Source organism: Stenotrophomonas sp. GbtcB23 (assembly GCF_019091045.1).
GTDB classification, from domain to species: Bacteria; Pseudomonadota; Gammaproteobacteria; order Xanthomonadales; family Xanthomonadaceae; genus Stenotrophomonas; species Stenotrophomonas rhizophila_A.
In genome coordinates, this window is the sequence record NZ_JAGXKC010000005.1 from 1 (window position 1) to 57671 (window position 57671).

45 protein-coding genes, 1 other RNA gene and 1 riboswitch (1 of these 47 running past the window's edge) are annotated in these 57671 nt (G+C 68.6%); of the genes, 33 read left to right on the top strand and 13 right to left on the bottom strand.

Annotation, left to right across the window (positions count from 1 at the left end; translation table 11 throughout):
* The coding region (locus tag KVS69_RS03350; protein WP_217536916.1) for a hypothetical protein at window positions 1-216 on the bottom strand (216 nt) is incomplete at its 3' end.
* 266 nt (window positions 217-482) lie between these two features.
* Window positions 483-2585, bottom strand: a complete 2103-nt coding sequence (locus tag KVS69_RS03355) for a glycosyl hydrolase family 18 protein (RefSeq protein WP_217536919.1) — start codon at window positions 2583-2585, stop codon at window positions 483-485.
* Between the two features lie 310 nt (window positions 2586-2895).
* On the opposite strand from KVS69_RS03355, the gene purL reads away from it, so the two are divergent.
* The 17 genes from purL to pncB all read left to right on the top strand — a co-directional run bounded on the left by purL (window position 2896) and on the right by pncB (window position 31752).
* Window positions 2896-6780 (top strand): phosphoribosylformylglycinamidine synthase, encoded by a 3885-nt coding sequence (gene purL, locus KVS69_RS03360; protein WP_217536920.1) that lies wholly within the window; start codon window positions 2896-2898, stop codon window positions 6778-6780.
* Between the two features lie 460 nt (window positions 6781-7240).
* Window positions 7241-15886, top strand: coding sequence for an ESPR-type extended signal peptide-containing protein (locus KVS69_RS03365; protein ID WP_217536923.1), 8646 nt, complete (start codon window positions 7241-7243; stop codon window positions 15884-15886).
* Window positions 15887-16014: 128 nt separating this feature from the next.
* A complete protein-coding gene (locus KVS69_RS03370; protein WP_217536926.1) occupies window positions 16015-17868 on the top strand; it encodes a S8 family peptidase in 1854 nt (617 codons plus the stop codon).
* Between the two features lie 118 nt (window positions 17869-17986).
* On the top strand, window positions 17987-19720 hold the full coding sequence (gene gspE / locus KVS69_RS03375) for a type II secretion system ATPase GspE (protein ID WP_176472684.1): 1734 nt from the start codon (window positions 17987-17989) through the stop codon (window positions 19718-19720).
* A gap of 2 nt (window positions 19721-19722) precedes the next feature.
* Window positions 19723-20943 (top strand): type II secretion system F family protein, encoded by a 1221-nt coding sequence (locus KVS69_RS03380; RefSeq protein WP_217536929.1) that lies wholly within the window; start codon window positions 19723-19725, stop codon window positions 20941-20943.
* Between the two features lie 43 nt (window positions 20944-20986).
* Window positions 20987-21421: a type II secretion system major pseudopilin GspG gene (gspG, locus tag KVS69_RS03385; protein ID WP_068849158.1), complete on the top strand. Its 435-nt coding sequence runs from the start codon at window positions 20987-20989 to the stop codon at window positions 21419-21421.
* A gap of 12 nt (window positions 21422-21433) precedes the next feature.
* Window positions 21434-21937, top strand: coding sequence for a GspH/FimT family pseudopilin (locus KVS69_RS03390; RefSeq protein WP_254622005.1), 504 nt, complete (start codon window positions 21434-21436; stop codon window positions 21935-21937).
* Window positions 21934-22356, top strand: a complete 423-nt coding sequence (locus tag KVS69_RS03395) for a prepilin-type N-terminal cleavage/methylation domain-containing protein (protein ID WP_217536932.1) — start codon at window positions 21934-21936, stop codon at window positions 22354-22356. The genes KVS69_RS03390 and KVS69_RS03395 overlap by 4 nt, the downstream gene beginning before the upstream one ends.
* The gene (locus tag KVS69_RS03400; RefSeq protein WP_217536935.1) at window positions 22353-22985 is read left to right on the top strand and encodes a type II secretion system protein J; all 633 of its coding nucleotides are present in this window, start codon (window positions 22353-22355) and stop codon (window positions 22983-22985) included. The genes KVS69_RS03395 and KVS69_RS03400 overlap by 4 nt, the downstream gene beginning before the upstream one ends.
* The gene (locus KVS69_RS03405; protein ID WP_068854541.1) at window positions 22982-23842 is read left to right on the top strand and encodes a type II secretion system protein GspK; all 861 of its coding nucleotides are present in this window, start codon (window positions 22982-22984) and stop codon (window positions 23840-23842) included. The genes KVS69_RS03400 and KVS69_RS03405 overlap by 4 nt, the downstream gene beginning before the upstream one ends.
* Window positions 23839-24996: a PilN domain-containing protein gene (locus tag KVS69_RS03410; RefSeq protein ID WP_217536938.1), complete on the top strand. Its 1158-nt coding sequence runs from the start codon at window positions 23839-23841 to the stop codon at window positions 24994-24996. The genes KVS69_RS03405 and KVS69_RS03410 overlap by 4 nt, the downstream gene beginning before the upstream one ends.
* On the top strand, window positions 24971-25699 hold the full coding sequence (gene gspM / locus KVS69_RS03415) for a type II secretion system protein GspM (protein WP_217536941.1): 729 nt from the start codon (window positions 24971-24973) through the stop codon (window positions 25697-25699). Before KVS69_RS03410 ends, gspM begins: the two co-directional genes overlap by 26 nt.
* Window positions 25689-26507, top strand: a complete 819-nt coding sequence (locus KVS69_RS03420; protein ID WP_217536944.1) for a general secretion pathway protein GspN — start codon at window positions 25689-25691, stop codon at window positions 26505-26507. Before gspM ends, KVS69_RS03420 begins: the two co-directional genes overlap by 11 nt.
* Window positions 26508-26516: 9 nt before the next feature.
* Window positions 26517-28715 carry a type II secretion system secretin GspD gene (gspD, locus tag KVS69_RS03425; protein WP_217536947.1) on the top strand — a complete coding sequence of 733 codons (2199 nt, stop codon included), beginning with the start codon at window positions 26517-26519 and terminating at the stop codon, window positions 28713-28715.
* A gap of 43 nt (window positions 28716-28758) precedes the next feature.
* Window positions 28759-29619 (top strand): glycosyltransferase family 2 protein, encoded by an 861-nt coding sequence (locus KVS69_RS03430; RefSeq protein ID WP_217536950.1) that lies wholly within the window; start codon window positions 28759-28761, stop codon window positions 29617-29619.
* Window positions 29616-30452: a glycosyltransferase family 2 protein gene (locus KVS69_RS03435; RefSeq protein ID WP_217536953.1), complete on the top strand. Its 837-nt coding sequence runs from the start codon at window positions 29616-29618 to the stop codon at window positions 30450-30452. The genes KVS69_RS03430 and KVS69_RS03435 overlap by 4 nt, the downstream gene beginning before the upstream one ends.
* 124 nt (window positions 30453-30576) lie before the next feature.
* Entirely contained in the window at window positions 30577-31752 is a 1176-nt protein-coding gene (pncB, locus tag KVS69_RS03440) for a nicotinate phosphoribosyltransferase (protein ID WP_217536955.1), read from the top strand.
* Window positions 31753-31940: 188 nt separating this feature from the next.
* Here pncB and KVS69_RS03445 read toward each other — a convergent pair whose 3' ends face one another.
* Both KVS69_RS03445 and ettA read right to left on the bottom strand, forming a co-directional pair.
* Window positions 31941-33257 (bottom strand): NCS2 family permease, encoded by a 1317-nt coding sequence (locus KVS69_RS03445; protein ID WP_217536958.1) that lies wholly within the window; start codon window positions 33255-33257, stop codon window positions 31941-31943.
* Between the two features lie 378 nt (window positions 33258-33635).
* A complete protein-coding gene (gene ettA / locus KVS69_RS03450) occupies window positions 33636-35300 on the bottom strand; it encodes an energy-dependent translational throttle protein EttA (RefSeq protein ID WP_068849183.1) in 1665 nt (554 codons plus the stop codon).
* A gap of 233 nt (window positions 35301-35533) precedes the next feature.
* On the opposite strand from ettA, the gene KVS69_RS03455 reads away from it, so the two are divergent.
* The 5 genes from KVS69_RS03455 (at window position 35534) to ribD (ending at window position 39632) form a co-directional block, all read left to right on the top strand.
* The gene (locus KVS69_RS03455) at window positions 35534-36001 is read left to right on the top strand and encodes an RcnB family protein (RefSeq protein WP_093536119.1); all 468 of its coding nucleotides are present in this window, start codon (window positions 35534-35536) and stop codon (window positions 35999-36001) included.
* 119 nt (window positions 36002-36120) lie between these two features.
* Window positions 36121-37374 (top strand): serine hydroxymethyltransferase, encoded by a 1254-nt coding sequence (glyA, locus tag KVS69_RS03460; RefSeq protein WP_093536117.1) that lies wholly within the window; start codon window positions 36121-36123, stop codon window positions 37372-37374.
* The gene (locus KVS69_RS03465; protein ID WP_217536962.1) at window positions 37374-37817 is read left to right on the top strand and encodes a hypothetical protein; all 444 of its coding nucleotides are present in this window, start codon (window positions 37374-37376) and stop codon (window positions 37815-37817) included. The genes glyA and KVS69_RS03465 overlap by 1 nt, the downstream gene beginning before the upstream one ends.
* Window positions 37818-37910: 93 nt before the next feature.
* On the top strand, window positions 37911-38432 hold the full coding sequence (gene nrdR, locus KVS69_RS03470) for a transcriptional regulator NrdR (RefSeq protein ID WP_068849191.1): 522 nt from the start codon (window positions 37911-37913) through the stop codon (window positions 38430-38432).
* Window positions 38433-38549: 117 nt separating this feature from the next.
* A complete protein-coding gene (ribD, locus tag KVS69_RS03475; protein WP_217537080.1) occupies window positions 38550-39632 on the top strand; it encodes a bifunctional diaminohydroxyphosphoribosylaminopyrimidine deaminase/5-amino-6-(5-phosphoribosylamino)uracil reductase RibD in 1083 nt (360 codons plus the stop codon).
* Between the two features lie 91 nt (window positions 39633-39723).
* Here ribD and KVS69_RS03480 read toward each other — a convergent pair whose 3' ends face one another.
* From KVS69_RS03480 to KVS69_RS03490, 3 genes are all read right to left on the bottom strand, one after another.
* Entirely contained in the window at window positions 39724-40053 is a 330-nt protein-coding gene (locus KVS69_RS03480) for a transcriptional regulator (protein WP_068849195.1), read from the bottom strand.
* Entirely contained in the window at window positions 40053-40319 is a 267-nt protein-coding gene (locus tag KVS69_RS03485; RefSeq protein ID WP_068849197.1) for a hypothetical protein, read from the bottom strand. Before KVS69_RS03485 ends, KVS69_RS03480 begins: the two co-directional genes overlap by 1 nt.
* A gap of 209 nt (window positions 40320-40528) precedes the next feature.
* Window positions 40529-41161, bottom strand: a complete 633-nt coding sequence (locus KVS69_RS03490; RefSeq protein WP_093536109.1) for an outer membrane beta-barrel protein — start codon at window positions 41159-41161, stop codon at window positions 40529-40531.
* 153 nt (window positions 41162-41314) lie between these two features.
* Window positions 41315-41459, top strand: a riboswitch (FMN riboswitch).
* A gap of 76 nt (window positions 41460-41535) precedes the next feature.
* On the opposite strand from KVS69_RS03490, the gene KVS69_RS03495 reads away from it, so the two are divergent.
* The 5 genes from KVS69_RS03495 to thiL all read left to right on the top strand — a co-directional run bounded on the left by KVS69_RS03495 (window position 41536) and on the right by thiL (window position 45377).
* The gene (locus KVS69_RS03495) at window positions 41536-42147 is read left to right on the top strand and encodes a riboflavin synthase (protein ID WP_093536107.1); all 612 of its coding nucleotides are present in this window, start codon (window positions 41536-41538) and stop codon (window positions 42145-42147) included.
* On the top strand, window positions 42144-43259 hold the full coding sequence (ribB, locus tag KVS69_RS03500) for a 3,4-dihydroxy-2-butanone-4-phosphate synthase (RefSeq protein ID WP_068849203.1): 1116 nt from the start codon (window positions 42144-42146) through the stop codon (window positions 43257-43259). Before KVS69_RS03495 ends, ribB begins: the two co-directional genes overlap by 4 nt.
* Before the next feature lie 183 nt (window positions 43260-43442).
* Window positions 43443-43910 carry a 6,7-dimethyl-8-ribityllumazine synthase gene (gene ribH / locus KVS69_RS03505; RefSeq protein WP_068854542.1) on the top strand — a complete coding sequence of 156 codons (468 nt, stop codon included), beginning with the start codon at window positions 43443-43445 and terminating at the stop codon, window positions 43908-43910.
* Window positions 43907-44386: a transcription antitermination factor NusB gene (gene nusB / locus KVS69_RS03510; protein WP_068849204.1), complete on the top strand. Its 480-nt coding sequence runs from the start codon at window positions 43907-43909 to the stop codon at window positions 44384-44386. Before ribH ends, nusB begins: the two co-directional genes overlap by 4 nt.
* Window positions 44387-44405: 19 nt before the next feature.
* Window positions 44406-45377 carry a thiamine-phosphate kinase gene (gene thiL / locus KVS69_RS03515; RefSeq protein WP_217536965.1) on the top strand — a complete coding sequence of 324 codons (972 nt, stop codon included), beginning with the start codon at window positions 44406-44408 and terminating at the stop codon, window positions 45375-45377.
* Here thiL and KVS69_RS03520 read toward each other — a convergent pair.
* The 4 genes from KVS69_RS03520 to KVS69_RS03535 all read right to left on the bottom strand — a co-directional run bounded on the left by KVS69_RS03520 (window position 45364) and on the right by KVS69_RS03535 (window position 51613).
* Window positions 45364-47817, bottom strand: coding sequence for an autotransporter outer membrane beta-barrel domain-containing protein (locus KVS69_RS03520; protein WP_254622007.1), 2454 nt, complete (start codon window positions 47815-47817; stop codon window positions 45364-45366). The two genes, thiL and KVS69_RS03520, sit on opposite strands and share 14 nt — an antisense overlap.
* A 264-nt stretch (window positions 47818-48081) precedes the next feature.
* Entirely contained in the window at window positions 48082-49467 is a 1386-nt protein-coding gene (locus tag KVS69_RS03525) for an FAD-linked oxidase C-terminal domain-containing protein (RefSeq protein WP_217536967.1), read from the bottom strand.
* 42 nt (window positions 49468-49509) lie between these two features.
* Window positions 49510-49890, bottom strand: a complete 381-nt coding sequence (locus tag KVS69_RS03530) for a YraN family protein (protein WP_184124723.1) — start codon at window positions 49888-49890, stop codon at window positions 49510-49512.
* Between the two features lie 4 nt (window positions 49891-49894).
* Window positions 49895-51613, bottom strand: a complete 1719-nt coding sequence (locus KVS69_RS03535) for a penicillin-binding protein activator (protein WP_217536969.1) — start codon at window positions 51611-51613, stop codon at window positions 49895-49897.
* 68 nt (window positions 51614-51681) lie between these two features.
* Between KVS69_RS03535 and rsmI the strand changes: the two genes are divergently transcribed.
* Together rsmI and rnpB are read left to right on the top strand one after the other, a co-directional pair.
* On the top strand, window positions 51682-52503 hold the full coding sequence (gene rsmI / locus KVS69_RS03540) for a 16S rRNA (cytidine(1402)-2'-O)-methyltransferase (RefSeq protein ID WP_217536972.1): 822 nt from the start codon (window positions 51682-51684) through the stop codon (window positions 52501-52503).
* A 321-nt stretch (window positions 52504-52824) separates the two neighbouring features.
* Window positions 52825-53176, top strand: an RNA gene (gene rnpB / locus KVS69_RS03545) — RNase P RNA component class A.
* 53 nt (window positions 53177-53229) lie between these two features.
* Here rnpB and KVS69_RS03550 read toward each other — a convergent pair.
* A complete protein-coding gene (locus tag KVS69_RS03550; RefSeq protein ID WP_184124729.1) occupies window positions 53230-53718 on the bottom strand; it encodes a DM13 domain-containing protein in 489 nt (162 codons plus the stop codon).
* Window positions 53719-53807: 89 nt separating this feature from the next.
* Window positions 53808-54599 (bottom strand): NRDE family protein, encoded by a 792-nt coding sequence (locus KVS69_RS03555; protein ID WP_217536974.1) that lies wholly within the window; start codon window positions 54597-54599, stop codon window positions 53808-53810.
* A 325-nt stretch (window positions 54600-54924) separates the two neighbouring features.
* Between KVS69_RS03555 and mraZ the strand changes: the two genes are divergently transcribed.
* The 4 genes in view from mraZ to KVS69_RS03575 are tightly spaced (at most 14 nt apart) and all read left to right on the top strand, a layout consistent with a single transcriptional unit that may run on beyond the window.
* The gene (gene mraZ / locus KVS69_RS03560) at window positions 54925-55371 is read left to right on the top strand and encodes a division/cell wall cluster transcriptional repressor MraZ (protein ID WP_093536097.1); all 447 of its coding nucleotides are present in this window, start codon (window positions 54925-54927) and stop codon (window positions 55369-55371) included.
* Between the two features lie 14 nt (window positions 55372-55385).
* Window positions 55386-56351: a 16S rRNA (cytosine(1402)-N(4))-methyltransferase RsmH gene (rsmH, locus tag KVS69_RS03565; RefSeq protein WP_217537085.1), complete on the top strand. Its 966-nt coding sequence runs from the start codon at window positions 55386-55388 to the stop codon at window positions 56349-56351.
* Window positions 56351-56614: a cell division protein FtsL gene (gene ftsL / locus KVS69_RS03570; protein WP_068849221.1), complete on the top strand. Its 264-nt coding sequence runs from the start codon at window positions 56351-56353 to the stop codon at window positions 56612-56614. The genes rsmH and ftsL overlap by 1 nt, the downstream gene beginning before the upstream one ends.
* A protein-coding gene (locus KVS69_RS03575) for a penicillin-binding transpeptidase domain-containing protein (RefSeq protein WP_068849223.1) crosses the window boundary here: on the top strand, window positions 56611-57671 show its 5' portion. Its footprint extends 787 nt past the window's final position; the window shows 1061 of its 1848 coding nt (coding positions 1-1061); its start codon is at window positions 56611-56613; its stop codon lies beyond the right edge, outside the window. The genes ftsL and KVS69_RS03575 overlap by 4 nt, the downstream gene beginning before the upstream one ends.

Below are 57671 nucleotides of genomic sequence, written 5' to 3' on the forward strand. Positions count from 1 at the left end.
GCCCAACGCTGGTGCCCCGATGGACAACAACGACAGCGGCATTGCTCCAGCAGTGAGGAAACCGCGCTGCTGGCACGTTTCCTTCCACTCCTTGTTGCTGTTGGAGAGCTTGGTGAGGATCGGTGTCTTGAGTGCACGCCGTGTGTCGAGAGTGTTCTTCGCGTTCTGGATGCCGAGGGCAGCGCCAATGCGCAGCAGGGCGGTAGGGGTCCGCATGGATGCAAGGCACCATAAAGAAAGGACCGCCATTATTGAAAGGCGGCCCTCTACTGCTTTCAGAAAATGCTCAAGCGCGTGCGTGAGGTCCCACGCACGTCGATTTCAGTCGGAAGTGGCCTGCCTTGGATGGCGGCATGCGAAAAGTGCACCATTCTGATTGCTGCAAAAAATTGCAGCTTGCAGAAACCGCTCATTTGGAGACGTTCGCGCCATCACAGTGAAACATCGTGCCCGGGGTGGGAGGGCCCCGGGCACGATCCCCCTTACTTCAACCCATTGCTGATCGTGTTCACCAGCGTGCCCTGGGTATCATCGCCGCTGAACTCCCAGAAGAACGCACCGCCCAGTCCCTGGGTTTTCACGTAGCCCATCTTCTCGGTCACCATCGCCGGGGTGTCGAAGCTCCAGAACGTGGTGCCGTTGTAGCTCCAGGTGGCCCGCGCGGTGGCGTCGGTGAAGACCGGATGGTTGAGGTTCTTCAACACCTTCCAGTCTTCGATGCCCGCCTCGTAGGTGCCCGGTGCGGCCGTGCCGGTCTGGTACAGCCCGTTGTTGACGTTGGGCACGTTGGTCCAGCCACGGCCGTAGAAGCCGATGCCCAGGTTGAGCTTGCTGGCCGGCACCCCGCGGGCGAGGAAGGCTTCCATCGCATCGTTGCTGTTGTACAGCTTCACATCACCGGTGGACGGATCGGCCGGCGAATCGAACAGCGCCGAATGGTGCCCGGTCTTCGGATCGAACGCGCCGTGGAAGTCGTACGTCATCACGTTGATGAAATCCAGGTACGGGTGATACGCCGTCGGATCAGTCACGCGGATCTTGTCGATGCCCGCACCGACCGCCACCGTGAGCAGCAGGCCCGGGCGCACCGCATCGAGCTGGCGGCGGAATTCGGCCATCAGCGCGGTGAAGTTGGCATTGTCGGCCGGTGTCCCGCAGGCGATGCCGCACGCCACCGGGTATTCCCAGTCGATGTCGATGCCGTCGAACACGCCTGCCGCCGCGCCCACGCCACCGGCACCGTCGGTCACCGGCAGGTTGCCCTTGATGTAGGCGTCGATGCACGAGGCCACGAACGCCTGGCGGTTGGCCGGCTGCGCCGCGCTGGAGAAGCCGCGCGACCAGGTCCAGCCACCGAGCGAGATCAGCACCTTCACGTTCGGGTGCTTGGCCTTGAGCTGCTTGAGCTGGTTCCAGTTGCCGCGCAGCGGCTGGTCCCAGGTATCGGCGCTGCCGCTGACGCTCTCACCGGCCTGGAATGCCTTGGTGTAATCGGCGAACGCATCGCCGCCCACCCCGGTGTTCGGGTCGGAGGCCTGGGTGACGCCCACTTCGCAGCGGTTGTTGCGCACGTTGCCGAAGGCGTAGTTGATGTGGGTCAGCTTGCTGGCCGAACCGCTGGTGTCGATGTTCCTGACCCGGTAGTTGCGCCCGTAGATGCCCCACTGGGTGAAGTAGCCGATGACGCGCTTGTTGCCGCCACTGCCGCCCCCTGCACTGGTGGTCACGCTGATGGTGGCACTGCGGGCCGAGGCGTTGCCGGCGTTGTCGCGGGCCCGCACGGCGTAGGTGTAGGCGGTGCTGGCGGTGAGGCCGCCATCGGTGTACTGGGTGGCGTTGGGCGAGCCGACCAGGGTGCCGTTGCGGTACACGTCATAGCCGGCCACGCCGCTGCCGCCGCTGTTGTCGGTGGCCGCGCTCCAGGCCAGGTTGACGGTGGTGGCGGTCTTGGACGGCGACGACAGGCCGCCCGGCACGCTGGGCGGGGTGGTGTCGTTGCTGGCGGCGTTGACGGTCACGCTGACCGTGGCCGACGAGGTCACGGCGTTGTTGTTGTCGGTTGCCACGGCCTTGAAGGTATGGGTGCCGGCCGCCGCGTTGGTCCAGCTCACGCTGTAGGGCGCGCTGGTGTCGATGCCGAGCGAGGTGCCGCCACGGAAGAATTCGACCTTGCTCACGCTGCCGTCGGGGTCACTGGCGTTGGCGCTGACGGTGATGGTGCTGCCGGCGCTGAAGCTGGCGCCGTTGGCCGGCGAGGTCAGGCTGACGATGGGTGGCTGGTTGCTGCCGCCGCTGTCGCAGGCGCCCAGGTTGGTGTAGTACGGCGCACCGGCCGGGTGGTCGGGCGGGGCATTCCAGATGTCCTGGTTGGCCCGGTACAGCACGCCGCCCTTCTGCAGTGTGCTGCCGGCCAGGTAGATCACGTTGCCGTTCCACTCCGGCACGCCGGTACAACTGGCGGCCAGGGCGAGGCCGGGGCTCAGGGCCGCCGAACCCAGGGCGAGGGCCAGCAGCCAGCGGCGGGGCCGGGCGGGGCGGCGGGGAGATAACGATGTCACCGTACTGCGCGCAATCGGGTCAGCCATGTCGTACTCCGATCAGGTGGTGGGCGCTGGGCGGCAGGGTGTCGCCAGCGTTGCAGCAGGTCCGGGGCCGGTGAGAGAGGCCGGCAACAGCAGAGGGGGCGGACGCGGGGCCCGCCGGCGATGTGCCGGGCAGGTGGTGGCAACGTTGTCATGGTTTGCGTGCCCAATCCGTGCGCCAGCGCAAGGTTCGGGGCGCCGGTTCGTTCAGGCGGAGCACCGGGAGTCGGCCGCGACCGGCCCCGGGACCGACCACCGGCCGGCACGGACCGGTACAATAGTGGGCCCCGTTCCCAACCACGGTTCCCCGGACATGATGGTCCTCGAGGGCGCATCCGCCCTTTCGCCGTTCCGCCGCGAACGTCTTGAATCCCGCCTCCAGTCCCTGGCCGCCGATCTGCGCATTACCGGTGCCTGGCATGTGTACTTCATCCAGACCGAGGGCGATGCCGCCCCGGACCCGGTGGTCCTGACCCGGATCCTGGAAGCCGAGCCGGCCCCGGCAGTACGCGAGGACGGGGCAACCAGCCGCTTCGTGGTGCCGCGCCTGGGCACGCTGTCGCCGTGGTCGAGCAAGGCCACCGAACTGGTGCGTGGCGCCGGGCAGCCGATCCGCCGGGTGGAACGTGGCCTGCGCATCGACCTGGCCGGCTGGCCGGCCGACGCGGCCGCGCGCGAGGCGGTCATCCGCGCGCTGCACGACCCGATGACCCAGTCGGTGCTGGACGACGCCGCCCAGGCCCAGGCGCTGTTCACCGCGCCGGCCCGTGGCGAGCTGGAGCGGGTAGCGCTGGAAGACCTGGAAGCGGCCAACCGCCGCCTGGGCCTGGCCATGGCCCAGGACGAGATCGACTACCTGCGCCAGCGCTTCGGCGAGCTGGGCCGCAAGCCGTCGGACGTGGAACTGATGATGTTCGCGCAGGCGAACTCCGAACACTGCCGGCACAAGATCTTCAATGCCAGCTGGACCATCGATGGCGCCGACCAGGCCCATTCGCTGTTCCGCATGATCAAGAACACCCACCAGCAGACTCCGCAGCACACGCTCAGCGCGTACAGCGACAACGCGGCGGTGGTGGCCGGTTTCCCGGCCGCGCGCTACCGGCCGGACCCGGCCACGGGTGAGTACCGCAGCGAAGCGGTGGTCGATTCGGCGTTCTGCATCAAGGTGGAAACGCACAACCACCCGACCGCGATCGCGCCGTTCCCGGGCGCCTCCACCGGCGCCGGCGGCGAGATCCGCGACGAAGGCGCCACCGGCCGCGGCGGCAAGCCCAAGGCCGGCCTGACCGGCTTCTCGGTCTCGCACCTGCGCATCCCGACCCTGCCGCAGCCGTGGGAAGCGCCGCGCGCGCTGAACCCGCGCATGGCGCCGGCGCTGGACATCATGCTGGAAGGTCCGCTCGGCGGCGCCGCGTTCAACAACGAATTCGGCCGCCCGAACCTGTTGGGCTACTTCCGCAGCTTCGAGCTGCCCGAAGGCGACGGCCTGACCCGCGCCTACGACAAGCCGATCATGCTGGCCGGTGGCCTCGGTGCGATCGACCAGGTCCAGGTCGAAAAGCTCAAGCTGCAGCCGGGCGATGCGGTGATCGTGCTCGGTGGCCCGGCCATGCTGATCGGCCTGGGCGGCGGTGCCGCCAGTTCGGTGGCCTCCGGCGAAAGCGCCGAGGACCTGGATTTCGCCAGCGTGCAGCGCGACAACCCGGAAATGGAACGCCGTTGCCAGGAAGTGATCGACCGCTGCGTGGCGCTCGGTCTGGACAACCCGATCCGCTGGTTCCACGACGTGGGCGCTGGTGGCCTGTCCAATGCGATTCCGGAGCTGCTGCACGACTCCGGCGTGGGCGGGGTGATCGACCTGGGCAAGGTGCCCACCGATGACCCGTCGCTGTCGCCGATGCAGCTGTGGTGCAACGAATCGCAGGAGCGCTATGTACTGGGCGTGCCGCAGGCGCGCCTGGCCGAGTTCGCCGCGCTGTGCGCGCGCGAGCGCTGCCCGTTCGCCGCGGTCGGCGTGGCCACGGCCGAAGAACGCCTGGTGGTCGCCTATGGCGCGACGGTCGGCAACATTCCGGCCGACGCCCCGATCGACCTGCCGATGGACGTGCTGTTCGGCAAGCCGCCGAAGATGCACCGCGACACCGCGCACCCGCCGGCGCCGCGCTGGCCGTCGCTGAAGACCGCTGGCCTGGACCTGCACGACGCTGGCCTGCGCGTGCTCGCGCACCCGTCGGTGGCGTCGAAGAACTTCCTGGTCACCATCGGTGACCGCAGCGTCGGTGGCCTGACCGCACGCGAACAGATGATCGGTCCGTGGCAGCTGCCGCTGTCCGACGTTGCCATCACCCTGGCTGGCTTCGATACGCTGGCCGGCGAAGCGATGTCGATCGGCGAGCGCACCCCGCTGGCGCTGCTCGATGCCGCCGCCTCGGCGCGCATGGCAGTGGGTGAAGCGATCACCAACCTGTGCGCGGCCCCGGTCGATGCGCTGGAAACGGTGAAGCTCTCGGCGAACTGGATGGCCGCGGCGGGCCACAACGGCGAAGACGCGCTGCTGTACGACGCCGTGCGCGCAGTGGGCATGGAGCTGTGCCCGCAGCTGGACCTGAGCATCCCGGTCGGCAAGGACTCGCTGTCCATGCAGGCGCAGTGGCACGACGCCGGTGAGGCGCACAAGTCGGTGTCGCCGGTGTCGCTGGTGATCACCGCGTTCGCGCCGGTGGCCGATGCCAGCACCCAGCTGACCCCGCTGCTGGACCGCGAGACGGAAAGCGAGCTCTGGCTGATCGGCCTGGGCGCCGGCAAGCAGCGCCTGGGCGGGTCGATCCTGGCCCAGGTGCACGCCGACCACAGCGCGCTGCCGGCGTTCGCCGGTGCCGTGCCGGACCTGGACGATCCGCAGCGCCTGCGTGCGTTCTTCGAACTGATCCGCGACGCACGCCAGTCCGGCCTGCTGCTGGCCTACCACGACCGCAGCGACGGCGGCGCGTTCGCCGCGCTGTGCGAAATGGCCTTCGCCTCGCGCCAAGGCCTGGACATCACTCTGGATGCGTGGGGCGACGATCCGTTCCGCAGCCTGTTCAACGAAGAGCTGGGTGCGGTGGTGCAGATCGCCCGCGAAGACCGCGCGGCCTTCGCCGACCTGGTCGAGCGCCATGCGCTGACCGAATGTGCCCAGCGCATCGCCCGCCCGACCACCGCCCCGGTGGTGCGCGTGTCGCTGCAGGGCGAAAGCCTGGTTGAATGGCGCTGGGAAGCGTTGTTCGATGCCTGGTGGTCGGTCACCCACGCCATGCAGAAGCTGCGCGACAACCCCGACAACGCCGACCAGGAGCGCGCCATCGCGCGCAGCTTCACCGCGCCGGGCCTGAAGCCGAAGCTCAGCTTCGACCTCAATGAGGATGTGGTCGCCCCGTTCATCAACACCGGCGCGCGTCCGCGCGTGGCGGTGCTGCGCGAGCAGGGCGTCAACGGCCAGATCGAAATGGCCAACATCTTCGAACGCGCCGGCTTCCGCAGCGTGGACGTGCACATGAGCGACCTGATCGCCGGCCGCGTGGACCTGGCCGATTTCACCGGCCTGGCCGCCTGTGGCGGCTTCAGCTACGGCGACGTGCTGGGTGCGGGCCGCGGCTGGGCCACCTCGGTGCTGGAGCGCAGCGCGCTGCGTGATGCCTTTGCCGGCTTCTTCGCCCGCCAGGACAGCTTCGCGCTGGGCGTGTGCAACGGCTGCCAGATGCTGAGCCAGCTGAAGGACATCATCCCCGGTGCCGAGCACTGGCCGCAGTTCCGCCGCAACCGAAGCGAGCAGTTCGAAGCCCGCACCGCGTTGCTGGAAATCGTCGAATCGCCGTCGATCCTGCTGCGTGGCATGGCCGGTTCGCGCCTGCCGGTGGCGGTGGCGCACGGCGAAGGCCAGGCGGTGTTCGCCAATGCCGTCGACCAGGCCGCCGCCCGCGTGTCGCTGCGGTATGTCGATGGCGACGGCAACGTGGCCACCCAGTACCCGCTGAACCCGAACGGCTCGCCCGACGGCATCACCGGCCTGACCACCACCGATGGCCGCGTGACGATCATGATGCCGCACCCCGAGCGCACCCCGCGCGCGGTGAACCTGAGCTGGCGTCCGGCGGACTGGAACGGCGACTCGCCGTGGCTGCGCATGTTCCGCAACGCAAGAGTATGGTGCGGCTGAACGCCGGTGTACGTCGCGTGAGAGACGAGTGAAAGAGAAGTGAAAAAAACCGCCGACCTGTTCGGCGGTTTTTTTTGCGGTGGCGTTCAAGTCGAGCACAGCCAACGAGTTACAGCGCGTTACATGTGTGAAGTCGCGTGATGGCGAATGCTCACATCGATCTAACAAAATGCGTTGATGAATAGTCGAATGTGTGACGCCTTGCGCGTTCGAACACTTTCGTCTGTCAAAGTCTTGACGCCATGGAAACCGTGCGTTAACACTGAGTTCTCAGTTTGCAATCATTCAGTTCGGAATCAACCGCAAGGATGGCGAGTTCTCTGTTCGTTGATCGCGCCGATAGCGCGCCATCCGGCACAACGCAGTAAATCAAGCGGAAAACGCCCCCAGGGGACGTTGGGCCACGCGGCCTGGCGTTGGCGTCGCTTTGCCCAAAACCAGCCAACCAGGAGTCGCATCGATGAATCGGATTTATCGCAAGGTCTGGAACAAAGCACTGGGGCAGATGGTCGTTGCCTCCGAACTCGCCAGCAGCCAGACCCCGGGCGTGGTCATCGATCAGCGACGATCTTCCGACACGCGCGGGGGCGCCGTGCTCTCGGCCGCCATTGCGTTGACGCTTGGATTGGGCATGGCCGGCGCGCCCTCCGGTGCGCAGGCGCAGTCGGTGGAAGTGGGTGGCAACGCCAACTGCGTGGTGCTCAACAGCAACGTGATCGACAGCTGCGTGGTGGATGGCAATGCGACCGCATCGGGCGCGAACGCCGTGGCCATCGGCAGCAACAGCACCGCCTCGGCGGCCAACAGCGTGGCGCTCGGCGCCGGCTCGCGCGCTGCACGCGCCAACACGGTGTCGGTCGGTGATGCCGGCAAGGAACGCCAGGTCACCAACGTGGCCGCCGGCACTGCGGCCACCGATGCGGTGAACAAGGCGCAGCTGGACACCGTCGCTGCAACGGCCGCCAGCGCAACGCGCTACTTCAAGGCGGACGGCGAAGGCAACGACAGCGATGCAGCCCGCATCGAGGGCGAAGGCGCACTCGCTGCCGGCGCCAGTGCCAATGCCGACGGCGACGGCGCCACCGCGCTGGGCCGCAACAGCCAGGCGCTGGCCAACGCCACCACGGCGGTAGGCAGCGATGCCGTTGCCGCCGGCCTGGGCGGCAGCGCATTCGGCCAGAACAGCCTGGCCATCGGCGACGCCACCGTTGCGGTGGGGCAGAGCGCGATGGCGTTCGGACTGGGTGACGTGGCGCTGGGTGCATCCGCGTTTGCCGCCAGCGAAAACGGCGCAGCCACCGCGATTGGCGGGCTGGCCGAGGCCAGCGCCGATGGCGCCACCGCCATTGGTGGCGGCGCACTGGCGATCGGCGCGGGCAGCACCTCGCTCGGCCGCGGCGCCGGCAGCGGCGGCGAAGCCTCGATTGCGGTGGGTGCGTTCAGCACGGCGGTGGCCGACTTCAGTGCGGCGCTGGGTTCCAACTCCGCAGCGGTTGCGGTCGGCAGCGTCGCGCTGGGTGCAGGCTCCTACGCCGATCGCGTGGACACCGTGTCGGTCGGCAACAACAACGGCCTGCAACGGCAGATCACCAACGTCGCCGCCGGCACCGAAGCCGGTGATGCGGTGAACAAGGCCCAGCTCGACGAGGTGGGCGAGGTGGCAGGCACCACCGCGAAGTACGTGCAGGCTACCGGCAGCGCCGACAGCGACGCAGGCGCCTTTGCCGACGGCGACAACGCCACGGCCGTGGGCGAAGCCACCAATGCGCTCGGCGCCGGCACCACCGCGCTCGGCAGCGGCGCCACCGCGGTGGCGCAGAACGCAACCGCCGTGGGCTACAACGCGCTGGCCAGCGGCCAGAACAGCGCCGCCTTCGGCACCAACGCGCAGGCCAACGGCCCGGGCAGCGTGGCCGTGGGCGGCACTGCGGTGGATGAAGACGGCAACCCGCTGATCACCAACGGCGGCGTGCCGGTCGATACCGGCGCCACCAGCGCCGGCGTAGGCGGCACCGCCGTCGGTGCCAGCGCGGAAGCGGCGGGCTTTGCCGCCTCGTCGTATGGCGTCGGCGCCTATGCGGCCGGCGCGCAGTCGTCGGCGTTCGGCGCGGTGGCCAATGCCACCGGCGACTACGCCACGGCGGTGGGCACGCAGAGCGCGGCCAGTGGCACCAGCAGCACCGCCATCGGTGGTCCGGTCGACCTGATTCCCGGCCTGGGCTTCTTCGTCGACACCCAGGCCAGTGGCGAGGCCGCCACCGCGGTCGGCGCCGGTGCGATTGCCAGCGGCGATTACGCCGTGGCCAACGGCACGCTCAGCGAAGCCTCCGGCACCGAAGCCACCGCCGTGGGCTACTTCGCGTACGCCCCGGGCGAAGGCGCGTCTGCACTCGGTGCGGAAAGCTGGGCCAGTGGCGAACTGAGCACGGCCGTCGGCTTCTACAGCACCGCGCGCGGCGCCAACAGCGTCGCCCTGGGCGCCAATTCCACCGCCGTGCGCGACAACACGGTATCGGTCGGCGATGTCGGCAACGAACGCCAGATCACCCATGTCGCCGCCGGCAGCGAAGCCACCGATGCGGTCAACAAGGCGCAGCTGGATGCTGTCGCCGGGACCGCGGACGGCACCGCCTACCGCTTCAAGGCCAACGGCTCGCAGGACAGCGACGTGGGCGCGTTCGCCGATGGCGACGGCGCGCTCGCTGCAGGCGAGGCCAGCAATGCCATCGGCGCAGGCGCCACCTCGGTGGGCAACGGTGCGTCCGCAGTGGGCGATGACACGGTGGCCGTGGGCCGCAATGTCGCCGCCACTGGCAACGGCAGCGTCGCCATTGGTGGCGTCGGCCAGGCCTACGACCAGTACAACTCGCCGATCGTGGATGCCGATGGCAACGCGGTGACGGTGGGTACCACCGCCGCGCAGGATGCCGTTGCCGTCGGTGCAGGTGCACAGGCCACCGGCGCGCAGAGCAACGCGTACGGCAGCGGCGCGCAGGCCACCGGCGACAACAGCCTGGCGCAGGGCTACAAGTCGCGCGCTACGGGTGAGTACAGCGTGGCGCAGGGCGACAACGCCTTCGCCAGCGGCAGCGAGAGCACCGCTACCGGTGCGTACGCATGGGCCACCAGCGATGGTGCCACCGCGTTCGGTTCCAGCGCGTGGGCCACCGAGGCCAACGCCACCGCCGTCGGCTATGCGGCCTGGGCGGACGGCAGCGGCGCCACCTCGATCGGCTACAACAGCTGGGCGCGCGGCAACAGCGCTACCGCGCTCGGCCGCGGTGCGTTCGGCTACGGCGACAACAGCGTCGCGGTGGGTTACCAGGCGCTGGGCAACAGCATCAACACCATCGCCATCGGCACGAATGTCGTGGCCGGCGGCGAAAGCGCGATCGGCATCGGTGCGGGCAGCAACGCCAGTGCCGCCAACGCGGTGGCGCTGGGCGCCGGCGCGCGTGCCGACCGTGCCTACACGGTGTCGGTCGGCAATGATGACCAGCAGCGCCAGATCACCCAGGTCGCAGCCGGTACCGAAGGCACCGATGCGGTGAATGTCGATCAGCTCACGGCCGCCACCGACAAGTTCCAGGCAAGCGGCGACGGCGTGGCAGTAGTCGGTGGCGAAGAAAGCGTGGCCGCCGGGTCCAACGCTGCGACCGATGGCGACTACGCCACGGCGGTGGGTTCCAGCAGCTTCGCCAGCGGCACCGGCGCCTCGGCCGTGGGTAGCGGTGCGTTCGCGCTCGCCGATGGCGCCACCGCGGTTGGCCTGAATGCACTTGCCAGCGCAGGCAATGCCACCGCCACCGGTGCCGATGCACAGGCCACTGCCGAATACGCCACCGCCAACGGTGCCGAAAGCCTCGCCTCGGGCGAGCAGAGCACTGCCAATGGCGCGGCCAGCATCGCCTCGGGCGCCGGCAGCCTCGCCAGCGGCGCGCTGTCCGAAGCGGCCGGTGAGGAATCGGTGGCGCTGGGTTACTACAGCACCGCCAGCGGCTCGGGCGCCACTGCGGTGGGCGCGGAAAGCGTAGTCAGCGGCACCCTGTCGGCCGGCTACGGCTTCGCCTCGGAAGCGACCGCCGGCTACACCACCGCGATCGGTGGCTATGCCGCGGCAACCGCGTTCAACGCCACTGCGCTGGGCAGCTTCGCCCAGGCCACCGGCTCCAACAGCGTCGCGCTCGGTGGCGACGCCGAAGCCACCGGCGCCTACAGCACCGCCACCGGCCAGGGCAGCCTGGCCAGCGGCACCAACAGCGTGGCCATCGGCGGTGCGCTGTTCGGCCTGCTGCCCACCGAAGCCTCCGGCAACTACTCCACCGCCGTGGGCGGCGGTGCATGGTCGCCCGGCCTGAACAGCACCGCGCTCGGCAACGCCGCGACCTCCGAAGGCGAAAACAGCGTGGCGCTCGGTGCGGATTCGATCGCCGACCGCGATGACAGCGTGTCGGTCGGCAGCGCCGGCAGCGAGCGCCAGGTCACCAACGTGGCCGCCGGTACCGAAGGCACCGATGCGGTCAACTTGGACCAGCTCAACGCCGTGGCCGATACCGCCGCCACCACCAGCAAGTACTTCCAGGCCAGCGGCAGCGATGCCAGCGATGCCGGTGCCTTCGTCGACGGCGATGATGCGCTGGCGGCCGGTGAGGCCAGCAATGCCATCGGCAACGGCGCCACCGCGCTGGGTGCGGGCAGCACGGTGGTTGCCAACGAGGCGACGGCAGTGGGCTTCAATGCCACGGCGACCGCGGATTATGCGGTTGCCATCGGCAGCAACGCGGCCAGCAGCGGGCAGGGCGCGGTCGCACTTGGTGACCTGAGCACCGCCAGTGGCGGTGCCGCCATCGCCATTGGCGGCGGCGCGTTGTCGCAGGGCTTCGGCTCGGTGGCGGTCGGTGCGGGCGCGGAATCCAGTGGCCTGGCATCCACCGCAGTAGGGTACGGGGCGTGGGCGCTGGGTCGCGAAACCACGGCCATCGGCAACTTCGCCACCGCCGACGGCTGGGCCGCCAGTGCGTTCGGCGCGGGCGCCACGGCTGCCTTCTTCGGCACCGCGATCGGTACCTACAGCTACGCGGACGAAGTAGCCACCGCAGTGGGCCAGGGCACGCGTGCCAACGTGGCCGGTGCGGCGTTCGGCGTGCAGGCCAATGCCGGCGAGTACGGCGTGGCGCTGGGCAACAACGCGGCCACCGCACAGAACGGCGTGGCGGTCGGCTTCAACGCCCTGGCCGGCGCCGATGCCAACAGCAGCACCCAGGGCATCCAGACCACGGCCGTCGGCAGCGAGGCGTGGGCCACCGAAGATGGAGCCACCGTGGTTGGCTACAACAGCTACGCGCAGGCGCTGAACTCGACCGTGGTGGGCAGCAACACCTGGACCACCAAGGACGCCGAAAACAGTGTCGCGCTCGGCGCCGGCACGCTGGCCGACCGTGCCAACACGGTATCGGTCGGTGCGGCCGAAGCCTGGACCGATGCGGCCGGCGTGGTCCATGACGCGATTGACCGCCAGATCACCAACGTGGGTGCCGGTACCGAAGACACCGATGCGGTGAACGTGGCTCAGCTGAAGGAAGTGGCTGCGGTGGCTGAAACCACCAGCAAGTACTTCCAGGCCAGCGGCAGCGACGACAGCGATGCCGGTGCCTATGTGGAAGGCGACAACGCACTGGCGGCGGGTGAAGCGTCCAATGCGATCGGCGATGGCGCCAGTGCACTCGGCAGTGGTGCCAACGCACTGGCCAACAATGCCACCGCCATCGGCTTCAACGCGCTCGCTACCGGCGAAGGTGCGGCCGCACTGGGCAGCGAGGCCCAGGCGACCGGCGAAAACAGCGTGGCCATCGGCAACGGTGCCGCCGCCAGCGAGATCGGTGCCAGCGCGGTGGGTGCCGGTGCGCAGGCCTCCGGTGCGTACAGCACAGCCGGCGGCAGCGAAGCCATCGCGTCGGGCCAGCAGGCCACGGCGAACGGCTTCCGCTCCACGGCGTCGGAAGCCGGTGCATCGGCGTTCGGCGGGTACAGCGAAGCCACCGGCGAGCTGTCCTCGGCACTGGGTTATGGCGCAGTCGCCTCCAATGCCTATGCAACCGCAGTCGGTGCAGCCGCCACGGCGTCCGGTGCCAGCGCGGTTGCGGTCGGCGAGTTCAGCGAGGCCACCGGCGATGAAAGTGTCGCCGTCGGCGGCAGCACCTTCTTCGGTTTCATCCCGGCGCGTGCATCGGGGACCGGCGCCTCGGCGTTCGGTGCGGGTGCGTGGGCCACCGATGACTACGCCACCGCGGTCGGCTGGAATTCGTGGGCCGATGCCGCCAGCGCCACCGCGCTGGGCGAAAGCGCCACCGCCACCGGCGTCAACAGCGTCGCGCTGGGTGCGGGTTCCACCGCGGACCGCGACAACAGCGTTTCGGTGGGCACCGCCACTGCGCAGCGGCAGATCACCAACGTGGCCGCCGGTACCGAGGGCACCGACGCGGTCAACCTCGACCAGCTCAACGCGGTGGCCGATACCGCCGAGGAAACCAACCGCTACTTCAAGGCTTCGGGCAGCGGCAATGGCGATGACGTGGGCAGCTATGTCGATGGCACCTATGCCACGGCGGCAGGCGAAGCGTCCAACGCGTTCGGCACCGGTGCGTCGGCCTACGGCAGCGGTTCGCTGGCGTCGGGTCGCTATGCGTCGGCATCGGGCTACAACGCCTCGGCCACCGCCGATTCGGCCACCGCCATCGGTGGTTCGCTGTACTACGAAGATGCCAACGGCAACGTGCTGCTCGACAAGGCCACCAGTGCCAGCGGCACCGGCGCTACCGCACTGGGTGCCGGCGCACAGGCCACCGGGGTGTTCAGCACCGCCAGCGGTGCCGGCGCGACTTCGGCCGGGCTGCAGTCGTCCGCCGTCGGCTACAGCGCCGAAGCCGGCAGCGACTACAGCACCGCTGTCGGCGCGTTCAGTGCCGCCAGCGGGCTGCGCACCACCGCGCTCGGCTACGGTGCCGAAGCCAGCGGCGACTACGCCTCCGCGTTCGGTTGGGGCAGCACCGCCTCCGGCGCGTATGGCATCGCCATCGGCAACAGCGCGCAGGCCAGCGGCGCCAACAGCTTCGCCGGCGGCGCCAGCGCCTGGGCCACAGCGGCACAGACCACTGCCGTCGGCCAGTTGGCATGGGCGACCTCGGCCGGCTCCACCGCGATCGGCCAGGACAGCTACGCCTACAGCGGCATCAATGCCACCGCGCTGGGCAAGAGCGCCTGGGCCAGCGGCACCGGCAGCGTGGCCCTGGGCGCAGGCTCGCGTGCCACCGAGGCCAACGTGGTCTCGGTCGGCGGCGGCAACGGCACCACTGGTCCGGCCACGCGCCGCATCACCAATGTCGGTGCGGCAGTGAATGCCACCGATGCGGTCAACAAGGCGCAGCTGGACAGCGTCGCGGCGACCGCCGATGCCGTGGGCCAGCACTTCGACGCCAGCGGCAGCGGCGTGGCCAACGCCAGCGGCACCGATGCGCTGGCAGCCGGTTCGGGCGCCACCGCCAGCGGCACCCGCAGCAGCGCGGTGGGTACCGCGGCCACCGCCTCGGCCACCGGCGCCACGGCGCTCGGTGCGGATGCCTCGGCACGCGGTGACAACAGCACCGTGGTCGGCCGCCTGGCCTCGACCAACGCCACCAACGGCGTGGCCGTGGGCAACGGTGCCTTCGTCAGCAACGGCGCCAACGGCATCGCCATCGGGTCCGCTGCCGGTGCGTCCGGTGCCAACTCGGTGGCGCTGGGTGCAGGGTCGCGTGCGGTGGAGGCCAACGTGGTCTCGGTCGGTGGCGGCAACGGTACCGATTCGCCGGCCACCCGCCGCATCGTCAACGTCGCGGCCGGTCGTGTCGCCGCAGGCAGCACCGATGCGGTCACCGGTGGCCAGCTCAACACCACCAACCAGCGCGTGGGCGCCGTGGAAACCCGCGTCGGCGACATCGACGACCGCATCGGCTCGGTGGAGAACGTGACCGCCAACGCGCTGACCTACGACGACAGCAGTCGCGACAGGCTCACCCTGTCGGGCGTGGAGGGCACCACCCTGGACAACGTCGCCACCGGGTCGATCGCCAGCGGCAGCCGCCAGGCCGTCAACGGCGGGCAGCTGTTCCAGGCCCTGACCGACACCGCCAGCTTCCTCGGCGGCGGCGCCAGCGTCGGCATGCAGGGCGTGTTCGTCGCGCCCAATTACGTGATCCAGGGCAGCACCTACAACAACGTGGGTGACGCGCTCGGGGCGCTGGATGCCAAGGTCAGCGAAATCGACCAGCGCGTGGCCGGTGGCAGCAGCAACGCGGCACGTGCGCGCTCCGCGTCGGTGTCCACCGCCCGCGTGGCGGCCACGCCCGAGGCTGCCGATATGGCGGCGACCACGGCCGAAACCACCGCCGCCAGCGCCGACACCGCCCGCGTGGCCAGTGCCGACGCCCCGGTCGTGCAGGGCACGCCGACCGCGGCCAGTGTCGGTGCACCGCAGCCGGTCGCGGCCGTCGTCGCACCGGTCACCTCGGTGGCGATGGGCGACGGTGCCGTGGCCAGCGGGGCCTCGGCCACCGCGATCGGGCAGGGGGCCAGCGCCACGGCCGCCAACTCGGTCGCACTGGGCCAGGGCTCGGTCGCCGACCGCGCCGACACGGTCTCGGTGGGTGCCGTCGGTGCCGAACGCCAGGTCACCAACGTGGCCGCCGGCAGCGCGGCCACCGATGCGGTCAACAAGGGCCAGCTGGACGGTGGCATCGCCACCGCCAACAGCTACACCGACCAGCGCTACAGCGCGATGGCCGACAGCTTCGACATCTACAAGGGTGAAATCGATGAACGCCTGCGCCACCAGGACCGTCGCATCGACCGCCAGGGCGCGATGAACGCCGCGATGCTCAACATGGCCACCAGTGCCGCGGGCATCCGCACGCAGAACCGCGTCGGTGTCGGTGTCGGCTTCCAGAGCGGCGAGTCGGCGTTGTCGCTGGGCTACCAGCGTGCCCTCAGCGACCGCGCCACGGTCACTGTCGGCGGCGCATTCAGCAGTGATGACAGCTCGGTGGGCGTGGGTGCCGGCTTCGGCTGGTAACGCGTCCGATGCAATGCAAGGCCTGAGGGGGCGGGTCACGGAGACCTTGGCCAGGGCCGGCCGGGGTTTCCGCATGGAGTGTTGGCCTGAACAGTCGTTTGATCCATGACCTTGAAGAGGATTACACCGTGACCAAGAAGCAGAACCTTCGCATCAACGTGCTGGCAGCCGCCGTGCTGTCGCTGTCCGTGGGCGCCAGCGCCTATGCCGCCGGTTTGCCGGTCAAGGAACCGGCGAAGCAGGCCAGCACCGCCCAACAGGGTTCCGAACGCATCATCGTCAAGTACCGCACCGGCACCGCTGCGGCCTCCGACCGCTCGGCCAAGCTGGCCACGGTGACCTCGGCGGTTTCGCGCGCCAGCCTCGGCGCCACCACCGCGCGTGCCGCGGCAGCCAGCCCGCAGGTAGTGCGCCGGCTCGGCACCGGTGCCGATGTGATCCGCCTGCAGGGCAAGCTCAGCCAGGCCGACCTGCAGAAGGTGCTGAAGGAAATCCAGGCCGATCCGTCGGTCCAGTACGCCGCGGCTGACGTCAAGCTGCAGCGCGCCGATCTGCGTGCCAAGGAAACCGCGCAGCTGGTGCCGAACGATCAGTACTACGCGCAGTATCAGTGGCACCTGCACAGCGCCACCGGCGGCGTGAACGCGCCGGCCGCGTGGGACGTGGCCCAGGGCGAGGGCGTGGTGGTGGCGGTGCTGGACACCGGCATCCTGCCGCAGCACCCGGACTTCGCCGCCGGCACCTTGCTGGAAGGCTACGATTTCATCAGCGACGCCGAGACCTCGCGCCGCCCGACCGATGAACGCGTGCCCGGCGCGCTGGATTACGGCGACTGGGTAGAGAACGACAACGAGTGCTACGCCGGTTCGCTGGCCGAAGACAGCTCCTGGCACGGCACGCACGTGTCGGGCACGGTTGCCGAAGCCACCAACAACACCGTCGGCATGGCCGGCCTCGCTTACAAGGCCAAGGTGCTGCCGGTGCGCGTGCTCGGCAAGTGCGGTGGCTACCTGTCCGACATCGCCGATGCGATCACCTGGGCGTCCGGTGGCACCGTAGCCGGCGTGCCGGCCAACCCGAACCCGGCCGAAGTGATCAACATGAGCCTGGGCGGCGGCGGCGCGTGCGACCCGGCCTACCAGGATGCGATCAACGGCGCGGTCTCGCGCGGCACCACCGTGGTGGTGGCCGCCGGCAACCAGGCCTCCAATGCCTCGGGCTACCGTCCGGCCAGCTGCGCCAACGTGATCGCCGTAGGTGCCACCCGCATCACCGGCGGCATCGCGTCGTATTCCAACTTCGGCGCGGCCGTGGACCTGTCCGGTCCGGGCGGCGGCGGTGGCGTCGACGGCAACCCGGGCGGTTACGTCTGGCAGGCCGGCTACAACGGCCTGACCACGCCGACCTCCGGTGCCTACAGCTACATGGGCATGGGCGGCACCTCGATGGCCTCGCCGCACGTGGCCGCCGTGGCCGCGCTGGTGCAGGGCGCGCTGGCCTCGGCCGGCAAGGACCCGCTGACCCCGGCGCAGCTGGAGACCCTGCTCAAGCAGAGCGCACGCAACTTCCCGGTGACCATCCCGGCGGCCACCCCGATCGGCAGCGGCATCGTCGACGCCAAGGGTGCACTGGACAAGGCCCTGGAAGAACCGTGCACGGTCGATTGCGCGCCGGATGCGACGCCGCTCACCAACCGCGTGGCGGTCAGCGGGCTGACCGGTGCCGGTGGCAGTGAAACGCTGTACAGCTTCGAAGCGACCGCGGGCAAGACGCTCAGCGTCCTCACCTACGGCGGCAACGGCAACGTGTCGTTGTACGTCAGCTCCGGCGCCGAGCCGACCGCGACCGACTTCGATGCCAAGTCCGCGCGTCCGGGCAACAGTGAAACCGTGCGCTTCACCGCGCCGGTGGCGGGCACCTACTACATCAAGCTGGTGGGTGAATCGGCTTACAGCAACGTGAGCATCCAGGCCGTCCAGTAACGGCCGGGAAGACCCTGCGGGAGCCCGTCATGTGACGGGCTCCCGTTTTTCATTGGCCACCACCGCATGTGGCATCACGGCGAGCTGCTAAAGTCTGCGGGTCGCCAGGAGAGCTTTCGTGAATGCGGTAACCCACGATCTTGCTGAAGAGTCAGCCATGGATGCGGAAACCCGCATCGTGGCGCTGTTGCTGCGCAACGGGCGGCTGAAGGAGGCCGACCTGGCCCGCGCGCGGCCGCTGCAGCGCGAAGCCGGTGGCAGCCTGCTGCCGCTGCTGGTGCGGCTGGGCTTGGTGTCCGAGCGCGACCACGCGCAGGCCTGTGCCGAGGTGCTGGGGCTGCCGCTGCTGGAGGGCAAGGGCGTGCCCGAAGCGCCCCCCGAATCCCTGATCGATGCGCTGCCGCTGTCGTTGCGCTTCCTCAAACAATTCCACGCCTGCCCGCTGGCGCTGCACGACGGCGTGCTCGACCTGTGGCTGAGCGACCCGCAGGAGCCGTACACCGCCGATGCGGTGCAGCTGGCGATGGCGGTGCCGGTACGCTTGCACGTGGGCCTGCGCTCGGAGATCGATGACGTCATCGAACGCTGGTTCGGCCAAGGCCGCAGCGCGATGGGCGCCATCATCGAAACCGCCGACGGCGAAGGCAGCGTGGTCGACGACATCGAGCACCTGCGCGACCTGGCTTCCGAAGCACCGGTGATCCGCCTGGTCAACCTGGTGATCCAGCGTGCGGTGGAACTGCGCGCGTCGGACATCCACATCGAACCGTTCGAGAACCGGCTGAAGGTGCGCTATCGCGTCGATGGCGTGCTGATCGAAGGCGAAAGCCCGCCGGCCAACCTCACCGCTGCGGTGATCAGCCGCATCAAGATCATGGCGCGGCTGAACATCGCCGAGCGCCGCCTGCCGCAGGATGGCCGCATCATGCTGCGCGTGCAGGGCAAGGAACTGGATCTGCGCGTGAGCACCGTGCCCACCGCGCACGGCGAAAGCGTGGTGATGCGCCTGCTCGATCGCGACACCGTGGTGTTCGATTTCCACCGGCTCGGCTTCACCGATGCGTTCCTGCCGCAGTTCCGCAAAGTGCTCGAGCAGCCACACGGCATCCTGCTGGTCACCGGCCCCACCGGCTCGGGCAAGACCACCACGTTGTATACCGCGTTGAGCCAGCTCAACACCGCGGATGTAAAGATCATCACCGTCGAGGATCCGGTCGAATACCAGATCGAAGGCATCAACCAGATCCAGGCCAAGCCGCAGATCGGTCTGGACTTCGCCAACGCGCTGCGCAGCATCGTTCGCCAGGACCCGGACATCATCATGATCGGCGAAATGCGCGACCTGGAAACCGCGCGCATCGCGATCCAGTCCGCGTTGACCGGCCACCTGGTGCTGTCCACGCTGCATACCAACAACGCCGCCGGCGGCATCACCCGCCTGCTCGACATGGGCGTGGAAGACTACCTGCTCACCTCCACCATCAACGGCATCCTGGCCCAGCGCCTGGTGCGCCGGCTGGAACCGCAGCACGCGCTGCGCTACCTGGCCTCACCGGAGGAGATCGACAAGTTCGGGCTGCGCCGCCTGCAACCGGAAGGAGACATCTACCTGTACCGCGCGCAGCCCTCGGCGATCGCGCCGACCGGCTACCTCGGGCGCACCACCATCATGGAATTCCTGGTGATGAACGACGAGCTGCGGCGCGCGGTGATGCGCCGCGCCGGCATGGGCGAAGTGGAACAGATCGCCCGCGCCGCCGGCATGCGCACCATGTATGAGGATGGCCTGGCCAAGGCGCTGATGGGCCACACCACGCTCGAAGAAGTGCTGCGCGTGACCGAGGAAAGCTGAGCATGGCGCAGTACCGCTACAAGGCCCTCAACGCGCACGGCGAACTGTTCGACGGCCAGATGGACGCTGCCAGCGAAGCCGACGTGGCCGCCAGGCTGCAGGACCAGGGCCATCTGCCGATGGAAGCGCGGCTGGCCAGCGAGGGCGGTGCGGGCGGCACCCCGTGGGCGGCGCTGCTGCGGCGCAAGCCCTTCGACGGCGGCGCGCTGGTGCAGTTCACCCAGCAGCTGGCCACCCTGCTCGGTGCCGGCCAGCCACTGGACCGCGCGCTGACCATCCTGCTGGAACTGCCCGAAGACGAACGCAGCCGGCGGGTGATCACCGACATCCGCGACGTGGTGCGCGGCGGTGCCGCGCTGTCCACCGCGCTCGAACGCCAGCACGGGTTGTTTTCGCGGCTGTACATCAACATGGTGCGCGCCGGTGAAGCCGGTGGCAGCCTGCACGACACCCTGCAGCGGCTGTCCGATTACCTGGAGCGCAGCCAGGAGCTGAAGGGCAGGGTGATCAATGCGCTGATCTACCCGGCGATCCTGCTGGCGGTGGTCGGCGGGGCGCTGCTGTTCCTGTTGGGCTACGTGGTGCCACAGTTCGCGCAGATGTACGAAAGCCTGGATGTGGCGCTGCCGTGGTTCACCCAGTGGGTGCTCACTGCTGGCCTGGTGGTGCGCGAGGGCTGGCTGGCGATGATCGTGGTGCCGGCGCTGGCGCTGCTGGTGATCGAACGCAAGCTGCGGCAGCCGGCGGCACGCCTGGCGCTGGATGGCTGGCTGCTGAAGCGCAAGGGCATCGGCGGGCTGGTAGCCAAGCTGGAAACCGCACGGCTGGCGCGCACGCTGGGCACGCTGCTGCGCAACGGCGTGCCGCTGCTGGCTGGCCTGGGCATCGCACGCAACGTACTGGGCAACCGCGCGCTGGCCGCCGACGTTGACGCGGCCAGCGACGAGGTCAAGAACGGCAACGGCCTGTCCGCCTCGCTGGCCAAGGGCAAGCGATTTCCCCGGCTTGCGCTGCAGATGATCCAGGTCGGCGAGGAATCCGGCGCGCTGGATGTCATGCTGCTCAAGACCGCCGATACCTTTGAACAGGAAACCGCACGCGCCATCGATCGGCTGCTGTCGGCGCTGGTGCCGGTGATCACCCTGGTGCTGGCCTCGGTGGTCGGTCTGGTGATCGTGGCCGTGCTGGTGCCGCTGTACGACCTCACCAATGCCATCGGCTGACGGCCGTGGCGCATTTCGTTCCGACATGCTGCAAGGAGCTTCCATGATCCACCGTCGCAAGCTGGTCCGCTTTTCCTCACCACGCAACCAGTCGGGCATGAGCCTGCTGGAAATCATCATCGTCATCGTGCTGATCGGCGCGGTGCTCACCCTGGTCGGCAGCCGCGTGCTCGGTGGTGCCGATCGTGGCAAGGCCAACATCGCCAAATCGCAGGTGCAGACCATGGCCGGCAAGATCGAGAACTACCAGCTCGATACCGGCAAGCTGCCAGCCAAGCTGGACGACCTGGTCACCCAGCCGGGCGGCAGCAACGGCTGGCTGGGCCCGTATGCCAAGGCCAGTGAGCTGAACGATCCGTGGGGCAACGCACTGGAATATCGCGCACCGGGCGAAGGCCAGCCGTTCGACCTGATCAGCCTGGGCAAGGATGGCAAGGTCGGTGGCACCAGCTACGACGCGGACATCAAGTACGAGTAAGCGCGCTTGCGCATGCCTGCCCCGCCACGCCGGACCCGACGCCCGCGCGCGCTGTCGCGACGGCGTGCCGTGCGCGGCGTTTCACTGCTGGAAATGCTGCTGGTGGTGGCCCTGATCGCGATCATCGGGGTGCTCACCGCCACCGCCATGAACGGCGGCATCGACGGCGTGCGGCTGCGCAATGCCGGCAAGGAAGTGGCCAGCCAGCTGCGCTACACACGCACCCAGGCCATTGCCACCGGGGAACGCCAGCGCTTCCTGATCGATCCGCAGGCGCGCACCTGGGAAGCCGCCAACGGCCGCCACGGCAGCCTGCCCGCTGCGCTCGAGGTCCATTTCCGGGGTGCCGGCCAGGTTGCCGGCGTGGCCAACGGCAAGGGCGGCATCGCCTTCCATCCCGACGGCGGCTCCAGTGGCGGCACCATTGAACTGGGTATGCGCGATGCGCTGTGGCGCATCGACGTGAGCTGGATCACCGGCGAAGTGCGCTCGGGTCCGGTGCGGGGCGCGCCATGAAGCACCAGCGTGGTTATTCGCTGCTGGAAGTGATCGTCGCCTTCGCGCTGCTGGCGCTGGCGTTGACGCTGCTGCTGGGCAGTCTTTCCGGGGCCGCACGCCAGGTGCACAACGCCGACCTGCGCACCCGCGCGATGCTGCACGCGCAGTCGCTGCTGGCCGCGACCGGCATCGAACAACCGCTGCAGGAAGGCCGTTCGCAGGGCGACTGGGAAGAGGGCCGCTACCGCTGGGAGCTGCAGGTGGAGCCGTACGTGGATGCGCGCGCCAGTGCGCTGCCCCAGGCCGCTGCCACTACCGTCAGCGGGCCGACCCTGGCCCAGCTGACCCTGCAGGTGCGCTGGGGCGAAGGCAACGGCGAACGCCTGCAGTGGCGTTCGCTGCGGTTGTTGCCCAACACGCCCGAGGCGCCGCGATGAGCCGGCGCGGCGCACGCGGCTTCACCCTGATCGAAGTGCTGCTGGCCACCGTGCTGCTGGTCGGCGGGCTGGCGCTGGCCTTCGCCACCATGCGCTCGGCGATGAACATCGCCCAGCGGGGCGAGCGCGTGGCTGCGCAGAACGAGCGCATGCGCGCAGTGGAAGGTTTCCTGCGCCGCCGCCTCAGCATGGCGCTGCCGACCGCCGCCGAGCCGCCCGATCCCACCCGCGAACCGCTGTATTTCCAGGGCGAACCGCAGCGCATGCTGTTCGTGTCCGAGCTGCCGGGTTATCTCGGCCGGGGCGGGCCCTACGTGCATGAGCTGCAGGTCAATCGCAACGGCGATGCACTGCGGCTGGACGTTGCGCTGACCCTGGTGCAGAACGGCGAGCGCATCGACGAAACCCCGCCTCGCGCGCCGGAACTGCTGGCCGACGCGCTGCGCGAGGTCGCGTTCCGCTACCGCGGCATCGATCCGCGCAGCGGCCAGCTGGGCGACTGGCAGACGCGCTGGGAGGACACCCGGCGGCTGCCGCTGCTGGTGGAGATCCGCATCGTGCCGCAGCAGGGCCCGGCATGGCCGCCGATGGTGGCCGCGTTGTCGCAGTCGCGCGGGCCCCGCTCGTGAGGCGCGCGCGCGGTGCCGCGCTGGTGCTGGTGCTGTGGCTGATCGCGCTGCTCACCGCCGTGGTCGGCGCATTTGCGCTCAGCGCGCGCATCGAGCACCTGCAGCAGCGGGTGATCGGTGACGATGCGATCGGCCAGGAGCACGCGCGCGCCGGCCTGGAGTACGCGCTGTTCCGGTTGCGCCCCTCGGCGCTGCAACCGCCGTGGCAGGCCGACGGCCGCCGCTATCGCTGGACTTTCGATGGCCGCCAGATCGACCTGCGGATCATCGACGAGAACGGCAAGATCAACCTCAACCTGGCCGATACCGCCTTGTTGACCGCCTTCCTGCGCGCGCTGGAGGTGGAACCCGGGCGCGCCCAGCAGCTGGCGGGTGCGATCGCCGATTGGCGCGATCCCGACAGCCTCAAACAGCCCGGCGGCGGTGCCGAGACCGCCGACTACCAGGCCGCCGGCCTTCCGTATGGCGCGCGCAACGGGCGCTTCGAGACGCTCGGCGAGCTGCAGCGGGTGCTGGGCATGGACGCCGACCTGTATGAACGGATGGAACCGATGCTGACCCTGTACAGTCGGCAGTCGCGTCCGGATCCCCGGTTCGCGGCCGGGCCGGTGTTGAACGCGCTCGGGCTGGATGCCGAACGCCTGCTGGCCGAACGCGAGCGGGCCGAAGCGGCCGGCGACGAAAACGTGACCGGCGCGCTTGCCAGTGGCAGCGGCACCTATAGTATCGAGAGCCGCGCGCTGGATGAGCGCGGACGGGTTTCGGTGTTGCGTGCGGTAGTGCGCATGGGCGCGGCAGGCACGCCGGGAACGGCTTACACAGTACTTCGCTGGGAACAGGGAATGGCAGCACGATGACGGCATGGCGGGACAGTCTGGTGCAGGCACGGGGACGGTTCGCGCCCGGCGTGGGCAATGGCCTGCGCTGGTGGCGGCGTTCGCTGCTGGCCTGGCTGCCGCTGCGCTGGCAATGGGCCATGGGCTGGTCGCGTTCGCGCCTGCTGCTGTCGCGGCATGCCGAACAGCTGGTGCTGCGCCGCGATACCGCGACCCAGCTGCAGGCCGTGGCCGAACTGCCGTGGCCCACCACGCCGGCCGACCTGGAGCGGGTGCTGGATGCGCGCCTGCGCGCGCTGCCACGGCACTGGGTGCTGCCGGCCGCCGCGGTGCTGCGCCGCCCGCTGCGCCTGCCGGCCGCCGCTGCACCGCGCCTGCGCGACGTGGTCGGCTTCGAGATCGACCGGCAGACCCCGTTCGAGGCCAGCCAGGTCCACTACGACGTCCGCGAACTGGACACATTGCCCGACGGCCAGCTGCAGGTGGAACTGGTGGTCATTCCGCGCCAGGCGCTGGAGCAGTGGTCGCAGCAGGCCGGCAGCTGGGCGCAGCAGCTGGCCGGCGTGGATGCCGACGATGGCACGGGGCAGCCGCTGGGCGTGAACCTGCTGCCGCCGACCCAGCGCCGGGTCACCCACGACCCGATGCGGCGCTGGAACCTGCTGCTAGCCGTGGCCACCGTGGTGCTGCTGGCCCTGGCCGGCACCCAGCTGCTGGACAACCGCCAGGCCGCCGCCGATCGCCTGCGCGAGCAGGTCGATGCCGCCGCACACGACGCGCGCCGCGTCGCCGCGCAGCGCCAGCAGCTGCAGGAGCTGGTCGATGGCGCCGCGTTCCTGGAAGGCAAGCGCGCCGAACATGCCAGCACCGTGGAGCTGTGGAACGAACTGACCCGGCTGCTGCCCGATGGCACCTACCTGGAAAAACTTTCTGTTGAAGGCAACACGCTGCAGCTGATCGGACTGAGCCGCGAGGCCTCGCAGCTGGTCTCCCTGCTGCAGGATTCACCGCTGTGGCGCAAGGTCAACCTGACCGGCGTGCTGCAGGCCGATGGCGGCGCCGCCGGCCGTGACCGCTTCACCCTCACCGCCGAGCTGCAGCCGCTGCCCGGTGCCCCGGCCGCCGCCACGCCCGCCCCGGAGGTTGCCGATGGCAATGCCGCCAACACGCCGTGACCGCTGGCTGGCACTGGCGTTGCTGCTGGTGGTGATCGCGCTGGCGTACCTGCTGCTGGTGCATCCGTGGTTCACCCGGCCGCTGCTGGACATCAACCAGGGCATTGCCGAGCTGCAGGAACGCGAGCAGCGCGTGCAGTCCCAGCTGCAGCAGCGCACCGCCGTGCAAGAGCGCCTGCAGCAGGTGCAGGCGGCGCTGGAAGGGCGTCCCGGCTTCCTGCGCGAACCCACTGCTGAATCGGCCGCCGCCGCCTTGTCGAGCCGGTTGCAGGATGCGGTCGCGTCGGCCAGTCCTGGCAACCGCAGCTGCACCATCAGCAACCGCTCACCGCTGACCGACACCGCGCGCGATGCGCAGTTCCCGCGCGTGGCCCTGCAGGTCCGCCTGCGCTGTGGCGTGCCGGAAATGGCGGCGGTGCTGCACACCCTGGAAACCGGCAGCCCGCGCCTGTTCGTGAACAACCTCAACCTGCTGGCGCAGCGCTTCCAGGCCTCGCCCAACGAGACCGGCACCGGACTGGACGTGTCCTTCGAACTGGTTGGCTACCTCCGCCCCGGTGCAGGCAGTGATGCGGCCGCCGCGCCGGTCGAGCCTGTACCCGAACCCGCGCCGGCAGGGCTGGAACCGGTCGGCTCGGCGATGGCCGCCCCGACCGACCCCGGCACGGCCGAACCGGTCGAGGAGGGCACCCATGAAGATTGAACTGGCCCCCCTGCGCAGCTGGTGGCTGGGCGGCGTGGCCGCCTGGGCCGCCGCGATCTGGATCGCCACGCTGTTCGGCGTGGGTGGACGCATCGCCCCGGCCGGTGCCGGCGACCGTGCCCCACCGCCGCTGCCGACCCTGGCCGCGGCCGCGCCGGATCGGATCGCCTCGGCCGAGGCGTATGCCAGCATTGGCGCGCGGCCGCTGTTCGCCGAAGACCGCAAGCCGCGTCCGTACCTGCTGGGCGGCAGCGAGCCAGGCAGCAGCGCCAGCGCGGTCACCCTGACCGGCGTGCTGCTCACCTCCGAATTCGGCATGGCCATCCTCACCACCGACCAGAAGCAGTCGCTGCGCCTGCGCCTCAACGGCGATGCGGTCAACGGCTGGCAGCTGCTCGCGCTGGAGCCGCGCAGTGCCACCGTCAGCGGACCCGGCGGCACCCAGACCCTGGAACTGGTGACCTTCAGCGGGCAGGGCGGCGAACCGCCGACCGTGCTGGGCACCGCCGCCGGCGCAGGCCAGCCCAATGGCGCGCGCCCGCCGGTTCCCGCGCCCGCGCAGAACGCGGGCCGCGGACCGACAACGAACTTCACCGGCGCACCGCCGCCAGCGGCGCAGGCAGCGGCGGAAGCCGCCGCCAATGCAGCGGCGAATGCGGCCGCTGCCGCAGCGCAGAAGCCGGCCACGCAGGGCCCGAGCGAAGAACAGATGCAAGCCATCCGCGCCCGCATCCAGGCGCGTCGCCAGCAATTGCAGCAGCAACAGTCGCAGCAGCCGCCCGCGGGCGGCTCCGGCCAAACCAAATAGAGTGAAAGCATGACATTGCGTCTTTTCTCCCTGTCGTTCGCCGTGGCCCTGCTTGCAGGCTGCGCCTCCGTGCCCGGTCCCGAAGTGCGCCGCGACGCGGTCCTTGATGGCAAGCACCAAGTGGTGGCCGGTGACGGTTCGCACGATGGCGTGGACGCGCAGCCGCTGAACGCCGCCGGCGCACCGCAGCCTGTGATCCGCCGCGGCAGCGGCACCATGATCAACCGCAGTGCCGCCGCCGCGCCGTCGCCGGCGTTGTCGCAGGCCAGCACCGGCACCGCCACCTTCAACTTCGAAGGTGAATCGGTGCACGCGGTGGTCAAGGCGATCCTGGGCGACATGCTCGGCCAGAACTACGTGATCGCGCCCGGCGTGCAGGGCACGGTAACCCTGGCCACGCCCAAGCCGGTGTCCTCGGCGCAGGCGCTGAACCTGCTGGAGATGGTGCTGGGCTGGAACAACGCGCGCATGGTCTACAGCGGCGGCCGTTACAACATCGTGGCCGCCGACCAGGCACTGGCCGGCACCGTCGCACCGAGTACCGCGCCGGCGGCCAACGCGCGCGGTTTCGAAGTGCGCGTCATCCCGCTGCAGTACATCTCCGCCACCGAAATGAAGAAAGTGCTCGAGCCGTACGCGCGGCCGAACGCGATCGTCAACGTCGACAGCGGCCGCAACGTGATCACCCTCGGCGGTACCCGCAGCGAACTGGAAAACTACCTGCGCACCGTCGAGATATTCGATGTGGACTGGCTGTCGGGCATGTCCGTGGGCGTGTTCCCGATCCAGACCGGAAAGGCCGAGCAGGTCGCGGCGGACCTGGAGAAAGTGTTCGGCGAGGAGAGCAAGACCCCCAGCGCCGGCATGTTCCGCTTCCTGCCGCTGGAGAACGCCAACGCCGTACTGGTGATCACCCCGCAGGCGCGTTACCTGGACCAGATCCAGCAGTGGCTGGAACGCATCGATACCGCCGGCGGCAGCGCCCGGCTGTTCTCCTACGAACTGCGCTACGTCAAAGCCAAGGACCTGGCCGAGCGCCTGGCGGAAGCCTTCGCCAGTGAGAACAGCCGCGGGGGCCGTGGCGGCAGCAGCTCACTTGCGCCCGGCGCCAACGTGCAGGAGCTGGGCAGCCGCGACGGCACCAATGGCAACAGCCTCAACAGCACCGGCAATACCGGCACCACCCGCACCGGCGGGATGGGCGACGGCACCATGAACCTGCCGCAGCGGCAGCCGGGCAACGCCAGTTTCAACCTGGAAATCCAGGGCGATTCGGTCGGCGTGTCGGCGGTGGAGGAAACCAACACGCTGCTGGTGCGGTCCACCCCGCAGGCGTGGCGTTCGATCCGTGAAGTGATTGAAAAGCTCGATGTGATGCCGATGCAGGTGCACATCGAAGCGCAGGTCGCCGAGGTCTCGCTCACCGGCGACCTCGCCTACGGCGTGAACTGGTTCTTCGAACAGGCGGTGGCGACCGGCAAGACCGAAAGCGGCATCGACCTGCCCAGCGCACTGGGCCGCTCGATCTGGGGCAGCATTTCCGGGCGGGTAGGCGAAGGCGGCCTGGGCTGGACCTTCCTGGGCAAGAACGCCGCCGCGGTGGTGACCGCACTGGACAAGGTGAGCAACCTGCGCCTGCTGCAGACCCCGTCCATCTTCGTGCGCAACAACGCCGAAGCCACGCTCAACGTCGGCACCCAGATCCCGATCAACTCGGTGTCGGTCAACACCGGCGTGGGCGGCGACAACACCTACAGCCAGGTGCAGTACCTGGACACCGGCGTGATCCTGAAGGTGCGGCCGCGTATCACCCGCGACGGCGTGGTGTTCCTGGACATCGTGCAGGAAGTGAGCTCGGCCGGCGCCATCCCGTCCGGCTGCGACGCCACCCGCACCACCTGCAACCCGCCGATCAACACCCGCAAGATTTCAACCGAGGCGGCGGTGCAGAGCGGGGACACCATCATGCTGGCCGGCCTGATCACCAATTCGGACGAGAACGGCGCCAACGGCGTACCGGGCCTGAGCCGGATCCCGGTGCTCGGCGCGCTGTTCGGCAGGAAGACCCAGAACACCGACCGCTCCGAAGTAATCGTGCTGCTCACCCCGACCATCGTGCGCAACGCGCAGGAGTCGCGGAACCTCACCGACGAATACAGCAACCGCTTCCGCGCCATGGAACCATTCCCGTCCCGCCCCAAGCGCTGAGTCCTGCTACGCTGCGGTCACGACGCCGCACACAGGGGGACGGATGGGAACGATCGTGTTGCTGCCGATCGGGGTCGATGACAGCGCGCTGGACCGCTGCCTGGCGGCGCTGGATGCCGGCACGCCGGCGCAGACGCCGGTATGGCTGGCCGACGATGGCCAGGCCGGGCCGCGTGCGCAGGCGGTGATTGCGCACTGGCTGGAAAGCACCCCGCTGCGCGCCGAGTACACCCGACGCGCGCGTGCGATCGGCGAAGTGGCGCACCTGGATGAAATGCTGCGCGCCTGCGAAGGCAGTGAGGTGGTGGTGCTGGCGCCCGATGCGGTACCGGCGCCGGGCTGGCTGCAGCAGCTGGATGCCTGCTTCGCGCGCGATGCCTCGATCGGTTCGGCCACGCCCTGGTGCAATGCCGGCGAAACCGCGGCCTGGCCCCGGCTGGGCGAGATCAACCCGGTTCCGGACGATCTGGAGGCGATGGCGCAGGCCTGCGCCGCACTGCCGACCCTCGACCCCGAACTGCCCTCGGCGGTGACCCACGCGGTCCTGCTGCGGGCCAACGCGCGGCGCAAGGCCGGCGGCCTGGACATGCACAGCTATGGTTCCTGGAACGCGGCGTTGATCGACCTGAGCCTGCGCATGGCCGGCCTGGGCTGGCGCAACGCGCTGTGTGCCAATGCCTATGTCGCGCGCGACGGTGAAGCACAGGCGCACGACGGTGACCTGGAAGCACTGGGCACGCGCTGGCCGACCTGGCAGCCGCGGCTGGCCGGTTTCTTGATGGGCGATCCGCTGCTGCAGGTCAGGCAGGACCTGCAGCGCCTGCACCAGCAGGCGATAATGCCCCGGTCGCAGGGCGATCTGTTCGGATCGCCCGCCGCAACCGCTCCGGAGCCGCCTGCTTGAATCCCTGCATTGCCGTCATCATCGTCAGCTACCAGAGTGCCAGCACGCTGGACCAATGCCTGACGCGGTTGCGCGCGGCCGACGAGGTCGCCGAGATCCGCGTGGTCGACAACAATTCCGACGATGGCACGCTGGACATCGTGCAGCGCCATGCAACTGCCGACCCGCGCCTGCACTTCATCGCCAACCCCGACAACCCGGGCTTCGCCGCCGCCAACAACCAGGGCGTGGCCGACAGCCGGGCGCCGTGGTTGGCCTTCATCAACCCGGACCTGATGGTCCAGGCCGGTACGCTGGCGCAGCTGCGCGCGCGCGGAGAGGCCTTGGGCGATTGCGTGCTGGGCGTGGAGCAGGTGAACGAGCAGGGCCAGCCCGATGCGGCGGTGCGCCGCCGCGATCCCGATTTCGGCGCCATGCTGCGCCACCCGGGGCAGGGCGCGAAGCTGGCCATCCCGGCTGACCCGACGCAGGTGCTGCAGACGGTGCCGGCGCTGTCCGGAGCGCTGCTGTTGATGCCGCGCGCGCTGTTCGACCGCATCGGCGGCTGGGATGCCGGCTACCGCCTGCATGCCGAAGATCTGGACCTGTGCCGCCGCGCCCGCGAAGCCGGGGCGGTGGTAGCCATCGCCAATGACCTGCAGGTGGTGCATGTGCGCGGCGCGTCGAGCCGTTCGCGGCCGTTCTTCGTGGAATGGCACAAGCATCGCGGTCTGTGGCGTTACTTCCGCCGGTTCGAGGCGCCGCGGCGCAACCTGCTGGTGCAGGCCGCCGTCTGGGGCGCGATCTGGGCGCACGCCGCGGCGCAGGTGCCACGGTTGCTGCGCGGTCGCTGAAGCGCGTGCCCACCCACGGTGGGCACCTACCGGGGTGGCCGGACAGGGGGACGCGCCGATGGCGGATGGCGCCGGCAGGTACCGACCGTTGGTCGGTACATGCTCGCAGGCGCATAATCCGGGCATGATCATCCAGTCCCTGCTCGACACCGACCTGTACAAATTCACCATGATGCAGGCGGTGCTGCACCAGCACCCCGGCGCGCAGGTCCAGTACCGGTTCAAGTGCCGCACGCCGGGCATCGACCTGGCGGCGTTCATCGACCAGATCAACGCCGAGATCGATCATCTGTGCAGCCTGCGCTTCAGCCCCGAAGAGCTGGACTACATGCGCGGGCTGCGCTTCGTGAAGCCGGACTTCGCCGACTTCCTCGGCCTGTTCCACCTGGACCGCAAGTACATCGACCTGCGCCCGTCGCAGGCCGTGCCGGGCGAGATCGAGCTGGACATCACCGGGCCGTGGCTGCACACGATCCTGTTCGAAGTGCCGCTGCTGGCGATCATCAACGAGGTCTGGTTCCGCAACACCAGCACGCCGGACTTCGCCGAAGGCGAGCGTCGCCTGCAGGCCAAGACCGCGCTGCTGCGCGATACACCGGGCTTCGAGCTGTGCCGCATTGCCGACTACGGCAGCCGCCGCCGCTATTCGCGCGATTGGCACGCACGCATGCTGCCGATGATGCGCGATGCGCTGGGCGACCAGTTCGTGGGCACCAGCAACGTGCATTTCGCGCGGCTGTACGGCATGACCCCGCACGGCACGATGGCCCATGAGTACCTGCAGGCGTTCCAGGCGCTGGGCCCGCGCCTGCGCGATTCGCAGGTGGCGGCACTGGAATCGTGGGCGCGCGAATATCGCGGCGACCTGGGCATCGCGCTGTCGGACGTGGTCGGGCTGGACGCGTTCCTGCGCGACTTCGACATGTACTTCTGCAAGCTGTTCGATGGCGTGCGGCACGATTCGGGCGACCCCTTCAGCTGGGGCGACCGGATGCTGGCGCACTTCAAGGAGCGCCGCGTGGACCCGCGCAGCAAGGTGCTGGTGTTCAGTGACGGGCTCAACATCGAAAAGGTGATGCGCCTGTTCGATTACTTCCGTGGCCGCTGCCAGGTTGCGTTCGGGGTGGGCACCCACCTCACCAACGACCTGGGCCCGACCCCCCTCAACATCGTGATCAAGATGGTCCGCTGCAACGGCCAGCCGGTGGCCAAGCTCAGCGATTCGCCGGGCAAGAGCATGTGCGACGACCCGGGCTACCTGGCCTACCTTCGCCAGGTATTCGAGTTGCCGCCGGCATGAGGCGGGTCACGACCAACGGTCGTGACCTACCGACCAGACACCGGCCGTAACCTCCCCGTCCAACCACCGGTAGGTCACGACCATTGGTCGTGACGCTCTCGTCCCACCACCGGTAGGTCACGACCGTTGGTCGTGACGCTCTCGTCCCACCACCGGTAGGTCACGACCGTTGGTCGTGACGCTCTGTATCATTCCAGCGCGTAGCGCAGAACGAACAACCCAGCCACCAGCCACACCGCCGGATGCACGTCGCGCCAGCGCCCGGTACCGGCCTTCAACACGGCATAGGCGATGAAGCCGAACGCCAACCCGTTGGCGATCGAATAGGTAAACGGCATCGCCAGCGCGCACAGCGCGGCAGGCACGGACTCGGTGAGGTCGTTCCAGTCCACATCCACCAGTTCGCGCAGCATCAGCCCGGCCACGAACACCAGCGCCGGTGCGGTGGCGTAGCCGGGCACCATGCCGGCCAGCGGCGAGAACAGCAGCGCGGCCAGGAACAACGCGGCCACCACCAGCGCGGTGAGGCCGGTACGGCCACCGGCCTGCACGCCGGAGGCGCTTTCGGCAAAGGCGGTGGTGCTGCTGGTACCCAGCAGCGAGCCGGCCACGATGGCGGTGCTGTCGGCCAGCAGCGCACGCCCAAAGCGCTTCTGCGCGCCCGGCAGCTTGAGCAGGCCGGCACGGCCGACCACGCCATACAGGGTGCCGGTGGCATCAAACACTTCAACCAGCACGAACACCAGCACCACCTGCAGCAGCACGGCGATGGGCGCGCCGCCGTCGTGGTGCAGCAGGCCGGGCAGGTCGAGCTGCAGGAAGGTGGGCGCCAGGCTGGGCGGCAGCGAGATGACACCCTGGTACTGCACGGCGCCCAGCAGCCAGGCGGCGCCGGTGACGGCAAGAATGCCGATCAGGATGGCACCGCGCACGCGACGTGCTTCGAGGATGGCGATCAGCAGGAAGCCGGCCAGGGCCAGCAGCGGCGGGGCGGTGTTAAGCGGGCCGAGCGCAACCAGGGTGTCGGGGTTGGCGATGATCACGCCGGACTTCTGCAGGGCGATGATGGCCAGGAACAGGCCGATGCCGGCGACGATGGAGGCGCGCAGCGAGGCGGGAATACCGGCCACCAGCCAGGCGCGAACGCCCGTCAGCGACAGCGCCAGGAACACCAGTCCCGAGATGAAAACTGCGGCCAAGGCCTGTTGCCACGGCAGGCCGGCGGCACCGACCACGGTGAAGGCGAAGAACGCATTCAAGCCCATGCCCGGCGCCATGCCCACCGGGAAGTTGGCGGCGAACGCCATCACCAGCGAGCCCAGCGCGGCGGCCAGGCAGGTGGCGACGAACACGGCGCCGGGGTCCATGCCGGTGGTGGACAGGATGTCGGGATTGACGAAGACGATGTAGGACATCGTCAGGAACGTGGTCAGCCCGGCCAGCAGTTCGGTCCGCACGGTGGTGCCGTGCTGTTTGAGCTGGAACAGGTTTTCAAGCAGCTTCATGGCGGGGGTCCATGTCTCTTTTGGTTGGATCACAAGCGAAGTCAAAGGCCTTCGTTTGATGCGGCCCTCCCGGATACGGTCGGTGGCCATGGAAAATCAAATGCCGTTTCGATCATTCCCATGCGTGCTGCGTAGGGACACGCCATGCGTATCTGCTCTTCCTGTCCGCACGCGACCAATCTTCGAGGGAGGCCGGCGGGCAGCCCCTGTAGGGACTGTCAAAAACATGGATGTTTTTGCCAAGCCCCCAAGGATGGGTTTACGGCGTGTCCCGTAAGGGGCTGCCCGACGGCCTCCCTGCAGGCAGCAATGAAACGCTGCGGTTGACCTTGCACCAGAATGCAAAACGGCCGCGCAGAGCGCGGCCGTTTTTCCTTCTTACTTCAGCGCCTTGAAGCGCAGGCGCTTCGGGGCGGCGTCGTCGCCCATGCGGCGGCGCTTGTCTTCTTCGTATTCGCGGTAGTTGCCCTGGAAGAACTCCACGTGCGAATCGCCTTCGAACGCCAGGATGTGGGTCGCGATGCGATCCAGGAACCAGCGGTCATGCGAAATCACGAACGTGTTGCCCGGGAATTCCAGCAGCGCATCTTCCAGCGCACGCAGGGTTTCGATGTCCAGATCGTTCGACGGTTCGTCGAGCAGCAGCACGTTGCCACCCTGCAGCAGGGTCTTGGCCATGTGCAGGCGGCCACGTTCACCACCGGACAGCGAACCCACCAGCTTCTGCTGGTCCTGGCCCTTGAAGTTGAAGCGGCCGATGTAGGCGCGCGACTGGATTTCGATGCCGTTGATGTTGAGGATGTCCAGGCCGCCGGCGATTTCCTGGAAGACGTTGTGGTTGCCCTCCAGTGCGTCGCGGCTCTGGTCCACGTAGGACAGCTTGACGGTCGGACCGACCACGATCTCGCCGGAATCCGGCTTCTCCTGGCCCGTGATCATCTTGAACAGGGTCGACTTACCGGCACCGTTGGGGCCGATGATGCCCACGATCGCGCCGGCCGGGACCAGGAAGCTCAGTTCGTCGAACAGCAGGCGGTCGCCGAACTTCTTGGACACGTTCTTGAACTCCATCACCGAATTGCCCAGGCGCTCGCCCGGCGGGATGAAGATTTCATTGGTTTCGTTGCGCTTCTGGTAGTCGACCGACTGCAGCTCTTCCAAGCGGGCCAGACGCGCCTTGCCCTTGGTGCGGCCGCCCTTGGCGTTCTGGCGCGACCACTCCAGTTCCTTCTGGATCGCCTTCTGGCGCGACTTCTCCTGGTTGTCTTCCTGCTTCAGGCGCTCGTCCTTCTGCATCAGCCAGTCGGTGTAGTTGCCCTTCCACGGAATGCCGCGGCCGCGGTCCAGTTCCAGGATCCATTCGGCGGCGTTGTCCAGGAAGTAGCGGTCATGGGTGACGGCCACCACGGTGCCGGTATAGCGCGCCAGGAACTGTTCCAGCCATTCCACCGACTCGGCGTCGAGGTGGTTGGTCGGTTCGTCGAGCAGCAGCATGTCCGGCTTCTGCAACAGCAGGCGGCACAGCGCCACGCGGCGCTTTTCACCGCCGGACAGCTTGCCCACGATGGCATCCCACGGCGGCAGGCGCAGCGCATCGGCGGCCACGTCCAGCTGGTTTTCCAGGGTGTGCGAGTCACCGGCGGCCAGGATGGCCTCCAGGCGCTCCTGTTCCTTGGCCAGCTTGTCGAAATCGGCACCTTCCTCGGCATAGGCCAGGTACACCGCGTCCAGCGCGGCCTGGGCCTGCAGCACTTCGCCCACGCCTTCCTCTACCGCTTCACGCACGGTCTTGGTCGGGTCCAGCTCCGGTTCCTGCGCCAGGTAGCCGACCTTGATGCCGGCCTGCGGGCGGGCTTCGCCCTCGAAATCGGTGTCCACGCCGGCCATGATCTTCAGCACCGTGGACTTGCCGGCACCGTTCAGGCCCAGCAGGCCGATCTTGGCACCCGGGAAGAACGACAGCGAGATGTCCTTGATGATCTGCCGCTTGGGCGGGACCACCTTGCTGACTTTGTTCATGGTGTAGATGTATTGCGAGGACATGAGCTCTCCGAAGGCGCAACCCTGCGCCCGTTCCGTCAGGAACAAGCACAGATGAAAAGGGATGGCGCCAATTATAGCCCGAAGCGATGACCCCCGCCGGCCGGCCCCTGGGGCGGGCCTTGCCGCTGCCTGAATGGGTCGTCAAAGCGGTTGAATTGGAAACCGTTTCCAGCCGGAAACCGTTCAGACGACGTCAGCATGATGGAGCCATCACTCATCAAGCGAGGCCAGACATGCGCATGAATCGAATTGTGGTCGGGACCGTGGCCTCGCTGCTCGCGCTGGGCAGCATCGCCCCGGCCTTCGCTGACGACCATCGCGGCCGCGGCCACGACCGCCACCATGATGATCGTCATGACCGTCGCCATGACCGCCACGACGACCGCCGCGACTGGCGCGACGACCGCCGCCGTGAAGCTCACCACGACCGCCGCTACTACGACAACCGGGGCTATTACCGCCCGGCACCGCCGCCGCGCGTGGTCTACCGGCCGGCCCCGGGCCGCGGTTACGGCTGGGCCCGCGGCCACCGCTACAACGAGTACTACCGGGGCCCGGTCTACGTGGTCAATGACTACAGCCGCTACTCGGTGCGCCGCCCGCCGCGTGACCACCATTGGATCCGCGACGACCGTGGCAACCTGCTGCTGGTCGCCATCGCCACCGGCATCATCGCCGACTACGTGATCAACAACCGGTAGCCCGGGGCCCTGGCCCCAAAACGAAAGCGCGCCCCAAGGCGCGCTTTTTTTTCGCGTGGTCCCCCGGGGCCGCTTACAATCAGGGGCCCGCTGTTTCCCCCTTCTGCCTGGAGTAAGCGATGTTCCCGCGTGACGTCCGCATCGAAACCTACGATCCCGAACTGGCCAAGGCCATCGCCGCCGAAACCCAGCGCCAGGAAGACCACGTCGAGCTGATCGCCAGCGAGAACTACACCAGCCCGGCGGTGATGGAAGCCCAGGGCAGCCAGCTGACCAACAAGTACGCTGAAGGCTATCCGGGCAAGCGCTACTACGGTGGCTGCGAATACGTGGACATCGCCGAGCAGCTGGCGATCGACCGCCTCAAGCAGCTGTTCGACGCCGACTACGCCAACGTGCAGCCGCACAGCGGCTCGCAGGCCAACCAGGCCGTGTACTTCGCGCTGCTGCAGCCGGGCGACACCATCCTGGGCATGAGCCTGGCCCACGGTGGGCACCTGACCCACGGTGCCAAGGTCAACGCCTCGGGCAAGCTGTTCAACGCCGTGCAGTACGGGGTGAACGAGCAGGGCCTGATCGACTATGACGAGGTCGAGCGCCTGGCCCTGGAGCACAAGCCGAAGATGGTCGTGGCCGGTTTCTCGGCCTATTCGCAGGTGGTGGACTGGGCGCGCTTCCGCGCCATCGCCGACAAGGTTGGTGCCTACCTGTTCGTGGACATGGCCCACGTGGCCGGCCTGGTCGCCGCCGGCGTGTACCCGAGCCCGCTGCCGCACGCGCACGTGGTCACCTCCACCACGCACAAGACCCTGCGCGGTCCGCGTGGCGGCATCATCATCGCCAAGGGCGCCGGCGAAGAGATCGAGAAGAAGCTGCAGTCGATCGTGTTCCCGGGCATCCAGGGTGGCCCCCTGATGCACGTCATCGCGGCCAAGGCCGTGGCCTTCAAGGAAGCGCTGGAGCCGGGCTTCAAGGCCTACCAGCAGCAGGTGGTGAAGAATGCCCAGGCGATGGCCACCACGCTGATCGCGCGCGGCTACAAGATCGTCTCCGGCGGCACCGAGAACCACCTGATGCTGGTCGACATGATCGGCAAGGACGTTTCCGGCAAGGACGCGGAAGCCGCGCTGGGCAAGGCCCACATCACGGTCAACAAGAACTCGGTACCCAACGACCCGCGCTCGCCGTTCGTGACCTCGGGCCTGCGCCTGGGCACCCCGGCGGTGACCACCCGCGGCTACCAGGAAGCCGACTGCGTCGAACTGGCCAACTGGATCGCCGACGTGCTGGACGCCCCGGCCGATGAGGCGGTGATCGCCCGCGTGCGTGATGCGGTCAGCGCGCAGTGCCGCAAGTACCCGGTCTACGGGTAATGGGCGAGACCCTGCAGCGGCGCCTGTACATCGCGCAGGCGCTGCTGCTGGGGCTGCCCGCGCTGGTCGCCGGTGGCGGCGTGGCCGGGCTGGCGTTGTACGTCTTCTTCGACCGCCACGGCTACATGGCCAATCGTGAAGGCCTGTTCCTGCTGGGATGGGCCTTGGCCGGGGTGTGTGGCCTGCTGGGCTGGGCCTGGCTGAGCGTGGTCTACCTGCGCAGGGGGCGAACCGCCCTGCGCAGCACCGGGCTGCTGCCGTGGGTGGGGCTGGGGTTGGGCGTGGTGGCCGCGCTGGGCGTGGTCGCACTGGTCGCTTACAACTCGCTTTCCGGCAGCTCGTGGCGGGCGCTGGGCTATCTCATCGTGGGTCCGCCGCTGCTGGTCTGCAGCGCGCATCTGCTCTGGTTGCGGGCGGTTCCGGCCGCTGCCAGCGAACCCTGATCGACATCGCGATTTGTACGCTGGGGTCTTCTCAGGTACCGTTGCGACGCTGCCGTGACCACGGCATGACGTTTCTCCGATGCAAGGCGTTCCATGTACTGTCCGTTCTGCCAGCATGCCGATACCCGGGTGATCGACTCGCGCGTCTCCGAAGACGGTGCGACGATCCGCCGTCGGCGTGAATGCGAGGCGTGCAGCGAGCGCTTCAGCACCCTGGAAACCATCGAATTGAAGCTGCCGGCGATTGTGAAGAGCGATGGCAGCCGCGAGCAGTTCGATGCGCGCAAGCTGCGGGTGGGCTTCGACCGCGCGCTGCAGAAGCGCCCGGTGCCCGAAGACAAGATCGAACTGGCGGTGCGCGCGGTGATGCAGCAACTGCGCATGTGCGGCGAGCGCGAGATTCCGTCGATCAAGGTCGGCGAGTTCGTGATGAACGAACTGCGCAAGCTCGACCACGTGGCATATGTACGGTTTGCGTCGGTGTACCGCAGCTTCGAGGACGTGGCCGATTTCCGCGAGGAAATCGAGAAGCTCGAACGCGAGCTGCCGTCCAGTACCGAACAGTTGCAGCTGCTGGGCGATGTGATCGCCCTGACCAAAAAGAAGAAGGGGTAGAGCGGACTGTTAGTCCGCTTCTTGCCGAAGCAGCGGACTGACAGTCCGCTCTACCATGCGTTAGCCGCAGCGGACTGACAGTCCGCTCTGCCGGGGCTTGGCGTTACCATGCCCGCCATGAGCGATTTCTCCACGTTGGATCACCTGCACATGGCCCGCGCGCTGCGCCTGGCCGAACGCGGCCGGTTCACCGCCCGGCCCAACCCGATGGTCGGCTGCGTCATCGCGCACGGCGACCGGGTGGTCGGCGAGGGCTGGCACCAGCGCACCGGTGGCCCGCACGCCGAAGTGTTCGCGCTGCGCCAGGCCGGCGAGGAGGCGCGCGCTGCCACCGCCTACGTGACCCTGGAACCCTGCGCCCATCACGGGCGCACCCCGCCGTGCGCGCTGGCATTGATCGAGGCCGGGGTAGCCAGGGTGGTGGCGGCCATGCGCGACCCGTTCCCCAAGGTGGATGGCGGCGGCTTCGTGCTGCTGCGCGAGGCGGGCATCGAGGTGGCTGAGGGTTTGATGGCGGCGCAGGCGCGTGAGTTGAATCGTGGCTTCCTGTCGCGCGTTGAACGTGGCCGGCCCTGGCTGCGGGTGAAGCTGGCCGCCAGCCTGGACGGGCGCACGGCGATGGCCGATGGCACCTCCAAGTGGATTACCGGCGACGCGGCCCGCACTGACGTGCAGCGCTGGCGCGCACGTGCCGGTGCGATCCTGACCGGGGCCGATACCGTGTTGGCCGATGACCCGCAGTTGACCGTGAGGCTGGCCGATACCGAGGTCATGCCGCCGTTGCGGGTGGTGCTCGATACACGCCTTCGGTCGCTGGAATGCGCGCGGGTGCGCGAGGGTGGGGCGCCGACCCTGTACCTGCACGATGCGTCGGTGAGCCCGCCTGATGCGGCCGATGCCGAGTTTGCCAGCGTGCCCAGCCAGGACGGGCGACTGGATCTGGGTGCCGTATTGGCGCTGTTGGCCGAACGCGGCATCAATGAAGTGCATACCGAAGCCGGGGCCACGCTTTCCGGCGCGCTGCTTTCCGGCGGCTGGGTCGATGAGCTGCTGCTGTACCAGGCGCCCACGCTGCTGGGAGAGCATGGCCGGCCGCTGCTGGGCGGCCTGGGCATTCACGACATGGCGCAGCAGCGACGGCTGCGGGTCGTCGATCAGCGGCAGGTGGGAGCGGATCTGAGGTTGTTGCTGCGCGTGTGAGGCTTCTGCCACGCAGGGCGCGGCACTACGCCTCGGGTAGGCCGGTAGCACCCGACCGTTGGTCGGGTGGCGCCGCACGGCGGCGGGCAGATCAGGAGGCGACGTCCGGCTGCAGCGCCTCCAGGTGGCGAACGGTCTGTGGAAACTGTTGCACCAGTCGAATGAGGGTCGATGCCTGCGCGTTGGGACGCGCGCGGCCCTGCTCCCAGTTCTCCAGCGTGCGAGCATTGGTACGCAGGTACATGGCAAACACCGGCCGTGACATGTTCAGCTGTTCACGGATCGCGACCAGCTCTCCCGCATGCAGCGGGGGCAACGGCTGCAGTCGAACCTTGTGCGTGCGCAGCGTGCTCTTCCCCGAGCGCTCGTCCTCCAGCGCGTGCAGCCCTTCGACAAGCTCGGCAAATACGTCGCGTTTCATCATGTGGTCCTCGCCAGAAGTTCGGCCTCAAGCATTCTTTTCAACAGTCTTTTCTGCATCGCGTCCAGGTCGTCCTGGACGCCCTTGCCACGCTGCCTGCGGTCGTCGGAAAAGCGCAGCTTGCGGAGACCGCCAGTGCCTACGATCACGTCGCCAGCCTCCGGCGCCCGCAGCAGGAACTGCTGAAGCGCGCAGAGCCCATCGTTGTCGAGGTAGGCGGCACGGTGGCGCGAGAACGCCGGCATCTCCACGAACACGGCGTGCATAAGTATACGTTATCTGCGTAGGGTTGCCAGCCACCTTACCTTGCACCCTCACACCAGAAGGGGCAGCCGTTCACACCTCACTCTGTGTATTTTTCGAGTATTCGATCAAGTTCCGGAAAGCGATAGGTGGCCACCGCTTGCCCAAAAAAAACGGGCCCCTTGCGGGGCCCGTCGATCATGGCGCGGGTTAGCGCTGCCCGATCAGTAACTTAGAAGCTGGCGCGCACGCCGACCGAGTACTGGGTGATGTCGTCGAAGTACTGGACTTCGCCGATGAGGCCCCAGTTGCGGTTGAAGCTGACCTGGCCGCCCAGGGTGCCGATCCACTCGCCGTCCATGTCGCTGCCGTCAATGTAGCCGGCTTTCAGCCAGGCTTCGGTGGAGCGCGAGGGCTTGCCACGCAGGCCCAGCGAACCGCGGCCGGCATTGGTGTGCACCTTCTCGGTTTCGCTGAACTCGCCGTCTTCGAACTTCACTTCGTTGTTGATGCGCATCCACGCGATGTCCGCGGTGAAGTCCAGGCGGTCGGTGAACGGCATGTGGTAGCCGATGCCTGCCTCCGGCTGGTCGATGGTGTTCTTGATGCGGTACTCGCCGATGCTGTCTTCCAGGTGGTAGGTCTCGGAAACAGTGCTGTAGCCGCCGAACACGTACACCTGCTCGGCAATGGCGAACGAACCGCGGATGAAGCCGCCGTCCAGCTTGGGGTTGCTGCCGGGGGTGCTGACCTGCAGCTGGGTCCAGCCGCCTTCAACATAGGTGTAGCTCATGGCGTCGGCAGCAGAGGCGGCCATCGGAGCGGCGGCCAGCAGGGCGGCGGCCAGGACGAGCATCTTGCGCATCGGAATTCCTTGGAAGTGAGGTCCATTTCAGCCAGCCCGTCGTGGGCGGCAGGGCGGCGATCATCGCCGCGCGGCGCATCTTAACAAATTGTTTACAGAAAGCGAGCGCTCAGCCAGCGCTGCTACAATGGCCGCGCCGGTTCGCCGGTATACAAACGTCTTCAGGGCGGGGTGCGATTCCCCACCGGCGGTAGGTGCGCAAGCACGAGCCCGCGAGCGCTTCCGGCCCCGCCGGAAGGTCAGCAGATCCGGTCCGATGCCGGAGCCGACGGTATAGTCCGGATGAAAGAAGACGGTGCTACAGGGCCTGCATGGCCCTGCGCCCGCCTGTTTGCCTTGCGGCGTTTTTCGCTCACTTTTCGCGGAGAACGTTAGTGTTTACTGGAATCATCGAAGGCGTCGGCCATGTGGCCGCACGCGATCCCCTCGGCGGCGATGTCCGCTTCACCTTCCACGTCGGCAGCCTGCCGTTCGAGCACGTGCAGCTGGGCGAGAGCATCGCCATCAACGGCGTGTGCCTGACCGTCATCGCCCATGATGCCACTTCGTTCCAGGCCGATGCCTCGACCGAGACCCTGGGCCTGACCACGCTGGGCCAGCTGGCGCCGGGTGCGGTGATCAACCTGGAGCGCGCCATGCGCCCGACCGACCGCCTCGGTGGCCACCTGGTCAGCGGCCATGTGGACGGCCTCGGCCAGGTGCTGTCCATCCATGAGGACGCGCGCGCCCAGCGCTGGCGCTTTGCCGCGCCGGCCGGTCTGCTGCGCTATATCGCAAAGAAGGGCTCCATCTGCGTGGACGGGGTCAGCCTGACCGTCAACGAGGTGGATGACGCCGGCTTCGAGGTCGCGCTGATCCCGCATACCGTGGCCAACACCGCCTTTGCCGCCACCGGCGTGGGCAGTGCGGTCAATCTCGAAATCGACCTGGTCGCCCGTTACGTCGAACGGCTGGTCGCCCCCCAGGTACAGGACACCCGCGCATGAATTTCGCTCCCATCCCCGAGATCCTCGAGGACATCCGCCTGGGCCGCATGGTGGTCATCGTCGATGACGAAGACCGCGAGAACGAAGGCGACCTGATCATGGCCGCCGAACTGGTCAAGCCGTCGGACATCAACTTCATGGTCACCCACGGCCGTGGCCTGGTGTGCCTGCCGTTGACCCGCGAACGTGCCGCCGACCTCGGGCTGGCGCCGATGGTGCAGGCCAATACCGCCCAGTTCCAGACCAACTTCACGGTCAGCATCGAGGCCGCCGAAGGCGTCACCACCGGCATTTCGGCCTACGACCGCGCGCATACCATCCGCACGGCGGTGAAGCCCGATGCCAAGCCGGCCGACCTGCACCAGCCGGGGCACATCTTCCCGCTGATCGCCCAGCCGGGCGGCGTGTTGACCCGCGCCGGCCATACCGAAGCGGGTGTGGACCTGGCCATGCTGGCCGGGCTGGAGCCGGCCGGGGTGCTGGTGGAGATCCTCAACCCCGATGGCAGCATGGCGCGCCGCCCGGAGCTGGAGGTGTTCGCGCGCGAGCACGGCCTGAAGATCGGCTCCATCGCCGACCTGATCGCCTACCGCTTGGCCACCGAGAAGACGGTCGAACGGGTCGATGAGCGTGAGATCGACACCGAATTCGGCCCGTTCAAGCTGGTGACCTACCGCGACCGGATCGCGCACGACCTGCATTTCGCCCTGGTCCGCGGCACCCCCGACACCCAGCCGACCCTGGTCCGGGTGCAGGTGGAGAACCCCTTGGCCGATCTGCTGCACTGGCGCCGCGACGATTTCGGCGTGGCGTCCACCGACGCCCTGCGCGCCATCGCCGCCGCCGAGCGCGGCGTGATGGTGGTGCTGTCGGCCCCGCGTGACAGCAACAGCCTGCTGGCCCGCCTGCGCCAGCAGCCGCAGCCGGTCACCCCGGGCAAGGACAAGGACGTGAGCCAGTGGCGCCGCAACGGTGCCGGCGCCCAGATCCTGTCCGACCTGGGCCTGGGCCAGCTGCGCGTGCTGGGCACCCCTCGCCGCCAGATCGGCCTGGCCGGCTACGGCCTGGAGATCATCGAAACGGTGGGGAGCCCGTCATCGCATGCGCGCTGACGCCCCACGATTTGCTTCGCAAACCGCGGGCCCCTCTTACCATCACCCAGACCCCCGCCGCTTCGCGGCAGCCCCCTGACTCAGGGGGCTTTTCCACCCGACCCGTCCCGCAGCGTGCCGCAATCCGGCTACGCGCGGCCATGCGCTAGAATATTCATCTATTAAATGGACCCCACGCCGATCATGAGCCACTACGAAGGCGATCTCCGGACACCGGAACAGGCCCGTTTCGCCATCCTCGCCAGCCGCTGGAATGCCCGCATCACCGACGTGCTGGTGGCCGGCGCGCGCCAGAGCCTGGCCGGCAACGGGATCCAGGAAGCGGCCATCGACGTGATCCGGGTGCCGGGCGCGTGGGAACTGCCGCTGGTGGCCGCGCGCCTGGCGGCGGCGCACGAACATGCCGCGATCATCGCCCTGGGCTGTGTGATCCGTGGCGACACCCGCCACTACGAACACGTGGCCGACCGCTGCGCCGAAGGCCTGATGCGTGTGCAGCTGGATTTCGGCGTGCCGGTGCTCAATGGCGTGCTGGCGGTCGAACGCGCCGAGGATGCCGAGGCCCGCGCCGGTGGCAGCCACGGTAACAAGGGTGAGGAAGCCGCACTGACGGCGTTGGAAATGGTCAATCTTCTGGAGCAGTTGCCGTGAACAAGTCAAACCCGGGCAAGCCCTCCGGCAAGCCGGTCCGCCGCGATGGCATCGACCCGGTGCTGCGCTCGCGCGCGCGTCGTCGTGCCCTGCAGGCAATCTACGCCTGGCAGATCTCCGGCGGCAACGCGCAGGCCCTGATCGCCCAGTTCGCCCACGAGCAGGCGCGCGAGATCGCCGACCTGGCGTATTTCGAGGCGCTGGTGAGCGGCGTGCTCGACCACCGCAAGGACCTCGACGAGGCGCTGGATCCGTTCGTGGACCGCGGCATCGAGGAAGTGGACGCCATCGAGCGTGCCGCGCTGCGCGTGGCCGCGTTCGAGCTGCGCTACCGCATGGACGTGCCGTACCGCGTGGTGATCAACGAAGCGATCGAATCGACCAAGAAGTTTGGTTCCGAACACGGCCACACCTACGTCAACGGCGTGCTGGATCGCGCTGCGGTGGAGTGGCGCAAGGTCGAAAGCGGGCACTGAGCCGGGTCGGGGAACGCCCATGTCCCTCGCCGAATTCTCCCTGATCGAACGCATCCGCACGCGCACCCGCGCGCGTGCCGATGTGGTGCTCGGCATCGGCGACGATGCCGCGCTGCTGCAGCCGCGTGCCGGCCAACAGCTGGTGGTCACCGCCGATACGCTCAACAGCGGCGTGCATTTCCCTGCGGAAACCCCGGCCTATGACATCGGCTGGAAGACGCTGGCCGTGAATCTTTCCGACCTGGCGTCGATGGGCGCGCAGCCGGCCTGGTGCGTGCTGGCACTGTCGCTGCCCGACGCCGACCCGGACTGGGTGGATGCGTTTGCCGACGGCTTTTTCGCCTTGGCTGATGCGCACGACATCGTGCTGATCGGGGGTGACACCACGCGTGGCCCGTTGTCGCTGTCGGTGACCGCGATGGGGCAGGTGGCGCCGGGTGCGGCACTGCGCCGCGATGGCGCGCAGGTGGGCGACGATGTCTGGGTCAGCGGCACGCTCGGCGACGCCGCCGTGGCCCTGCGCGCCTGGCAGGGCGGTACCCTCGACGTGCGTCGGCCCGCCGAAGATGCGCCGGTGGACTACCTTCGCCAGCGCCTGGCCCGGCCCACACCGCGGGTGGCCCTCGGCGCCGCGCTGGTGGGTGTGGCGCATGCGGCCGTCGATATCTCCGATGGCCTGCTGGCGGACCTGGGACACATCTGCGAACGCAGTGGCGTAGGCGCGCGCGTGGACCCCGAGCGCCTGCCGGTGTCCGACGCAGCGCGGGCACGGGTGGGTCTGACCCATGCGCGCGAGGCCGCGCTGCGTGGCGGCGATGATTACGAACTCTGCTTCACCGCCGCCGCTGCGCAGCAGGGGGCGGTCGAGGCCATCGCCGCGCGCCTGGCGCTGCCGCTCACCCGCATCGGCGCGATCGTGGCAGGCCAGGGCGTGGATGCCGGTGGCGAAACCACCGGCCATCGCGGCTACGAGCACTTCAGCGAGCTGTAGCGCCGGGCCGAAGCGCTCGCCAATCGCAGGACAGCCCCAGCTGCGCAGCGGTTTCCCGGTAGCCGCCATCGCCGCGCGTCAGCGCCAGCCCGCCCCATGCCGAAACGCCCCGCCCGACACCGACGCGGGCACCCGCGCCGAGCGCGTAGCGGTTGCGCGGGGTGCTGGCGCGCAGCGCCTCGTCGTCGAAGGCGATGCCGTTGCCGGCCTCGTCGCGGTACCAGTTCGCCGTTGCGTACGGCTGCAGGGACATGGTGCCACTGCCGCGCCCGGTCGCGCCTTCCAGGCGCATGCCCAGCCGGCCCGACAGGCCGTGGTCGCCCAGGCTGCGTACCGTGGTGCCGTTGCGCTCGCGGTGCACGTCTATGGCAGCATCGGTATGGAGCAGTTGCAGCTCCGGCTGCAGGCTCAGCGCCGTGGCGCCGATGCGACCGACATCCAGGCGGTAGCCGACTTCCAGCGACGACTGCCACAGGTCCGCGTCGTAGCGCTCGGTCTGCAGGCCATCGCCTTCCACGCGGTTGCGGAACCGGCCGCGCTGCACCGATGCATCCACGGACACGGCGTCATTGCGCCAGTTGCCGTACACACCTGCTGCGCCGCCTTCCACCTTGCCGCGTGCGCGGTAGCCGGTGAGGGAGGAGCGTGAGGTCGCCTGCGACCGGGCGGCCGCGAGCATCACGCCCACGCGGCCTCGGTCGGCAGCAAACGCGCCGATGTCGGTGCCGACCAGCAGGCGCGAGTGGTCTACATCAAGGGCAAGCTGGTCCTTGACCGCGCCCAGGCGGGTATGGGTTCCATCCAGCGTCGCCCAGGCGCGCACGTCGCTGCGGGTAGACGCGTGCTGCGCGGTGCGCTCGTGCGCACTGTGGCGCAGCAGGTGGTGGAGCGCGAACTGGTTGGCCAGGTAGGCGCCGGTTTCGGGGCGAAGCACGGGAGCCGGCTGTCCGGGATTGACGGGATCCGCGGGCTCATCGGGATCGACCGGATCGACGGGATCTACCGGATCAATTGGGTCCACCGGGTCCACCGGATCGACGGGGTCGACTGGATCAATCGGATCAATCGGCTCGCACTGCGGCAGGCTGGGATCAACCTCGCACGGATCCGGGGTGGGCCCACCCTCCGAGCGCAGGTACCAGCTGCCGTCGATGCCCTTGACCAGGAAATACTCGTACTGGCCGCCGACGGCACGCCCGACCAGGTCGAACTGCGCGTTGGATTCGCCGACGATGCTGATGAGCGCGATGCCACGGTCGGTCTTCGCGCCGGCGCCGCCCACATTGAGCACGCGTACGCCAGCTTGGCCATTGGCATCACCGGTGATCACCAGGCGGTCCGTGCGCGAGGCGTCATCGCCGAGCACGGTATTGAACGCCAGGGTGCCACCATTGCCCAGGAAATCATCGACGGTGAGGGTGTTGAATGCGGCGCCACTGCCCAGCGCAACCGTGCCGGCACCGTCCAGCTGCAGGTGGCCGACGCTGCTGTCGCCGGTCAGCAGCCAGCTGCTGCCGCTGCCGATTCCCGCCGAGGTCACGTTGGACAGGCGGCCCTCGATGCGCGCGTTGTTCTCCAGCAGCAGGTCGATACGCCCGCCAGCGGCACTGTCATCGAGGGTGATGTCACCCTGCAGGCGTGCGTTGTCGACCACCACGTTGACATGCGGTTGGCCGCCACCTGCGGCGCCGGTCGAGTTGCGCACGCGCAGCAGATGACCGTCGCCACCGGTGAGGCGGGCGTCGTTGGCAATGCGCACGTCATAGGTGTGATTGGCATCCAGGACCTCGATCGCCGCACCGCGGCGGGAAAGGATCGTCGAATCCTCGACGATCAAGCGGCCGTCGCCACGGGTGTCGTGAAGCATCACCCCGACGTTGCCCGCATCGATGTGCGAGCCGTTCAGCAGTTCCACCACGCCCGCGCCGTGGCGAATGCCGATGCCCGTGGCGTAATTCGGGTGGTCCGGCCTGTCCACCACGCGGAGGGTCGAGGCATCCAGCGTCACCCGGGCGTCGGCGGTGCTGTCGATCATCATGATGCCGACCGTCGGGACGGACTCGGGGGCATCCTCGCCAACGGTGACTCGGCTGTAGTGGAGGTATACCGAAGAGCTGTCCCATGAGCGGATGCCGCCGTGCTCGATGCGCGAGTAGCTGGACAGCAGCGCGGAGCCACCGCGCAGTTCGATGGCTTCAGGGTTGGAATGGCCGCGCTCGACCTGTGCATTCATGAGCGTGACCAGGCTGCCGTCCCGTGCGCTGATGCTGTACGTGCGGCCTCCATTGACCAGAAGGTCCGCGCCGTTGGTCAGCAGCCACCATTCCTGGGGATCGCCCTGCGTGACTTCGTGCGCTTCGCCGTCGAGTTCGCGTGCGCTGGCATCGCCCGGTGGGAGCATCAGCAGGGCCAGCATCAGGGAGGACGCGAGCGGGCGCATCGAAACACGGGCGGAGGAGGAGCGGTTTGGCATCATCGTCGGGCGTTCTGGTCGGAGGGCAGAGGGACACCCGACCATCGGCACAGCGTTGGGATGCAGGCAGGCCGGTCGCGCAGCACGCTGCTGCGCAGGCAGGCCGGATGTCCAGGGGGCGACAAGAATGCGCAGCGATGCGCGCGTGGCCCATGCAAGGAATTGCAAAGCATCACACTTTGCGCGTGACGCGCTCCGCCCTTTGCGACGACGTGGCGAAAACGTCGTCGATTACAGCGGCGGCAGCACCTTGCCCGGATTGAGGATGTCGTCCGGGTCGAGTGCGTGCTTGATCGCGCGCATCGCCGCCAACGTGGCCGGCGTAAAGGCCTGCGTCATGAAGTCGCGTTTGGCCAATCCGATGCCATGCTCGCCCGACAGCGTGCCGCCCAGCGCCAGGGTGAGTTCGAAGATCTTCGGCAACGCCGCCTGCGCACGCGCGCTCTCGTCCGCGTCGTCGGGGTGGTACAGAATGTTCACGTGCAGGTTGCCGTTGCCGGCATGGCCGAAGGTGACGATGGTCAGCGTGTACTGCTGCGCCAGTGCCTGCACACCGGCCACCAGGTCCGGAATGCGCGACACCGGCACCACCACGTCTTCGTTGATCTTGCCCGGCGCGATGCTGCGCAGTGCGGGTGACAGTGCTTTGCGCGCGGCCCACAGCTTCTCGCGCGCGCTGCCTTCCATTGCCACATCCAGCGCCAGCATGCCGTCGCCTTCGGCGGCCGTGGCCAAGGCCTGCAGCAGGTAGGGCAGGGTGTCGTGGTCTCCATCGGCTTCGACCAGCAGCATCGCACCGGCCTCCGGCACCTCGGCGCCATTGCGGCGCAGCAGCTCCAGGCTGCGCGCATCCATGAACTCCAGCCGGGTCGGCACCACCGGCTGCGCCATCAGCCGCGACACCGCCGCCGCCGCCGCGTCCGCGTCGCGGTACAGCACCCGCAGCCCGGCCTGGGCCACCGGCAACGGGGTCAGCTTCAAGGTGGCTTCCACGATCAGCGCCAGGGTGCCTTCGCTGCCCACCAGCAGGTGGGTCAGGTCGTAGCCGGTGGCGTCCTTGGTATAGGCGCCGCCGCACTGGATCAGTTCACCGGCGCCGGTGACCGCAACGAGCCCAAGCACGTTGTCGCGGCTGGTACCGTACTTCACCGCGCGTGGGCCGCCCGCGTTGCAGGCCAGGTTGCCACCGATGCTGCAGATATCGGCGCTGGATGGATCCGGTGCCCAGAACAGCCCGTGCTCGACCAGGGCGTGCTGCAGGTCGCCGTTGAGCACGCCCGGTTCCACCACCGCGCAGCGGTTGCCCGGCTGGATGTCGAGGATGCGGCCCATGCGCGCGAACGACAGTACGATGCTGCCGTTGACCGGTACCGCCGCACCGGTGGTGCCGGTACCGGCGCCGCGGGCCACCACCGGCACCCCGTGTGCGCGGCACGCGCGCACGATCTGCTGCACCTGCTCGCGGTCGCACGGCAGCGCCACGCCGTTGGGCAGCGCATGCCGCCAGGAGTTGTCCTGTGCATGTGCAGCCAGCGTGGTGGCATCGGTGCGCCAGCCATCCTCACCGAGCAGCGCCTGCAGGGTGGCGGAAAATTCAGCAGGCAGGGTCGTCGTCATTGCAGCCATCCGGTAGCGCCGCCCGTTGGGCGGCCCTCATAGTCATCGATCGAAACCGCAGTCTTCCAGCCGGAAGGCGTCGCGCAACCAGTCCAGGCGGGGTGGGTCGCCGCTGGCATCAATCACGTCGAAACGGCAGGGCCCCTGCGCCAGCGTGGGATGCGACTGCAGGAACAGCTGTGCGGCCAACACCAGTTTGCGTCGTTTCCGCAGGTCCACCGAGGCCGCGCCACCCCCAAAATCGGCGGTGGCGCGATAGCGCACTTCCACGAACACGGTGGTGTCGCCATCGCGCATCACCAGGTCCAGCTCACCGCCCTTGTAGCGGGCGTTGCGCGCAACCGGAACAAGCCCGGCGCGCCGCAGGTGCGCCAGCGCGGCGGTTTCCACCGCCGCCCCGCGCTGCGCCCGCTGGGTGGGCATGGCCTTAGTTGTTGGCCACCGGCATCGGCCGGCCGCCGCTGAAGGTCGACCACGCCGGCACCCGCAGGACGTTGCCATTGCTGTCCAGGAACAGCGTCCCGGTCGCGCCGGCCAGGCCGTCTTCGGTCGCGACCTTGTCCAGGTAGGCGCTGATCTTCCAGGCGTCGAAACCGAATGCGAACAGGCGACCGGCCGCGCCGCGCGCGGTCGGCAGGATCTGCCCGGCGGTCGCGGCCGGGGGCAGGCCGGCCACGCCGCGCACGTTCCAGGCTTCGTTCGGGTAGACGATGCCGTCCAGCGCCATGTCTTCTTCCGGCTTGCCGGTGCCCAGGGTCAGCTGCGAGGTGCCCACGCGGGTGGCGCCGCCCACACCGGCCAGCGCCAGCTGCGGGGCCAGCGCGCGCGCCTGCGGTGCCTTCACCGCCAGCAGCACGCCGTCCACCGCGCCGGCGGCACGCAGCTGCGCGCCGATGTCGCCCACGGTGTCGCTCACACCCACGGTGGCCAGCACCTGGCCGCCGCGCTGGGTGAAGCGCTCGCGGAAGGCGGCGGCGGTACGGCGGCCGTTGTCGTCATTGCTGTGGAGCACCAGCACCTTGCTGCGTTCGCGGCTGCGCAGGTACTCGGCGGCGATGATGCCGTCGTCTTCCGGTGCCAGCGAAAAACCGGCGCTGCCGGCCGGCGGACTGCTCTTGCCGCGGTTCAGCGCCAGCACCGGCACCGGCAGTTCGGTACGGCCGAACACGGCGTCCACTTCATCGCGGCCCAACGGCCCGACGATGAAGTCCACGCCGGCAACGACGGCCTTGTCATACGCGGCCACGGCGCCGGCCGGGGTACCGGCGGTATCGATGAACTGGATATCCGGGCGCTGCCGGCTTTCACCGTAGTAGCCGCTGAGCAGGCCATCGCGCACGGGCTGGGCGGCGGTGGCCAGGCGGCCGCTGAGCGGCAGCAGCACAGCCATCTTCACCGGCGGGCGGTAGCCATCGCTCATCGCCGGCGGACGCTTGCTGGTGTCGAACTGGGCCACGCCATCACGGTCGAACGGGCGCGGCAGCGGCAGCCCACGTGCGATCAGGGCGCGGCCGGCGAAGTTGTACAGCGGCTCGTTGGCCGGCAGCGCCGCAGCGCGGGCACGCAGGGTGGCATCGTCCAGCGTGCCGAGCAGACCGGCAATGGCCTGCTGGTTGTCGGTGCGTGCCTGGCCGGTCAGCGCGGCGTGCGCACGGGCGCGCTCGGTGGCCGCACCCATCGCATCGCCGGTGGCCTGCAGCGCATTGGCGCGCGCCAGCTGCCAGCGCGTGCGCAGCGGCGCGGAGACGGTGTCGGAGGATTCGTTCAGGAAGGCCAGTGCCTGGGCAGGCTGCTTGTCGGCCAGGGCCAGCTCGGCGCTGGTCAGCTGGAAGCGCTGCAGGCTGGCGCCGCTGAGCTGGCGCGCGGTGACCTGAGCCAGCAGGCTGCGCGCGCGGGCGTTGTCGCCGGCCTCGCGCCAGGCAAAGGCCGCATCGGCCAGCGCGGCGCCGCGGGCGTTGCCGCGCAGGGTGTTGGCCAGCGCTTCCAGCTGTACGGCGGCGTCACGCGGCTTGCCCTGGTCGATCAGCGCCAGGGCCTGGCTCTGCGCCGGCGATTCCGGGGCGCTGGTCAGGCTGGTCGTGGCGCAGCCGGCAAGCAGCAGCAGCGACAACGACAGGGCGGAGATGCGTGCGGCGGGCTTGTTCATCATCAGGTCCATTCGAGGGTGGCTCGTACACGTTAGGATTCTACCCTTGACCTGTGAGTGCCGTTGCGATGAGTGCTGTCCCCACGCTGTATGTCGTTGCCACCCCGATCGGCAACCTGTCCGACCTGACGCCGCGGGCGCAGGAGGTGCTGCGTTCGGTGGCCGCGATCTGCGCCGAGGACACCCGCCGCAGCGGCCAGCTGCTGGCCCACTTCGGCATCCAGCAGCCGCTGGTGGCCCTGCACGACCACAATGAAGAGGTGCTGGCCCAGCGCATCGTGGCGCGGCTGCAGGCGGGCGAATCGCTGGCGCTGGTCAGTGATGCCGGGACGCCGCTGGTCAGCGACCCCGGCTACCGGCTGGTCCGTGCCGCGCGCGAGGCCGGCATCCGGGTCAGCCCGGTTCCCGGCGCCTGTGCGGCCATTGCCGCGCTCAGCGTGGCCGGGCTGCCCAGCGACCGCTTTACCTTCGAAGGCTTCCTGCCGGCGAAGGGGTCCGGCCGCCGCGAACGCCTGCAGGCGCTGGCAGGGGAAACCCGCACGCTGGTGTTTTACGAATCCTCACACCGCATCGCGGAGTCGCTCGCAGACATGGTGGCCGCATTCGGCCCAACACGGCCCGCAGTGTTGGCGCGCGAACTGACCAAGCTGTTCGAGACTGTGCTCGACGGCGACCTGGCCATCCTGCTGCAGCAGGTCGAAGCCGACGACAACCAGCGCAAAGGCGAATTCGTGGTGATGGTGCAGGGTGCGGCCAACGATGAAGAGGCCCAGCTCGCGCAGGGCCGCCGCCTGTACGCCAAGCTCAGCGAACACCTGCCACCCTCGGCAGCCGCCAAACTCGCCGCCGAACTCACCGGCGCCCCGCGAAAAGCGTTGTACGGCTCGTAAACGGCATTGCAGTGGATTCGTGGAAATTTCCGGGCGGCTGGCTGATTGATCCCGACCTGCGGACGTTACGTAACACGTCGTAGCCCCGGCCGTTGGCCGGACACCGCGCGCAGCGCGGCTCAAGCGCCCGGAGACGGTAACGCAACAACTGCGGCCAACGCCCCGGCGTTCAAAGGTTCCGAAGCCGCCGGTCAGGGTTCATGACGCCGGCACGAAGAGCAGCCGGCCAACGGCCAGCGCTACGAATTGATACGGGCCCATTGGGATCGGTATCAATCAACCAGGGGCCAGGATCCGTTACGGTGGTAGACTACCCACGGCAGAGCCGGCCAGACAGTCGCGTCATTCCTTCGGGAATGCCGAGGAAAGTCCGGGCTCCGCAGGGCAAGGTGCCAGGTAACGCCTGGGCGGCGCGAGCCGACGGAAAGTGCAACAGAAAGATACCGCCTACGTTCCCTTCGGGGAGCCGGTAAGGGTGAAATGGTGCGGTAAGAGCGCACCGCGAGTCTGGCAACAGACCGGCACGGCAAACCCCACCTGGAGCAAGACCAAATAGGGTCCTCATGGCGCGGCCCGCGTCGGGACCGGGTAGGTTGCTTGAGCGCCACGGTGACGTGGCGCCTAGAAGAATGACTGTCCACGACAAAACCCGGCTTATCGGCCGGCTCTGCCGCTTTTTCCGCCGACGGCGAAGAAGCCCCCTCAGCTAAGGGGGCTCCTCGTTCGTCAGGCTTGCGGGCCCATTCGATACTGGGCCGCCGAGATGAACTGGCTGAACGCTTCGCACCACACCACCACGGTGGTGTAGTCGTCGATGTCCACGTGGTCGGGCACGTCCAACAGGAAGCGGTTGAAGGTCTTTACGTCACCGATCAGCGTGGCGTCCTGCTTGATCCGCAGGAAATCGCCGCGGGTGTCGACGTATTCGCGCGACAGGTACACCTTGTAATCCGGGCCGGGGCCCATGCGGCCATCGAAGGCGATCTGGCTGTGGCTCACGCTGACCTTGCCGTCGGCCCAATGCACCGCGTCACTGCCCTTGAGGTCGCGGCGGAAGCGGGCTTCATGGGTGCTGTTGGCCATCGCCTCGGCAACGCTGGACGCGCTGGGCCCATCCGGTGCGGTAAGGATGGGCAACAGGTATACCCCGCTGCCGAAGCCTGCTGCCAGGGTCAGCACATGGGTGGCCAGGAAAACGGTAATTCGTCGATTCATCAAGGGTCTCGGCTGGAGGGCGCCAACTGCGCCGGTACCAGACAAGAGCGACGAGCGGGCGGGAACGATCCGGACCGCCCCCGCTTCATTCACCCTGCAGCGGGGCGGGGCAACGGCCCGGGCGGGCCGACCGTGAGCGCGGTTTCGCCCACGCACGCGCCCGACGGGTCGAACCGACGCTCGCGGATGAAGCCCTGGCCCTGCGCATCCAGTGCGATCACGGTGCTGGCCCGGGTGCCGTACTCCGGGCTGCGGATGAAGGCGGCCGACAGCCAGCGCTCCCGCTCCAGGCCAATGCCGGTGTCGGGCAGGCGGGCGTCGTCGGCGCGGTTCTCGTCGGCCAGTGCCGCCCACAGCGGCGCCAGGTCCTCGCGGCCGGCGTCCACCCAGTCCTGCAGGGCGGCATTCAAGGTCAGGGTCTTGGGCCATGGCGCGTCCAGCGGGCCGTTGGACATGCCGTGGATACCCGGCGCCAGGGCCTGCCGCAGCAGCGGGTGGTTGCCCAGGAACTGGCAGCTGTCCCGATCGGCCAGCAGCAGGTTGAACGGGGCAAAGGCCGGGGCGTTGCCGGCCAGCGCGTCGGCAAAGGCGGCCGCAGAACCGGTGCCGCGCAGGTAGTCGGCTACCAGTGCACCGCGTGACGGGCCGGTCTGCCGGGCCAGCGGGTCGCGCACGTTGGTCACCACCGCCATCCGGCCATCCAGGCCGACGCCGGCCCAGGTGCCACCCGAACGCAGGTCGCGCCCGGCCAGCACGCCCAGGTCCGGTGCGGGCCACGCCGCCAACCCGGCGGTGGGGCGTGCATGGAATTCATCGCGGTTGCCGGCCATCAGCAACTGCCAGCGGGGGTGGACCTTCCAGGCCAAAGCAAGCAGACACATGCCCGGCATTGTGCCGGTTTTGCGCAGCAACGGGTCGCTTGGGACATGGGGGCGGATGAATGCGCGGAGATGTTTCACGCCACCTCCACACCCCTGAACTTCGCCCCAATCTCAAAAATTGAGACGAAACAGCAACTTGTGGATAAGCCTTGAACAAGTCTCTAAACATTGCTGCAAGCCCTTGATGTCCAAGGTGATTTCCCCTTCGCAAAACTGTTGACAACCCAATCGGCACTGCTAAGGTGGGCAACAGAGGGGAAACCGGGTTTTTTGTGGTTTTTCGTGGTTCAATGTTTCATCCAGGCGAAGGAAAGGTGTACGCGTCGTGTTTCAGGGCGAGACGGCCATCACGGTTGACGATAAAGGACGCATGGCGGTTCCCACCGCGCATCGCGACCTCGTCGCGCGTGTGAGCAACAACCGCCTGGTCCTGACCTACAACCCCTTCGAGTCCGGCTGCCTCTGGCTGTATGCCGAGCAGGAGTGGGAACGGGTCCGCGACGACGTCATGGCCAAGCCCAACACACAGCGCGTCGTGCGCCTGCTGCAACAGAAGCTGGTCGGTTCGGCCGCGCATCTGGAGCTGGATGGCAACGGTCGCATCAGTATCCCGGCAAGCCACCGCAACGCTGTTGGCATTGAAAAGAAGGCGGTGTTGCTCGGCATGGGCGACAAATTCGAATTGTGGAGCGAGCAGGCTCATCGCGCACTGATCCAGCAGACGTTGTCTGACGAGGATCTGGGCGATGGGTTGCTCGACCTGAAGTTGTGACCCGGGGTGCCCGGGTGCGCGGAGGCGCGCAGGCCGGTCACCTTCCGGTGTCGCAGTCGCCGGCGGGCCATCTGCCGGTGCTGTACACGCAGGTCCTGGACGGCCTGAGGGTGATCGAAAACGGAACGTATCTCGATGGCACGTTTGGTCGTGGCGGTCACGCCCGCGGCGTGCTCGAGCAACTCGGTCCTGGAGGCCGGCTGTTGGTCATGGACAAGGATCCGGAGGCAATCGCGGTAGCCGAGCGTGATTTCGCGCCGGACCCGCGCGTCTCGATCTTCCGTGGCAGTTTCGCCGACCTGCTGCACTGGAACGCAACCGCCGACGGCCTGGACGGGGCGCTGTTCGACCTCGGCGTGTCCTCGCCGCAGCTGGACGTGGCCGAGCGCGGTTTCAGCTTCGGCAAGGACGGCCCGCTGGACATGCGCATGGACCCGGACAGCGGCGAAAGCGCGGCGCAGTGGCTCAACCGTGTCGAAGAGCGCGAGCTGATGGATGTGCTGTGGACCTATGGCGAGGAACGCCAGGGGCGCCGCATCGCCCGCGCGATCATCGCCCGCCGCGACAAGCAGCCGTTCACCCGCACCGCCGAGCTGGCTGAACTGATCGCTTCGGTGATGCCGCGTGGCAAAGACAAGATCCACCCGGCCACGCGCAGCTTCCAGGCCATCCGCATCCACATCAACCGCGAACTGGCCGACCTTGAAGCCGGCCTTGACGCGGCGATGGCGCGTCTCAAGCCGGGTGGCCGGCTGGCGGTGATCAGCTTCCATTCGCTGGAAGACCGCATCGTCAAGCAGTTCATGAACCGCCACGCCAAGGCCCCGCCGACCAATCGCCGGTTGCCCGAGCTGGCGGCGTTCGTGCCGACGCTGGATCTGATCGGCGGCGCCATCAAGGCCGAGGACGACGAGCTGGCGGTCAACCCGCGCTCGCGCAGCGCCGTGCTGCGCGTGGCCGAAAAGCGCGGGGTGGTGTGATGAGCCGCCTGCTGCTGGTCGTGCTGCTGGCCTGCACCATCGCCTCGGCGATCGGCGTGGTGTTCATGCGCCACCGCCACCGGCAGACCTTCGTGGAGCTGTCGCGCGTGGAGCGCGCCCGCGACGAACTGAACATTGAATTCGGCCGCCTGCAGCTGGAACAGGCCACCCTGGCCGAAGCCACCCGCGTTGACCGCGTGGCCCGCGAGCGGCTGGGCATGAAGTTCCCCGAGGCGGCCGATGTCGTGGTGGTACGGCCATGAACAAGACCGGCCGCAACCGCACCCGCAACGCCTTCAACCTGCGCCAGCGCCTGAAGTGGGTCGGCCTGGCGCTGGGCCTGTGCTCGGTGTCGCTGGTCGGCCGCGCCGCCTACGTGCAGATCATCAACAGCGATTTCTACCAGCGCCAGGGCGAAGCCCGCTACCTGCGCGAGCTGCCCATCAACACCTCGCGCGGCATGATCACCGACCGCAACGGCGAACCGGTGGCGGTGTCCACCCCGGTCGCCTCGATCTGGGTCAACCCGCAGGAGCTGATGCGCTCGCCCGACCGCATTCCGGAACTGGCCACCGCGCTGGGCATGCCGCTGGACGAGCTGACCTCGAAGCTGAGCCAGAAGGCGGACAAGGAATTCATGTACCTGCGCCGCCGGATCAATCCCGACGACGCCGAGAAGGTGGTTGCCCTGAAGATCCCGGGCGTGGCCTCGCAGCGCGAGTTCCGCCGCTTCTACCCGCAGGGTGAGGCGATGGCGCACGTGCTCGGCTTCACCAACATCGACGACCGCGGCCAGGAAGGGCTGGAGCTGGCCTTCGACGAATGGCTGCGCGGCAAGGCCGGCGCCAAGCGGGTGATCCGCAACCGCAAGGGCGAGACCGTCGAAAGCGACCTGCTGCGCGCCGCCGAACCGGGCAAGGACCTGACCCTGAGCATCGACCGTCGCATCCAGTTCCTGGCGTTCAAGGAACTGCGCAACGCGCTGATCGAGAACAAGGCCGCGGGCGGTTCGATGGTGATCATGGACGTGGCCACCGGCGAAGTGCTGGCCATGGTCAACCTGCCGACCTACAACCCCAATGCGGTGGGCGGCGCGGCGCCGGACACCCGCCGCAACCGCGCCGTGACCGACCTGGTCGAGCCGGGTTCGACCATGAAGCCGCTGACCATCGCCTCGGCGCTGCAGTCCGGCGTGGTCACCAAGGACACCACGGTCGACACCAACCCGGGCTACATGGCGATCGGCCGCTACACCATCAAGGACGTGCCGCGGAACAACGGCGTGCTCAACGTCACCGGCGTGATCACCCGCAGCTCGAA

What these genes read in the sequence shown, in the direction of transcription:
- KVS69_RS03550 (WP_184124729.1), bottom strand. Translation starts at nt 53,718, where the DNA reads ATGAATCGACGAATTACCGTTTTCCTGGCCACCCATGTGCTGACCCTG.
- KVS69_RS03395 (WP_217536932.1), top strand. Translation starts at nt 21,934, where the DNA reads ATGAAGCACCAGCGTGGTTATTCGCTGCTGGAAGTGATCGTCGCCTTC.
- KVS69_RS03480 (WP_068849195.1), bottom strand. Translation starts at nt 40,053, where the DNA reads ATGAAACGCGACGTATTTGCCGAGCTTGTCGAAGGGCTGCACGCGCTG.
- thiL (WP_217536965.1), top strand. Translation starts at nt 44,406, where the DNA reads ATGTCCCTCGCCGAATTCTCCCTGATCGAACGCATCCGCACGCGCACC.
- glyA (WP_093536117.1), top strand. Translation starts at nt 36,121, where the DNA reads ATGTTCCCGCGTGACGTCCGCATCGAAACCTACGATCCCGAACTGGCC.
- ribH (WP_068854542.1), top strand. Translation starts at nt 43,443, where the DNA reads ATGAGCCACTACGAAGGCGATCTCCGGACACCGGAACAGGCCCGTTTC.
- ribB (WP_068849203.1), top strand. Translation starts at nt 42,144, where the DNA reads ATGAATTTCGCTCCCATCCCCGAGATCCTCGAGGACATCCGCCTGGGC.
- gspM (WP_217536941.1), top strand. Translation starts at nt 24,971, where the DNA reads ATGGCAATGCCGCCAACACGCCGTGACCGCTGGCTGGCACTGGCGTTG.
- KVS69_RS03410 (WP_217536938.1), top strand. Translation starts at nt 23,839, where the DNA reads ATGACGGCATGGCGGGACAGTCTGGTGCAGGCACGGGGACGGTTCGCG.
- KVS69_RS03525 (WP_217536967.1), bottom strand. Translation starts at nt 49,467, where the DNA reads ATGACGACGACCCTGCCTGCTGAATTTTCCGCCACCCTGCAGGCGCTG.
- KVS69_RS03445 (WP_217536958.1), bottom strand. Translation starts at nt 33,257, where the DNA reads ATGAAGCTGCTTGAAAACCTGTTCCAGCTCAAACAGCACGGCACCACC.
- KVS69_RS03355 (WP_217536919.1), bottom strand. Translation starts at nt 2,585, where the DNA reads ATGGCTGACCCGATTGCGCGCAGTACGGTGACATCGTTATCTCCCCGC.
- gspD (WP_217536947.1), top strand. Translation starts at nt 26,517, where the DNA reads ATGACATTGCGTCTTTTCTCCCTGTCGTTCGCCGTGGCCCTGCTTGCA.
- KVS69_RS03365 (WP_217536923.1), top strand. Translation starts at nt 7,241, where the DNA reads ATGAATCGGATTTATCGCAAGGTCTGGAACAAAGCACTGGGGCAGATG.
- nrdR (WP_068849191.1), top strand. Translation starts at nt 37,911, where the DNA reads ATGTACTGTCCGTTCTGCCAGCATGCCGATACCCGGGTGATCGACTCG.
- KVS69_RS03430 (WP_217536950.1), top strand. Translation starts at nt 28,759, where the DNA reads ATGGGAACGATCGTGTTGCTGCCGATCGGGGTCGATGACAGCGCGCTG.
- KVS69_RS03420 (WP_217536944.1), top strand. Translation starts at nt 25,689, where the DNA reads ATGAAGATTGAACTGGCCCCCCTGCGCAGCTGGTGGCTGGGCGGCGTG.
- KVS69_RS03380 (WP_217536929.1), top strand. Translation starts at nt 19,723, where the DNA reads ATGGCGCAGTACCGCTACAAGGCCCTCAACGCGCACGGCGAACTGTTC.
- KVS69_RS03455 (WP_093536119.1), top strand. Translation starts at nt 35,534, where the DNA reads ATGCGCATGAATCGAATTGTGGTCGGGACCGTGGCCTCGCTGCTCGCG.
- KVS69_RS03485 (WP_068849197.1), bottom strand. Translation starts at nt 40,319, where the DNA reads ATGCACGCCGTGTTCGTGGAGATGCCGGCGTTCTCGCGCCACCGTGCC.
- ettA (WP_068849183.1), bottom strand. Translation starts at nt 35,300, where the DNA reads ATGTCCTCGCAATACATCTACACCATGAACAAAGTCAGCAAGGTGGTC.
- pncB (WP_217536955.1), top strand. Translation starts at nt 30,577, where the DNA reads ATGATCATCCAGTCCCTGCTCGACACCGACCTGTACAAATTCACCATG.
- KVS69_RS03530 (WP_184124723.1), bottom strand. Translation starts at nt 49,890, where the DNA reads ATGCCCACCCAGCGGGCGCAGCGCGGGGCGGCGGTGGAAACCGCCGCG.
- gspG (WP_068849158.1), top strand. Translation starts at nt 20,987, where the DNA reads ATGATCCACCGTCGCAAGCTGGTCCGCTTTTCCTCACCACGCAACCAG.
- KVS69_RS03555 (WP_217536974.1), bottom strand. Translation starts at nt 54,599, where the DNA reads ATGTGTCTGCTTGCTTTGGCCTGGAAGGTCCACCCCCGCTGGCAGTTG.
- ribD (WP_217537080.1), top strand. Translation starts at nt 38,550, where the DNA reads ATGAGCGATTTCTCCACGTTGGATCACCTGCACATGGCCCGCGCGCTG.
- KVS69_RS03400 (WP_217536935.1), top strand. Translation starts at nt 22,353, where the DNA reads ATGAGCCGGCGCGGCGCACGCGGCTTCACCCTGATCGAAGTGCTGCTG.
- ftsL (WP_068849221.1), top strand. Translation starts at nt 56,351, where the DNA reads ATGAGCCGCCTGCTGCTGGTCGTGCTGCTGGCCTGCACCATCGCCTCG.
- KVS69_RS03390 (WP_254622005.1), top strand. Translation starts at nt 21,434, where the DNA reads ATGCCTGCCCCGCCACGCCGGACCCGACGCCCGCGCGCGCTGTCGCGA.
- KVS69_RS03465 (WP_217536962.1), top strand. Translation starts at nt 37,374, where the DNA reads ATGGGCGAGACCCTGCAGCGGCGCCTGTACATCGCGCAGGCGCTGCTG.
- KVS69_RS03490 (WP_093536109.1), bottom strand. Translation starts at nt 41,161, where the DNA reads ATGCGCAAGATGCTCGTCCTGGCCGCCGCCCTGCTGGCCGCCGCTCCG.
- rsmI (WP_217536972.1), top strand. Translation starts at nt 51,682, where the DNA reads ATGAGTGCTGTCCCCACGCTGTATGTCGTTGCCACCCCGATCGGCAAC.
- KVS69_RS03535 (WP_217536969.1), bottom strand. Translation starts at nt 51,613, where the DNA reads ATGAACAAGCCCGCCGCACGCATCTCCGCCCTGTCGTTGTCGCTGCTG.
- purL (WP_217536920.1), top strand. Translation starts at nt 2,896, where the DNA reads ATGATGGTCCTCGAGGGCGCATCCGCCCTTTCGCCGTTCCGCCGCGAA.
- KVS69_RS03520 (WP_254622007.1), bottom strand. Translation starts at nt 47,817, where the DNA reads ATGCGCCCGCTCGCGTCCTCCCTGATGCTGGCCCTGCTGATGCTCCCA.